Origin of the sequence: Acetobacter sp. P1H12_c (assembly GCF_018811975.1) — a bacterium.
GTDB lineage: Bacteria > Pseudomonadota > Alphaproteobacteria > Acetobacterales > Acetobacteraceae > Acetobacter > Acetobacter persici.
Genome location: NZ_JACRVR010000001.1, coordinates 57,256 through 112,600, shown reverse-complemented (window position 1 = coordinate 112,600; position 55,345 = coordinate 57,256). Strand labels below are relative to the sequence as shown.

Below are 55,345 nucleotides of genomic sequence, written 5' to 3'. Positions count from 1 at the left end.
CCAGTGGTGAGCGTGGCGATGCTCTGGACCTTGTGGCGGCCAACCTGTTTGGTGGTGACCGTAAGCAGGCTATGGCATGGGCCTCTCACTGGCTGGGGCTGAGTGAAACTACAAACGCTGCCCCTATCCAACGCCGTGCCGTTCAAGAAAAACTGAATAACTCTCAGGAACTGGACAAAGAAGCACAGCAGCGGAGGGCCAAGGCTCGCCGGTTATGGATGGACACCCCAGCCGGAATAGCTGGCACACCTGTTGAAGCCTATCTGGCAGGGCGTGGCATAGACCTCCGGGCATTGGGCCGCGCTCCGGGTGCCTTGCGGTTTCATCCTGCCGTCTGGTGTGCGGAGGTGCGTAAMCCCCTCCCCGCCATGCTGGCCGCAATCTGCGGACCTACAGGAAAGCTGGTGGCCGTGCATCGCACATGGCTGGCGCAATCGCCCTCCGGCACATGGGCCAAGGCTGATCTTCAAAACGCAAAGAAAGTTCTTGGTGGTTTTTCGGGTGGTTGCATCCGCCTCTGGCGTGGGGCTTCCGGCAAGGCGCTGGATTTAGCGCCGGAGGGTGATGTGGCGATTGTTGCGGAGGGCATAGAGACTGCCCTGTCCTGTGCCATCGCCTGCCCGGAACACAGGGTTCTTTCTGCTGTCAGCCTCAGCAACATGGCCGCCATGAAACTGCCTGACACACTCACGGAAATTATCGTCGCAGCAGATAACGATACCGGCAATACCTCCGCACGGAAGGCGCTGGATGCTGCACTCTCACAATTCGCACAGCAGGGCCGCACTGTTCGGCTCGCTATGCCTGAAATACAGGGGCAGGACTGGAATAATGTCCTGACGCATCATGACAAAGACACAGGACCAGAACGGTCGTGACGGTGTGCGGGCAGGCCTGACGTCCGCCAAAATTGTTTCCATGCCCGGCACGAAAAGCAAAGTAGCAGGCAAACGCATAGAGTCTCCGTGCGGCCGATTTTTCTGTGATGCTCACGGGCTGTTCCGGAAGGCTACAGATAATAACAAGACGGACATGAAGCTTTCTGGTCCTGTCTGGATCATAGCCGAAACACGCGGGGCAGACGGTAAAGGCTGGGGCATTCTGCTGGGGTGGACAGACCGGGACGGCCAGCAGCATGAACAGGCTTTTCCTCGCGCCATGTTCGCGGGTGACTGTGCGGAATTGCGGAGCCAGTTAGCAGACGGAGGCCTTACCCTTCAGGCAGGTTCAGTCGCCAAAGCTGCTTTTGCAGACTGGCTGGCTTCCATCGCTACAGAGGAACGGGCGTTTTCCGTCAACCGGATAGGATGGCACACTCTGAACGGTGGCAAGGTCTACGTGCTGCCAGATGCAACCTACGGCAACCTGAAAGAGCGGGTTGTTCTGCAAACCTCTGAGCAGGATACAAACCTTTTTGGCGTATCTGGCTCTGCGGAAGACTGGAAAAGCAATATCGGCCAGTTCTGCAAAGGAAACTCACGCCTTGTCCTGGCAGTATCCATCGCTTTTGCCGCCCCGTTGCTAGGTGTGCTGGGGCTGGATGGCGGTGGCGTGTCATTTGTTGGTGCATCCCGTGCAGGGAAATCCACAGCCCTTGTGGTTGCGTGCAGTGTGTGCGGAGGGACACCAGAAGGCGGAGCCAAGGGGTATGCCCGGTCATGGCGTTCTACTGGTAACGGTATGGAAAGTGTGGCCTCGGCAAGCTGTGATGCCCTGCTAGCAATGGACGAAGTCGGCCAGCTAGACCCGAAAGAAATTGGTGACGTGGCCTATATGCTCGCCAACGGGCAGGGCAAGATGCGGGCCAGTCGGACGGGTGGTGCACGGTCTACCCCCCTCTTTCGGATACTGTTTCTCTCAAATGGTGAAAAGACACTGGCTGACCTAAACAGGGAATGCGGCAAGAGCACCAAAGCAGGGCAGGAAGTGCGGTTTGTGGATATGCCAGCCGATGCCGGAGCCGGTATGGGTTTGTTTGAAGAAACACACCATTGCGACACGCCCGGAGAGTTTGCGGACTATCTGGCAAATGCCTGCGGGCAATTCTATGGCGCATCCTTCCGGGCCTTTATGGAGCATCTGGCAGACCGCATGGCAGCGGAGGGCATGAGAGAATTCCGTGAAGCCCTGCTGGCACGGATGGACACCATAGCGACCATCTATCTGCAAAACTGGCCAAAGGCTTCCGGGCAGGTGCGCTCAGTCGCGCGGCGCTTTGCCATGATTGCTCTGGCCGGAGAACTGGCCACAGAATTTGACCTGACCGGCTGGGACCGTGACATGCCAGAGGTGCTGGTGGGCCTGTGCTTTGCCGACTGGCTGCGGTTACGCGGCACAGTCGGCCGGAGGGAGGACGAACAGGCCATCCAGCAGCTACGCGACTTCATCTCCCGCAATGCGTCTGCCCGATTTGAGGATTGGATAGATAAGTCAGCAGAGGAGCAACCTCAGAGCGGAGAGAATGGCGAGCCACCAAAAGAACGCTACCGCACAATGAACCGGGCAGGCTGGCGGCGTTGGGTCAAAGCTCCGGATGGCCGCTACGTCTGGCTCTACCTGCTAACATCTGATGGCATGAATGAAGCCCTGAATGGCCTGAGCGCACGGGATGCAAAGAAAATGCTTGTTGAGCGTGGCCTGTTAATTCCGGCCAAGGACGGCAAGTTCTCTGAACTCTTGCGCCCTCCGGGTCAGGGGCAAGTCAGACTCTACCAAGTGCATCACGATATTCTGGCGGTTGCCACGGGTGACAAGTAAGCTGGACAGGCCGGAGGGTAAGCGACTGCCCTCCGCTCATAATGCATGAGACATTCCGGTGCCAAAGCAGAAAAAGGAGAAGCAGGAATGACCAAGAAAACAGAGGAGTTCGCTGCTTCCCAGACCTTCGATAGCGTGTGGGATGCAATCTGCGATACACGGGAAGAAGCTGAGCAGATGAAGCTTCGTTTCGAAGTTATGGCGGCCCTTGAACGCTTTATGAAAGATAACAAAATGACACAGGTGCAGGCAGCGGATGCCTTTGGCGTCACCCAGCCTCGTGTTTCCGATCTGATGCGCCGGAAGTTTGACAGGTTCTCTCTGGATAGTCTTCTGAGTATGGCAGCAAGAGCAGGATTACAGGCACAGATCACTTTCCGCAAAGCTGCCTGACTAACACCTTCATTACTCCAGCCAGAGGCCAGCACAGTGCTGGCCTTTTCTGTATCTGGGGTGTTTCGTGTCGCTATGCGTCTGGTACATGGCTTAGGTTATTCCAATAGGGCAAGGTCTATTGGAACAAATGGTGTGGAACACTTTTACTCCTGTTTTCTGTTCCAATAGGGTTGTTTTTAGAGTTTTGGGACGATACAAGTCTAGGGTCTAGACCTTTTGGAACAGTTTTAGGAACGCCCTCACATGAAAATCGGATACGCACGGACTAGCACCACCGATCAGGTGGCAGGGCTTGAAGCGCAAGCCCGTGACCTGTCAGCCAATGGGTGTGAACGTATCTTCCGTGAACAGGTGAGCGGTAGCAGCACAGACCGGCCTCAGTTAAGTGCGGCGTTCGATCACATGCGGGCCGGTGATGTGCTGGTAGTGACCAAGCCGGACAGGCTGGCCCGTTCCACTGCGGACCTGCTGCGGCTGGTGGAAGAGGTCAAGGCAAAGGGTTGCGGCCTGATCGTGCTGTCCATGAACGGCATGACACTGGATACCACCAGCCCCACCAGCAAAATGATGCTGACCATGCTGGCCGCTGTCGCTGAGTTTGAACGAGACATTATGAAAGAGCGCCAACGTGAGGGCATAGCGAAGGCAAAAGCGGAGGGCCGCTATAATGGGCGCAAGCCTACAGCACGAAGTCAGGCTGAGCAGGTGCAGGCATTGGTGGCTAAGGGTGTGAGTGCCACGGAGATAGCCAAGCAGCTAGGTATGGGCCGGACCTCTGTTTATCGCTGTCTGGCGGCTTCTGCTGCGTCCTGACGGGGCGTTGTGCCGTGGGCTGGGTGCGCGCGGGCAGCGCGCGGGTTTCTTTCCCGCGTTTTTTAGCCTTTTAAGCAATTATGGTCCACTTGTTATGCGTTCAGATCATGACAAAACAGGCTGGAAACAGTCTTTTTCCCTGTCTCAAAAAGAGAGACTGGCAAGGTATTTTCTTAGGGCTTTGATCATAAATGGCAGAAAACAGCCATTCCTATATTCAGACTGTTACACCTCTTTAGACCGGGTGTAACGGCTGACACTGAAAAGGTGTAACAGATTTTCTATTATAAAACAGATAGTTACGGGGTTTGTTACACCTGTCACACCTTGTACACCTTTTTTTAGGTAAGGGGTGGAAGTGTGGGGCATGAGAGAACGCGCTCTGTCCATGCAGCTCGCGCATGGCTTTACCTGTCTCGGCAAGGGGGGCTGATTAAAGTCTCATGCCGTTTAGGCACCGCAACCGCACCAGTCTCACGCACAGATTTTCTTGGTGTTTTTTGAAAAAAATCAAGTTTTTCAAAGAGAAGCAATGAAAAGTCAGGAAAAACGTCAGAAAACAGCCATTTTCACTCTGATTGAGGGCCAAATGCCCGGAAGGGGTGGGGGGTGTTAAATCTCTACGGTCTATGAGTGCCAGGACCGCGCCATAGGCAAATTTTCATCCCCGCGAAATTGCAGACAAAAGTCACCAGCGAGGGATCAAAAGAAGCGATCAAAATTTTGTGGAGATGACTAAGCCGGAAGGATCTCTGAGCAGACTCGGAAAAGACCCCCTGCCCTGCCAGCACATAAAGGCCAATCAAATGACTCCGGATTGACTCCGGAAGACTGGCGGGATGATGAACCCCGAAGCCTGAAAACCACCTAAGTCTTTGAAAAGATTGGTGGGCGCACAAGGGCTCGAACCTTGGACCCGCTGATTAAGAGTCAGCTGCTCTACCAACTGAGCTATGCGCCCTTACAGTTCTTTGAACTGAAGTGGATGCTTTCTATCACCCACTTTCTTTTAAGACAAGTCTGAATTTTCAGCTTTTTAAACGTGCCAGCACATCATCAAGCTGATCGAGGCTCTTATAGTGAATTTGCAGCGAGCCCCCTTTCCGCCCATCGAAGTGAACCTGGACTTTCAGACCAAGCCTTGCGCCCAGATCCCGCTCCAGTGCGGCAATTTCCGGTTCTGCTGTTTTCTTCACCGGAGCGGGCTGAGGCTTCCCTTTGCTTTCCAGTGCCTTCTGCACAAGCTTTTCCGTCTGTCTTACGGAAAGCGCCTTTTCAATAACCTCTTTCGCAGCCGCAATCGGGTCAGGATGCGCGAGAAGAGCGCGGGCATGCCCGGCAGACAGGGCCCCTGCTCCAACGGCCTTCCGCACGCTCTCTGGCAGGCGGAGCAGGCGCATTGTATTGGCAACATGCGGACGGGACTTGCCAATGGCTTTTGCCAGTTCGTCCTGCGTCAGGCTGTAATCTTCCATCAGGCGGCTAAAACCGTCAGCTTCTTCGATGGGGTTGAGGTCAGCCCGCTGAAGGTTTTCAACCAGAGCCGCCGCCATGGCATCTACTTCATCCAGATCACGCACATGCACGGGTACTGTGTGGCACTGTGCCAGTTGTGCGGCACGCCAGCGGCGTTCCCCGGCGATAATCTGATACTGCCCTTTTTTGTCCGGGTCAGGCCTTACAAGAATAGGCTGAAGAATCCCCCGCGCCCGGATCGACTCCGCCAGTTCCTCCAGCGCACCCGGTTCCATATCCTGCCTCGGCTGAAATGGTCCGGGGACAAGCACGTCTACCGATAAAGAACTGACAGGCTGTATCGTCTTAGGCACAGCAGCAGGCTGCGCGTCCCCGGAAGAGGACGCGGCAACCGAGGGAGCAACATCGCCCAGCAAGGCGGCAAGGCCGCGACCGAGTTTAGGGCGGGCAGAAGATTTACGCTGAGACATGCCTAGGATGCTCTCCCCTTAATTTCCGCCGCCAAAGCCCGGTAAGAGGCGGCACCACTGGCCCGCGGGTCATACGTCATAACCGGCTGCCCATAGCTCTGTGCTTCAGAAATACGGATATTACGCGGGATAATGGTTTCAAGCACATCATCCCCGAAAAAGCTCCGGGCATCCGCTGCAACAAGTTCGGACAGGTTATTTCGTCTGTCATACATTGTCAGCACGATACCGGCCATTTTCAGGGTGGGATTGAGCTTTTTTCTCACCCGGTCGATCGTCTTGACCAGATGCCCTAACCCTTCCAGCGCAAAGAACTCACACTGCAAGGGAGCCACTACACCATCAGCGGCAACAAGGGCATTCAGGGTCAGCAGACTGAGGCTGGGCGGACAATCAATGATGATGTAATCCGCACTCTCCGCCAGCGGGACAAGGGCCTCGCGCAGACGGGTTTCACGCTCATCCGCGTCCACCAGTTCAATCTCAGCCCCGACCAGTTCGGTATTAGCGGCAATGACGGACAGACCGTTTATTTCGGTTGGCTGCAAAAGGTCGGCTGCGGGCTTTTCATGCATCAGCAGGGCATAAGCCCCGCCCTGCCGGGCATCATACCCGACACCCAGCCCGGTGGAGGCATTCCCCTGCGGGTCCATATCAAGCAGCACGACCCGTGCACCGTCTTCCGCCAGAGCTGCGGCAACATTAATGGCCGTGGTTGTTTTCCCAACCCCACCTTTCTGGTTTGCAATTGCCAGAATACGGCACGTTTTTGTTTTTTTGTCAGACTTAGACACGTTCAAGATTGCTCACTTCAAGAATCACACCATCATGGCTTGTTATGCTGCGGTGGATGCGCACATCCATGTGCCAGCTGCGTCGGGCCTCGGTCAACTCTTCATCCGCCTGCTGCCCTTTCAGAAAAAAGGCTTTCCCGTCTTTTTCCAGCAGGGGCGCAGTCCAGTCCAGAAGCCTGCTCAGGGAGGCCAGAGCGCGGGCCGTTACCACAGGGGCCGGAAGGACCTCAGCCTGTTCAATCCGCTCAGCAAGCACCGTAAGCGGAGCCTGCGTGGCCCGTGCAGCTTCCCGCAGGAAGGCCGCCTTACGCTGATCAGACTCGATCAATGTTCCGGGCATACCTGTTGCGATTGAGACAATCACGCCGGGGAAGCCCCCACCGGACCCCATATCAATAAACCGTGCCTGCCCGGCCACCAGTGGGGCTAACTGGAGGCTGTCCAGCACGTGCCGGTCCCATACACTGGCAATATCCCGCGAGGAGACGAGATTGATCCTCGGGTTCCATTTTTCCAGAAGTGCTACAAAGGCTTCCAGCCGCTCCTGCGTTTCACGTGAAACATGCATTGTTTCTGGCAGGTTCATCATCGGGCAGACGCCTTTTGCCTGACATGCGCCAGAACCGCTACCAGAGCAGAGGGGGTTACGCCCGGAATTCTTTGGGCTGCCCCAAAATTTTCTGGACGGGCACGCTCAAGACGTTCCTTCATTTCTGAACTCAACCCCCCAATTGCGTTAAAATCCATATCTCCGGGAAAACGGATTTCAGCCTCTGCTTCAAGCTGACGAATCTCACGCTGTTGCCGCACAAGATAGCCTTTATAGCGGGCCTGTGTCGTCACGTAATGCCGGGCACGTTCCGGCGCTACCAGATACCAGGGAGCAAGCTTTTCCAGCACAGCATCCTCAAGACCATACCCCAGAATTTCCAGTAAGGTTCTGCGCCGCCCGTCCAGTGCCACTTTCAGCCCGGTCTGCGCCAAGACCTGCGGCAGCCAGCCTTCCAGCTCTGCTCTTTCAGTCAGTTCTTTGATATCTGCGCAATCTTTTTCAAAAATAGCGCGTCGTTCTTCCCCAACGCAGCCCCAGTCCATGCCAATCCGTGTAAGTCGCATATCCGCATTATCGGACCGCAAAGTCAGACGATATTCCGCGCGGGAGGTAAACATCCGATACGGCTCGCTCACACCCTGCGTGGTGAGATCATCCACCATCACGCCAATATAGGCTTTCCCGCGATCAAGGCTGACAGCCTCCTGCCCGACAGCCCTGCGCGCGGCATTAACTCCAGCCAGAAGCCCCTGCGCGCCAGCTTCTTCATACCCTGTTGTTCCGTTAATCTGCCCAGCCAGAAACAGATTTTTGCATTTTTTGAGTTCCAGAGACGCCGTGAGTTCCCGTGGGTCCACGTAGTCATATTCAACAGCATAACCCGGCTGGGCAATCACTGCGTTCTCAAGGCCGGGGATGGAACGGATCATTGCCTCCTGCACGTCGGCAGGCAGACTGGTGGAAATACCGTTTGGATAGATCAGATGCCCGCCCTGGTGCTCAGGCAGAGCTTCAGGTTCCAGAAAGATCTGGTGGCTGGTTTTTTCCGCAAAACGCACAACTTTATCTTCAATCGACGGGCAATAGCGCGGCCCACGGCCTGAAATTGCCCCCCCATAGACTGCCGAGAGATGCAGAGACTCCCTGATAATATCGTGCGTTTTTTCTGTTGTGAACGTGATGCCACACACCATCTGGGGGTTTGTAATTGTAGTGGTCAGACGGCTGAAGGGTTCGGGGGATGCATCCCCCTTATCTTCCGCCAGCATTTCCCAATTTATGCTGCTTTTTAATAGCCGCGGCGGAGTGCCTGTTTTGAGCCGCCCCATTGTCAGATTTAAAGACTTCAGTCGCCTGGCTAACGCAACCGCAGGTTGTTCCCCCACGCGCCCAGCAGGCTGGCTTTTATGCCCAATATGAATAACACCATCCAGAAAGGTTCCGGTTGTCAAAACTACCGCACTGGCCTGCCAGTGTGTGCCATCTTCACATACAACACCCTGCACAGCCCCTGTCTCCGAGCACAGCAGATCACTCACAGCGCCTTCGGCGCAGATAAGATCAGGCATTTCAGCCAGCAGATCCTGCACGGCCTGTTTGTAAAGAAAGCGGTCAGCCTGCGCGCGGGGCCCCTGCACAGCAGGCCCCTTGGAGCGATTGAGCAGTTTGAAGTGAATCCCGGCACGGTCCGCAGCGCGCCCCATAATGCCATCCAGCGCGTCAATTTCACGCACAAGATGCCCTTTACCAATGCCGCCAATGGCCGGGTTACAGGACATTGCCCCAACGGTATCTTTGCGATGCGTCAGCAGAAGCGTGCGCGCACCACACCGGGCAGCGGCGGCAGCAGCCTCGCACCCTGCATGGCCACCCCCGACCACAATCACATCAAACGAACGGTCCATAATCCTGCCGCCTTACCCTTACTTTCCGATACAAAACTGGCCGAACACAGCATCCAGAAGGTCTTCCACCCCCACATGCCCCGTCAGCCGCCCCAGAGCCCGCATAGCAAGCCGTAATTCTTCCCCACGCATTTCCGGCCAGTCCTGCTGCAAGGCCCCTTCAAGACACGCACAGGCCTCTTTAACACCTGCTTTATGCCGTGCACGGGTCAAAAGCGGTGCACCAGAGGCTGATGATGCCGTCAGAGCTTCCACCTTCTGCTCCAGCATAGCTTTAAGCTGGTCCAGCCCCTGCCCTGTTTCAAGGCTGACCGGCATCACCCGATGCCCCTGAACAGCCTGTGGCACAGGGCCAAGATCCGTCTTGTTGCCAATCAGCACACTCGCAGGAAACACATGCTGCGGTGCGTCGCCTGCGGCAAACATCTGCAACACACAGTCGGCCTGTTTCACGTGAAACAATGCGCGCTTTACGCCCTCAGCCTCAATGGCATCCTCTGTCTCCCGCAGGCCTGCCGTATCAACAAACGTCACACGCACACCGGCCAGAATACCGCTGATTTCTATAGCGTCCCGCGTCGTTCCCGCTATGGGGGAGACAATAGCGGCATCCCGGTCTGCCAGCCAGTTTAAAAGACTGGATTTGCCCGCATTGGGGGGGCCGGTAATCGCAAACACGACCCCACGGCGGATACGCTCCCCGCGATCCCCTTCCTGAATATGCGTCTGCATAGCGGCGATCAGAGCATGAATTTCATCCAGAAGGCTTTGTTCAACCTCCGGTGGCAGGTCTTCATCCGGGAAATCAATCAAGGCTTCCTGATGCGCCAGAACACGTTTCAGCCGGTCAGCCCAGTTCTGATACAGGCGGCTGAGCGCCCCGTCTGTCTGCGCGAGGGCCAGTTTACGCTGGCTTTCGGTTTCCGCCTCAACCAGATCGGCAACCCCTTCAGCTTCCACCAGATCCATGCGGCCATTCATAAATGCCCGACGGGTAAATTCTCCGGCTTCTGCCGGGCGGGCGCCCCCTTCAACCAGAGCTTCCGCCACCGCTTTGATCACGGCTGGGCCGGCGTGCAGATGGAGTTCAAACCCATCCTCCCCCGTGTAGCTTCTGGGGCCGGGAAACCAGAGCACCAGTGCCTCATCCAGAAGGTTATTCCGGGTTTCAGCATCCTGCCACACGCGGCGAAGTGCTGCGCTGCGTGCTCCCGGAAGGGGGCCAATCAGCTTTTTCAGCAGCGCTTCACTTCCCGCACCGCTGACGCGCATGACAGCAATCGCCGCGCGCCCAAGCCCCGTGGATAATGCAAAAATTGTGTCTTCACCCTGATACGCCACGGGGATGTTGTCCTTCCTGCATAATCTCTGAAAAGCCTGAATGTTCTGAAATGCTGGCTTTATCCGCGCTTTCTAAAACAAATCGGCACGCAGGTGTCAGCTAAAAACGCATCCGTGTTTCCGACCAGACACGCGCGCTGTCTTTCTTAACATGACAAGCCTCAGGCTGCCGCGCATACTATGGGCCTTATAAAGCCTCCATTATGACGGACAAAGACCCATGCCCCAGCTTTCTCTCCATTCCCCCATCGGGCCGCTGACCCTGACAGAAGAAGACGGCAAAATCATCTCGCTCGACTGGGGCTGGGGGCGGGACCAGACAGAAACTCCCATGCTCTGCGCCGCGCGGGACTGGCTGGATACCTGGTTTGATGATCCGAAAGCCGCTGGTGACTTTCCGTTCCCGCTGGAACCCATCTTTGGCACGGACTACCAGAAGCGGGTGTGGAACGCGCTCTGCGCGACACCGGTCGGGACCGTTAAAACCTATAAGGAACTGGCACAGGATGTGGGTGGAAGCGCCCGCTCTGTCGGGCAGGCCGTTGGCCGAAACCCCATTCCCATTCTGATTCCCTGCCACCGCATTGTCTCTCAGACCGGACTTGGCGGATATTCTGGTGACGGTGGCATAGACGATAAACGCTGGCTGTTGAATCTTGAAGGGGCACCCATTCCATCAGGCGGCTGAGACAGCCTGCCTGCTGGCTGGAGCGCCCCTTCTGCTATGCCACTCTTATACGGACACTCTTTATACAGACACACCTGTCAGGGCACGTCTGTCAGGGCACCGGGGTGCCCTGAAGAGTTGGTGCAGGCGTGGCTGCGGGAGCCGCGGCATGCGCCGAAGTCAGCTTGACGCTGAAGCTGTTATCCGCCCGGTTCAGATCCGGGATCATGTGATCCGGGTCCAGCACTGCTGAGCGAATGGCCTGTTTGCCCGGAATCTGGAGCGTGACCGTATTGCGCTGATACCAGGTTTCCGTAGGAATGGTCAGCCGGGCAGAACTTCCGTCCATCCATGTAATGGCCAGCACGACAGGCAGGGGAAGCCACCCTTTGTTTTCCACCTGCACGCGGGCCCCCTGCACGGGATTCCCGTTGACGTAAGAAACAGATTTCAGGCTGTAATCCGGCCCCCAGTTCTGGAAATACCAGCCCCGCCAGAACCATGAGAGGTCTTCCCCGGCCTCACTTTCCATCACCCGGAAGAAGTCAGACGGTGTGGGATGCCGGAAGGCCCAGAGCGCAATATAATGCTGGAATGCCCGGTCAAACCGCTCTGCCCCCAGTATCTGCTCCCGCAGCAGTTGCAGGCCATATGCGCCCTTAAAATACGTCACGCTATGGCGATATTTTTCAGAAATCAGGTCAGACGGCGTCATCAGGACCGGGGCTGACTTATCTTTCAGCACCGGCACAATATCATCGGCCGGGTGCCCGGTCTGCGGCGCAAACTCCACATCCTTTTTGGGGGCAAATTCCCCATGGTTGAAATGGTCCGACGCATAAACATCAATAAACGTATTGAAGCCTTCATCCATAAAGGCATTCCGGCGCTCATTAGAGCCAACAATCATGGGGAACCAGCCGTGGCCCAGTTCATGAGTCGTCACCCAGAACAGCTCTGCTCCGGCATCGTCCTTACCGTCAAAAACTATGCCTGGATATTCCATAGCGGCCCCATGCCCACCGACATTCACCGCGTTCGGCCAGGGATACGCAAACCATTTGCCCGAAAAATACTCAATGGCATGTTTCACATACTCGGTTGAACGATCCCATTTTGCAGCTCCGACAGCCTCTGCGGGGTAAACCGACATTGCCAGACGCGGGGCAGGATTTTTGGCATCCCCTTTCTCAAGTGGGGGCAGGTCCAGCCGTGCAGCGTCCCAGAGCAATGTGGGAGACGCCACAAAGGCAACATCCCGCGTATTGGCCATATGGAATTGCCAGGTCTGCATCTCCGTCTGGGGCTGGCGCACAAGAGCCTTTACATCATCCGCCGTACGGATCTGCACACGGGTCTCGCTGGTAGCCGCCTGTGCCAGCCGGGCTTTTTCCTGCGCGCTCAGCACGGCATCCGGGTTTGTCAGCACACCGCTCCCCGCCACCAGAAATCCTTTTGGCACGGTGACGCTGTAGTCAAAATCTCCGTAATCCAGATAGAATTCCTGTCCAAGATACGGGGCGGTATCCCAGCCGCGCTGAGCGTCATACACCGCCATGCGGGGGTAGAACTGGGCGAGTTCATACATCTCACCATCCCGGCTCTGGCTGTAAGCCGTACGGCCGCCCCATTCCGCAGGGATCGTATAATGCCATGAAATCTTCAGGCTCAGATGCGCGCCCTTCCCCGCCAGAGGCTGCGGTAGGGACAACTGCATCCGGGTGTCTGAAACAAGCGGTGTGAGAGGCGTTTCATGCCCATCCAGACTCACGGCCACAGCCTCAATCACCATGCCATCGGTGTGGTTCTGGAGGCGCTGTGGCGCGGCATAGGCACCGCGTGAGCCCTGCTGATAAATATTCTGGTCCAGTTGCAGCCAGAGCGTTGAAAGACTTTCCGGGCTGTTATTGGTGTAAGTCAGCGTTTCACTGCCAGACAGGGTATGTGTGGCGGGGTCAATATGCACATGGATGGTGTAATCAGACCGGTTTTGCCAGGCCATAGGGCCGGGAGCCCCGTTGCCGGAATGATAAAGATTGACCGGCTGAGGGTAAGAAAGCGGCGCAAAAATCTGGAACGGGTCCGGCTCCGCAGCCTGTACGGCCGAGAAGGCACTCCCGGCCAGCAGGGCCGTCAGAAGCCCTGTGCGGGCTGGACGGATAAATTTAAAGAGCCACGTTTTTTCAAAACTGCCAGACACCGTCGCACCACCTTTTCACACAGATTCTTGTCTGTCCGAGAGGGTAAACCAGAATGGTGCCGGAATAAAAGAAAGGCCGCCTGAGAGGCTATGTTCTCAAGACGGCCTTTTCAGAACTGATAAAAAGAGATCAGCGTTTATCGCAGCTTTCCGTTAAGGAATTGAAGAACCGCCCGGCACTGCAATGCACCACATCAGACCCCTGCGGCGCCGCCTGAGGGGCCGTTCCGTAATAAGCCGGTTGCGTATCAGAGGGATACCCTCCCTGCGCCACAGGCGCTTCCGTAGGCTCAGCATAATAAGACGGAGGGGCATACATGGTCTGAGGAGCCTGATAGCTCTCCTCCGCGGCAGAGGCTGCCGCAGCGCCTATAGCCAGACCAACCACGGACCCGAACGCAAAAGGCGCGCCCCAGCCCCAGCCGCCACCCCAGTAGGGGCTGCCCCACATACCATATCCCCAGCCATAGCCCGGATAGCCCCAGCCGTAACCGGGATAACCCCAGCCTCCCCAGCCGGGGCCGCCCCACCAGCCACCACGGCCCCAGCCGCCGCCACGGTAAAAGCCACCCGGCCTGCCGCCCCAGCCGGGCCCGCCGTGAAAGCCGCCCCTGAAGCCGCCACCGGGGCCACCATGAAAGCCCGGACCACCAAAGCCACCGCCGGGCCGTCCACCGCCAAACCCCGGACCACCGTGGAAACCAGCGCCGCCAAATCCGGGGCCGCCGCCATGAAATCCACCGCCCGGCCCGCCACCGGGGCCTCCGTGAAAGCCACCACCGGGACCACCACCAAAACCGCCGTGCATGCCACCGCCGCCGCCAAACCCGCCACCTCCCCCGCCGGGATGGGCCAGCGCAGCAGGAGAGAGAGCACAGGTCAGCAGCAGGCATGCCGCCAGCCGTCCATAATGCAGTGAAGTGCGTTTCATGATCTGCCCCCTCTTATGGCCAGCCATCCGGCCTGATTCTGGCATCCGGTTCCTGCACGGAACATAACGTATCTCTGAATAAGACGTGGGAAACCGTTGACCGGATTTCCACAGGAAAGCTGCCTGACGCGTTTTAGATGTCAGCTTTGACACACGATATAGCGTTTCAGCCATTTAAAGGGAGAATAGATGCGCCATACGGCAATCTGATGGCTGAGGCAGGCCGCCAGACGCAGGCTGCCGTGCATCAGATGCACATCCTGTGCCAGAGAGATCTGGCCATAAATCCATTGGTCTCACCCTGAAAGAGGGGGAACAGATTTAACAGTTTTTGCGGGAAAAGTCTGGTCGGAGTGAGAGGATTCGAACCTCCGGCCCCTGCGTCCCGAACACAGTGCTCTACCAGGCTGAGCTACACTCCGATGACCGTGACCGGGCTATACCCCTCTCCGGCCCTCTTAGCAAGAGGTGAAACGCAGAGAAGTGGAATTCTCTGCTGCTCTCAGAGCTGATCCACAGCGACGCGGTCGGATTGCTCCGCACACAGAGAACGCGACAGCGCTGTTTCAACGTCCGGTACGGCCTCAATCATGGCCCGTGCCTCTGCTGAGGCAAACCCCAGCTCCACGGCAGCATCCAAGGCGGCAAGCAGCATATCGGCCCAGTTTGCCGTGTTAATCAGGATAATTGGCTTGCTATGGCGTCCAAGCTGCTTCCACGTCAGAATTTCCATCATCTCATCAAACGTGCCAAAGCCGCCGGGAAGAATCCAGAACGCATCCGCGCGTGAGAACATGATCTGCTTCCGGGTATGCATCGAGTCCGTTACGATCAGTTCGGCCACGCCTTCATGCATTTTTTCCCGGCTTTCCAGAAAATCGGGAATTACACCGGTAACAGCACCGCCTGCACGGAGGGTTGCATCTGCCACAACGCCCATCAGCCCATGTGCGCCGCCGCCATACACCAGACGGATGCCGGCCTGTGCCAGCGTCTGGCCAACGGTCTGCGCAGCCTGTTTATAAAGCGGGTTTTTCCCAAAGCGAGACCCGCAGAAAACGGCAACAGCATTCAGGGTCGAGGGCATAGGGTCCTTCTCCTTTTTTTCACGTTCTGAGTAGCAAAAAACCATACCGTGTTTTCACGGCTTATGCAGGGCTGAAAATCTTTACGAGACTGTTTCAGGACGCAAGGCGGGTTTTCTTGTTAAGCGCCACACACAGCCCAACCCCAACAAGGCTGACAAAAGCCGCAGCCTGAAACACGGCACCATACCCCCAGAGCGGGATCATCAGGCCCAGCAGAGGGCCAGAAATCCCTATGGCTATGTCCAGACAGACAGAAAATGCCCCGATTGCCGCCCCTTTGCTCTCCGGGCCTGTCTGCGCCACAGCGCCAACACCCAGTGCAGGAAACACCAGAGAAAACCCTGCCCCTGTCAAAGCCGCGCCAACATAAGCCCACGCAACAGTCTGCCCAAAGGCCAGTACAAACAGCCCCAGAGCTTCCACCAGCAAGGAGACCATCGCCACGGTAATTCCGCCCTGTTTTGCAATCTGGCGGGTAAACGCAAAGCGGGTCAGCACAAACGTAATCCCGAACAACGCCAGCGCAAACGCCGCGCCACTCCAGTTCTGATCAGAAAAATATAGTGCCAGCATTGCGGAAATTGCCCCGAACCCGACGGACCCGGCAGCAAGTGCAAGCCCGTAGGGCAGGACACGCCCTAACACGGTAAAAAATGAAGGCTGCTTGCCCGCAACCAGCGGGGCCACGGCTGGCTGACGCAAAGCCAGCGGAATCCCTATCCCCATCAGCGCCGCAGACAACAGCCCAACACCCGCAAATCCGCCGAGAACCGGCACGGACACACTATGGTAGATCAGTGTCGCAACAGGCGCGCCCAGCGCGATGCCACCATAAGAACACACCCCGTTCCAGGAAATGACCTGCGCGGTGCGGCTGACCCCTGCCCTGCGGATGTTCCAGATAATGACGGCCGTTGCCACCCAGCTTTCCGCAACCCCCAGCGCAACACGCCCGGCCAGCACACACAACAGGGCAAGACGTGGCCAGGCCACCAGCAGAGCGGCCGCAACCAGCAGCAGGCCAGACAGCACGCCGGTGCTCAGACCCATCAGCACCACACGCTTCGGGCCATCTGTATCCACCCGCTTCCCTGCCCCGACGCGGGAGGCGAACGTGGCCAGATACTGAACAGAGACAGCAAACCCCGCCATGGCGGAACTAAAGCCAAGTTTTTCCCGCACAAACAGGGGCACGACGGCAATTTGCAGGCCAATATCCGTGTAACAAAACAGCGTAAAAATCACGACGACCAGAATAACAAACGTAACCGAGGACGTGCGGACAGCCCCTTCCGACATGAAACATTCCTCAAAAAATGATGCTATACAGCGTGTTCAAGATCCTATTTCCAGATGAAAGACCCGCTCCATGACGAAGCCTCTTCCGGACGCAGGCGGATATGTCACGCTCTCTTCCCGTATCGCCTATGAAAACCCATGGACCCGCGTAAGGGAAGACATCATTCGGCGGCCCAATGGCAAAGATGGGCTGTATGGGGTGGTCGAGCGCGGTCAATTTGTTGTTATCCTGCCGCTGGGTGAAACAGAAGACGGGCGACCCACCGTAACGCTGGTCAACCAGTATCGTTACCCGATTGGCCAGCGGCTGTGGGAATTCCCCATGGGCATGTGGGAAGACCGGCCTGACGCCGCACCGGAAACACTGGCCGCCGGAGAATTACAGGAAGAAACAGGGCTGATTGCCAAAACGCTGCATCATGCCGGTGTGATGTATCAGGGCGCGGGCTTCACCACCCAGAAGGGACATGTCTATCTGGCGACCGGGCTGACACAAGGCCCGTGCGCGCGTGAAGAAACTGAACAGGACATGACCTGCCACACGCTTTTACTGGAAGAGGTGGAGGAGATGATCCGTAAAAATGAGATCACCTGCATGGTCACACTCTCAGCTTTTGGACTGCTTCGTGTACAGGGATTGATTTAAAAAACGTATGAATTTTTTCTGCGAGGCTTTCTGACTTTTCTGACGGAATCAGAGAGCCTCACAGATTATTCAGAACGGGCGAACAATTACCATAATGACGATAATCATCATGAGAACCGTCGGGATCTCATTCGCTATCCGGTAATATCGTTCCGGGTGGGTATTTCTGTCTTGCGCAAACTCGCGCCGCCAGCGGGCACAAAAACCATGAAACACAAACATGCCGACCAGTGCAGTAAGTTTGCAATGCCACCAGCCTGCATGCCAGTCCACACTTCCCGGCGTTAACACCAGAAGCACACCAAACAGCAGGCTGGCGCACATGGCCGGGTTTATAATGGCGCGCAGCAATCTGCGCTCCATGATTTTAAACCGCTCACTCTCCTCTGAGCCGATGCGCACCTGACAGTGATAGACAAACAGACGCGGCAGATAGAAAAGACCAGCCATCCACGCCATGACAGACATGACGTGAAAGGCCAGAATCCAGCGTACCCAGGGCAGAAGAGCATCAAACGTCATCAGACTGATCCCTGACTCTGCAAGGCTTTTTGTAAAAGCGGTACAAATTCTGAAAGATGATGGATACGGATCAGGTTTTTCCAGTCCGGAACCGGCTCTGACCCCGACCGGAGCAGAACACACATCATCCCGGCATCCACCGCCGCCCGCGCACCGGTATTGCTGTCTTCCAGCACAACGCAGTTTTCAGGCGAAACGCCTTCCTGTGCTGCGGCATGCAGATACACATCTGGCCGGGGTTTGGGCACGCCCATATCCCGCGCGGAATGAATCCGGTTTGCAAAATAATGCGTCATATCAGTTGCGATGAATTTCGCATCCATTTCCTCAACCGAGGAATTGGACCCGACACGCACAGGCAAACCCAATTTTCTGACGCCTTCAAGCATGGCATGCACGCCATCAATCGGGTCAACGCCTTGTTTCATCGCTTCAACAAAACGCTTCTGGACACGATCTGCCCAGTCAGCCCCGAGAGATTTTCCGGTTTTCTTTTCAATATCTTTCTGAATTTCCGGCAATGCCATGCCGGAAAATTCTTCAACCGCCTTTTCAGGCGGAATAGTCAGGCCAGCAGCGCGGGCTTCTTCCGCGCTGATCCGGCAACAGGTCTGCTCACTGTCCACCAGAACACCATCACAGTCAAAAATGACAAGTTTCAGGTGCCCTTCAGGAGAAAGTGCTAAAGCCTGCGTCATAAACCGGTCTCCCGCACTGTTTTGACCAGATCCGCCACATGCTCAACAGGCGTTTGCGGCAGAACACCGTGCCCAAGATTAAAGACATGCGCGCGGCCGTGACCGGCATTACGCACAGCCAGAGCTTCACGCCGCATGGCCTCACCGCCGGCCAGAACGGCAACCGGGTCAAGGTTGCCCTGCAAGGCGACATGTTCCGGCACCATGCTGCGCACAGTGGCAAAATCTGCCCCGGTATCGAGTGCGAGAACATCCACGCCGGTTTCCCGCGCATATTCTGCCACCATCACGCCGCCAAGACGCGGAAAACCAATAACGCGCACGGAGGGGTAACGCGCTTTAATGGCCTGCACAATCTGGCGCGTCGGCGCGATCACATGTTTGCGGAATTCTGTGGGAGAAAGCAAACCTGCCCAGGAATCAAACAGCATGACAGCTTCAGCGCCCGCTTCAATCTGGGCACAGAGATAGGTTGCCGTCTGCTCCGTCAGCAGCGCCATCAGCCTGTCAAACAACGCGGGTTCAGAAAAAGCCATGCTGCGGGTTATGGCAAATTCACGCGAGCCGCCGCCTTCCACCATGTAGCAGGCAACCGTGAAGGGGGAGCCGGTAAAGCCGAGCAGGGTCGTTGCACCCCCTTTTGCAACGCCAATATCGTCAGGGCCATCCAGAATGCTTCTGAGCCGTGATAGCGTTTCCAGAACCGGAGCCGTCACCTCTGCAATGCGCGCAGGATCGAGTTTTGCCAGATCGGCTTCACTGCGGATTGCGCCCAGAACCGGCCCTGTGCCTTCAACAAACTCAAGGGACTGCCCCATGGCCCAGGGCAGAATGAGAATGTCAGAGAACAGAATAGCGCCATCCATCCCAAAGCGGCGGATAGGCTGCAAGGTCAGTTCAGTCGCAATCTCCGGTGTCATGCAGCGTGTCAGAAAATCTGCTCTGGCGCGCATGGCCCGGAATTCCGGGAGGAAACGTCCTGCCTGTCGCATCAGCCACATTGGCGGTGGCCAGACAGCCTCACCGTTCAATGTTCTGAGCAGGCGTTTGGAGGGGGGGGTATCTGTGTTGCTGGTCATGGCCTGAAGTCCTGCACGTCTTTGTCCAACCTGTCCACGGTCCTAAAATATAAAATAAAAGAATAGAAATGGATTTAGAGGTTAAAGGGTACTGTGGATGACGGGGTACCCACCATTCCGAAAATGTACCCCATCTTTCCCACACTGTGTACAGATTGCAGAGCGTTGGAAATGCTGAGGTTTTCAGAGTTATCCAGAATGTACCCAAATGAGGGTGTGTACAACTCACCGGTTCATGACTCTTGTGAGTTGTGCACGGTACTCGGTACGCGCTTGTCATGATCGCCGTACAATCCACATGTACCCCGGTACTCAGGAGAGTACTCACATCCCCCTTATTGCTCAGTACCTGAAAGAGACTCGCTTTCGTGACAGATTTAGTACTCAAACCGACTCCAATACAGGACTCGCGCCATAAACTGGTTCTGGCGAGCGGATCTGCTATCCGCCGCACACTTCTGGAAAATGCCGGACTGACCTTCTCCGTGCTGACGTCTTCTGTTGATGAAGCGCCTCTTAAACAGGCCGGATGGGCAAAGGGGGCAACGCCGCAGACAGTTGCCCTCCGTCTGGCGGAAGCCAAGGCGCTTTCCCTCTCCTGCCCGGATGCTTTTATTATCGGGGCGGACCAGATGCTTTCCTGTCATGGAAGCTGGTATGACAAACCTGCGGACCTCCCCGCAGCGCGGACACAGCTTCTCTCCCTAAAAGGCCAGACCCATACCCTGCATACGGCTGTAGTGGTGTGCCGGAACGGGCAGGTCCTGTGGCAGCATGTCTCTGAACCTCAACTGACAATGCGTTCCTTTTCTGACGCCTTTCTGGATGCCTATCTGGCAGCGGAAGGTGAAGAGTGCCTGTATTCTGTCGGAGCCTACCGTATTGAGGGGCCGGGCCTGCATCTGTTTGCCCGGATGGAGGGAGATCAGACGGCTATTCTCGGTCTGCCGCTCCTGCCTTTGCTGGAAGGGCTGAGAGAGATGGGGGTGCTGTTTTCCTAAAATAGGGACTTGTCAGCCCTGAAATCGTCTTGTATCAGGCGTGCACAGGCAAGCCACGTCATGTGGCCTGAATGGAACAGTGTGGGGCCATAGCTCAGTTGGGAGAGCGCCTGAATGGCATTCAGGAGGTCGTCGGTTCGATCCCGATTGGCTCCACCAGTTCCCCTTCCTAATCCTTTGAAATGATTAGATTTTTAAGAGTGTAGGGTTTCGTTACCCCTCTTAATACCCCTCTCACGTAAGGCCCATATTGGCCTGCCACGTCAGCCTTCTCTGATGACCATCCTGAGCTGACTTAATGGCCCGTGCCACCTCACGTGGGTCGCTGGCCTTGGTGTTCACGGTCATATGAGTGTCACCAAACGTGTGGTTCACGGTGTGACTATTACTGCTCGTAGAGGCTCTTTGGTTTGCAGCATCCACGGCACGGGAAATGCTGTTGATGTAATCAATCGTTTCCTGAGGGGCATGAGACTGCCACTCGTTTCCATACCTTTTTTGCAGTCCTGATATGCGTACAGCCCCCGCATTATAGGACGCGATACCAGCAGCAAGGCTGCCAAACTGGTCCCGGTCATGTGCGACTCTCATCGCGGCGTAGGATGCAGCCTGCCTCCAGTTATGAGGGTCAATGTGCGCTTCTCTGGCCACATCCGGCATGATCTGAAAATCACCCTGCGCGCCAGCTGAGGAATCCTTTGCGTTCTTTCCTCGGCCGCTTTCCTGCGCCCACAGCGCATCCATCGTACCCTCTGGCAGCCCGTATTTTCGATCAATCTGATTGAGGACGTTTTGCCGGTCTGCAATGCCCTCTGGCGTTTGCGAGGCTACATCCTGCTCAGCGTATGATCGGCCCACACCATAACTGTGACATTCAGTTATCCAGAATGGCCGCACCGGGGATATTATTATCAATCCAACGCCCTGCTTTATCTCCGGGGTCAACGTAGTTCAGTCCCTCCTGAGCAGCATAGCCAATGCCCGCTACCGCCATCACCCTTCCAAGACCTGTCACGCCTGCACCAGTGGCGGCAGCCAACAACTCAACGTTGCGTAAAACGGCAAGGAATTTGGAGCCTACCCACAGCGTAAACAGCAGCTCTCCCGCTTTTGCCCCTTCACGACAGCCTTGGCGTCGAGCCCCAGAGAGACGACGAGGGCATCGATTATGGTGGGCATGGATTACGCCTCGCTTAATTTAGAGTTTTTGAAGAATCAAATGCATCAGCCCAATTTCCGTGGGGCTGCGATCCCAAGCCTAGCTGTAAGGTCCGCTGATGCAGATGAGTCAGATCGATTTTTGCTCAGGAAACCTTCAAAGACAGATCGGAGGGATGCTTCAGGAACAGTTGACGGGTCATGCCCAAGTGCCGAAAGGCCTAACCTGTAAGCGTCTTCCGCACTATCTGTGGCCATAATGTTTACGCCAGTGGTCTGGGCGACCCTTTGCCGAGCATATTCATCGGCACGTATGCCGCACCGGACCCGCAGAGCAGCATCTGCTGAGAGCACATTGCCTTGGTCATCTGTCCCAAAAATGATTTTTCTAACGCGTTCCATCTCATCGACCGGTAAGCGAGCATCAAGGAAGTTTATGAGATCGATGGTTCGCATTGCGACTTCAGTATCGTCTGGACCTGCGTCATCATAACGTGCCCTCAGAGCTTCCAGCATTTCTGAAAAATCTCCCCAGGCCTCCGCTGGAAGACGTTCCTCAAGAAACCCATTAAGACGTGTGCATTGTGCTTCACGCATATTATGATCCTCCCATCAATTTGCGGATTGGATTCTTTTTGGGAGTAGAGCCCGCCGAATTTGGGAGAGGTGTGGATGCGTCCTGATCCAATAAGGCCAAAGCTTCTTGCCATTCAGGAGGCATGATCTTCCCTGATTTTGCACAAAGAAATTCCCACAAGCCCTGTTCTGATGTTGGAGGGGCATGCCCTCTGACGACTGGATGTAGAGACAGAGTATTGTAAATACCGCTGTTGAGATGACCCTGTTTTACCAAATAGCAAAGCTGAGACATGCGTTCGATAATCTGCTCTTCCAGAGATTTTGTTTCTTCCAAAAGGCGAGAGACTGAATTGCTATTACCGACAACTGCATTAAAAGCAGATCGAAAATTCATTTTTGCAAGCATCAGAGACTGGTCGATATTTTTCTGCCGACCTTCAAGTTTTTCTTTTGCGTCTTTTGCCGCGTCGATTTCATCTTCTACTGCAGCAAGGTCCGCGCGTAGCTTACGCATCGATGGCATTTCACCGTGCGTTTCTCCCATAGCTTCACTGACAAGGTTTGTGACACTTTGTTCCTTTGCATTAGAAAAGGCATCTTCTGCAGCATTCAGGCTTCTACGAAGTTCTGATATACGCGCAGAAATTTTCTCCTGTGCGTTTTTGATTCCAGAGAGTTCAGCCCTCAAAGCATCCCGCTTTTTAATGGCGGTATCAAGCTCTTGCCGTAGCGGATCAGTTGATAGTGACGACATTCACTTTATCCTTAAAGTTTGCGAGGGGTAGGAATGCCAGACAGCACACTGCCGGTTTCTGGCATCGTATCGGTAGCCATTGCTGGCATTGCTGTGGATGAGCCACTCTTTGTGTTCAGCAGCATCTGAATCATTGCCTGCATGCCTGCGGTATTGGATGAACCTGTAGAAATGCCGTTTTCCTTCAGTGCATGACGGTAAATTTCATCAGCACTATCAAGGCCGATAACGTCTCCAATCAGAGGAGAAACCATCAGGCGAGCCTTCTCAGCTTCATGTCTCCGCTTCCGTTCCTGTGACATGGCACGGTCAACGACCTGTTCTATCTTGCCCATATTGGTAGATTTCCTTTCCCGCCCTGCTGAGCGATTTTCTGAACTATTTGTGGTGTGAATTTTGGCATCCTGCGTGCCCTCTGCATCAGAAGAGCGCCTGCAACAGCATTGGCCACGTCGTCATGGCCTCCTGGTGCATGATCAATATTATCTTTGCCGCTTCTGCCGGTTCGTCTTTCCAGGCCACAGAGCTGGCGTGACAGTACGGGAATGTCCAACAACTCAACTTTTCCGGAATTGAGAACAGGCAGAAGGTCACGATAAAGGTCAGACCGCACCTTTTCAGAAAGATTGTATTGCACACCATTCTTGCGGAACTGCTCACGTGGCCACTCACCGCCGTATCGGTCGCCAGTGACGGAGGTAATGCCATAGGCTTTTAGCGTCTCGCAGAATTCCCCCACGGTGTTTTCCGGGCTGAATGGAGCCTTCTTTTCGCGCACCAGATCAAGAATGGCGCACTCATCCTCATGATGAGCAATAGCCAGTGTCATGCTGTCTGATGAGCCGCCAGACGGGTCAACAAAGGCAACATAGCGGTGTCGGCTATCGCGTGGCAGTTCATGGCGGCCTTGCACTGTGCAGGCTTCAACCACCTCCGGGGCGACAAAAGATGCAATGTCGCTACGGAACTCAGCGCCATACTCCGCAGCGGCGGCAGCGGGATCTTCTTCGTAAGCCTCGCGTTCTTCCTGCTCATCGAATTCAGGATTCATCTCACGGGTGGCTGCTTTCCACACGAGGGTGGTGGCTCCCTCCTGCCCGTAATAGCGCTTGAAGGTTTTCCAAAGCACGCCGCGCCGCGCATAGGGGCTGGAGGCCAGCAGCAGCATGGAACCGGGAATGGTCGCCAGACCCGGACGCAAGGCCCGCAGGATCTCTTCATCAGGGTTGGCACTGCTATCATCGCGCCAGAAGGCAATCTCGTCGCAGAGCACAGCGGCATAGGTGTAGCCACGGGTGGCACGGAAGCTGGCAGTGCCTATTTCAATCACTACACGGCGGCCTGCCATCTCTATGATTTCATCCGTCTCCCGCGTCACCTCCGCTTCCATTTCTGGTACGAGGGCAATCAGGCCGCGCACATAACGGAAGATGGTGCGGGCCTGCTTGCGGTCGGCAGCGATAATCCCCACCGTCGCCACTTCCCCAGCGGACAGGTAAGGGCGATAATCTTTCAGGGTGGCCAGACAGGTGCCCAGCAGAGCCAGCACACGGCTTTTACCGGCGCGGCGGCCACAGATAAGGGCGGCCCGTCTGAACGCCTCCAGAGGAAGGTCTGTGCGGCCAGTGTGCAAATGGCAGAGGGTTTTCTGCTCATCAGTCATTTCCTCACCCAGCAGCGCGGCAAGGAAGGCTTCCCATGCGGTCCAGGTCGGTGCATCGAACTCAGCCCCGAAGAAAGCGGGGTCGTGCATGGCCTGCAGAACGGTCATGCTCATGCGCGGGTTCTCCGTTCAGCCAACAGAGCATCAAGCCCGCGAGCGACAGCCGGTGCCTTATCCAGACCGAGAGAGCGCATGGTTCGTGTGAGCGTATTGGCCCATGCCAGATACTGGCGTGCATCCCGCTCGGCAGGAGTACCACCAGCCAGCATGTGGCTGTCCATTATGGTCATGTGGAGGGTGAGCCAAGCGGCCCGATCAATCAGAGCAAGCTGTGTGATGGAGGGTGCGCCGCCTACATGATCGACGAGTGCAGAGCGCACGTCTTTGAGCAGCCGCGCTTCTTTGCTCCTACCGTCGAGTTTCTTGAGACTATCTGGTCTCGAATAGGGGCCTATCTTTTTCATACCCCCTTTATATCAGGGGTATTTTTTTCATGACAAACACTAAAATTGGAAACACCCTTGATATAAAAGGGTTATTCTATAAATCCAGAAACAGCCAGACACAGTGGGGAACAGACAGAGACGCCACATAATGACCGCATCACGAATTGTTACAGATTGGCGTTATGCTTTTCTGTTTCCAGAGCACGATAGACCCCAGATCTGGCGATACCCAGCTTGCGTGCAATATCGGCTGCAGAGAGGCCTTTTTGTCTCAATTGGCGGATGGTCTCGGTCTTTGAAAGGACGGTACGAGGACGGCCCATGGGGCGGCCTTCTGCTTTGGCTTTGGCAATGCCCTCCCGCTGGCGTTCCAGCATCAGGTCACGTTCAAACTCAGCAACAGCGGCAAGCATGGTCAGCATGAGCTTTGATGTAGGGCTGGTGGTGTCGAGCGTTGTGCCGTTCATGGAGAGCACGATAAGACCGCACTGCTTGCCCCGAAGTGTCTGCACATAGCCCAAAAGGTCAGCAGTAGAGCGGGCCAGGCGGTCGGGCTTTGTCGCAACCAGCACATCGCCGGGTCGGATATATCCCAGAGCTTCCAGCAACTCTGGCCTCTGGCTGTCTGTGCCACTGACTTTCTCAGAAAATATCTTCTCACATCCAGCGGCTTTAAGGTCGCGTATCTGGGCTTCCAATCCGGCGTCCTGATCTACCGTCGAGACGCGGGCGTATCCGATCTTCATGGCGTTCCTCATGTCCTAAAACCTCTTAGAAGTTACGCCGTGTATGTCTCAAAAGTCAAATGGTAATTTTTAGGACAAGGACTTTCCGTCATTTTGTCCCACGTTTTCTATGTCCTGAAAGGCTTGCTTTTTAGGACAGACGCGAAAGAAAACCCTCGCAGCGCTGGCGGAAGAAGGCTGGCCATCAGGGGGGATTTTTTCGGGAGCGCCTTCTGAGCACTCAAACCGATCTTTCTCCAGCCCCGGTACACGGGGAACACATTGTCTTTAAATCAGGCTCTGTTTTGCACGGCAACTGCACGAGAACCCGCACGGGGAAAATGAGCGCACGACTGCTCATTTCCCTATAGGGGTTCGTTACTAGTCGTGCGCACGGCTTTTGCACGAGAAAGCGCACTAGTCATTAGAACTTCCCTCAAGCCAATCCACATGAACTGGTGCCCCGTCAGGTGAGCGTAGTCCCTTTGCTGGCACACGGTTGCTTTTCCGGTATTCGGTGATTTCCCAACCTTGATGTTTCAATTCGTCAAGCAACTTCTTTTGGGCTAATTTTCCCGTTACCCCATGTCTATCGAAAACCATTTTTACGGAACGATCTTCTGAAGTGATGCGAGGGTTCCATGGGCCTGTTGAACTACCCTTTTCAAGATCAGCCGTTATTGCCAGTTTCTGCTCCACTGACACGCTATCCTGCGGAGGTGTCCACGGCCTCATCATTGCCACTCGGTCCCCATTGGAGAGTTCGTAGGACTGGCGCTCAAACCATTCCTCTTTGCCGATAGGTGCGGCGTTGATCTTGGCACCATCGACACGCGAGAAATAACGGTGATGGTCTGCTGGCAATCCGAAGTTCTGAGCTTCCTGCTCGCTCATAACACTCACGGTGAGCACGATACGCGCTGCCCCGATAACTGCAGAAGCCCCGCGTGCAACGTCTGGATCTCCTGGGCTCCCTGCGGCCCCCTTACGGGTATGGTGCAGCAGGACGACGGCCATATTGTATTTGATGGCAAGGCTGCGAAAATACGCCATCACAGTACGAACGGAGGTGTTGTCGTTCTCCTCGACCTCATGCAGTTCCACAAACGGGTCAAGCATCAGCACGTCGGGTTTTCGTGCCTCAAGTTCACGCTCCAACTGCTGCATGGCTGGCGTTCCTTGGATGCCGTTTTCGCTGTTCAGAGCAAGAAGAGTGCCGACACCATCAGTCCCGAGCCGTGTCAGTTTAGAGCCAAGCTGACATGGGGAGTGGCCGGACCAGCGCAGGAACGCGGTGAAGCGCCTACGCTGCTCGTCCCGGTCGTCTTCCACGTTGTATGTCATGACGGAGAGCGCCTTAATGGGCCTAAGCTTTCCATATTCCATGCCAAGCGCAAGGGATGCTGCCCAGCCGACCATCAGGCTCGATTTCCCCGCTGCTGGCGCACCGACAATAACGGTCACAGCGCCCCGTAGCAGGAAACCTTCAGCAACCCATGGGCGGGCTGGTATGGAATCCTCATCCCATGCTTCGTCATCAATCAGAATGAGGCTCTGGCTTTTTGCTTCGATACTGATTTTCTTATCAGACGCCGCGCGGGTGGCATTTCTGACAATCTCTTCAATGTTAACCGTTTCCGTCATACACCCGCCCTCGCCCGCAAAGCAGATGCAATCGTTTTCTGTATTTCTGCTTCTGACAGTCCGGCCTGTAGTGCCGCCGCGGACATGGCATAGGCTATCTCGGTAGCAGTCAGGTAGCCTTCAGAAATAAAACGAGCCAGCGAGAATGTTTCAGCATTCAGCCGGTCATTCCGCCCTCCTGCTGGTGCAGAGGCTACGGCCTGAACAGCGGCCCGCACGGCCCCCTGCACATACCGGTCGGCATTTCTCATGCCGTCTTCGATTTGCTTCAGGTCGGCTTTGGGAGGCAGAGAGGGCTGCGCCATCTCTACAAGCCATGCGGGCCATTGCGTTGCTGCGCTTTTATCCACGACCTCATACCCGGCAGCAGGCCACCAGATAATGTACCCCCCATCCCCCCGCACGTCGACGCCAGAGGCAATCCGGCTTGCACTGTTGCGCATATTTTCCCGGTGCCTGAATAGGAGGTGGAGTCCCCCAGATCGGGTGCGGTGCGTGCGTGTGCCTGTCAGGCGGGTGCAGTGCTCCTGATACCAGTCATCGGCCTCAGGCTTATACAGGTCGATATCTAAAGCATCGAAGCCAGACACAGCGCCGGTCACGACACCAATCAACACGCCCGGATAAGTGCGCCACAACATAGGGATGCTTTCAGGACATTTTGTGGCCAGTTCACCCCATTTGCAGGCGGGTGTTTTATCCTCATTACATGGGAAAACTTTCAGACCATGCCGGGCCAGTTTCTGGGCATAAAGGGCCACCGGGCTGGCAGGCATCGCGCTCTGGCGCAAATCGAGCACCGCGCTCATGCTGACACCCCCGCAAAATAAGCGAGGCGCTCTACACCTGCTTTATAGGCCTTGTGCTTGCGTTCCTCCGCATCAGCCAGAGGTGTGCCGTCCTCGTTCCTGATATTGGAATAGATATCACATAGGTATTTCCCGAGCTTCAGTACTGCCTGCTTATAGGTGACACCCTCTTTACGCACGGCGTCAGCAAAAGACCGGCCATCCTCCTCAGGGGTTTCAACCTCGGCATCTTCCTCAGCCTGCAATTCGGTCAGCCAAAACACGGCAGCTTCACGGGCCTTGGCGACGTAAGCTTTCGCAAGGTGGGGCTGAACGGTGTCGCAAGAACGCAAAGTGCCTTCCACTTTCTTCAGCTTTGCATCCATGTCTGCAATGCGTTCTTCAAGAGTAATGTCTGGGCATAGGGCGCTATTTGCCAGCTCAACCCCGAGGACGACGAGGTTGAGACGGAATTCGCCTGTCTTCTCATCATAGTGCCATGGATCGCCGGGAAGAGAATCACCAAGCTCAAAGAGCCTGACGTCAACAATTGAGCCTTCAGGCGAGATGCCGAACGGTGCTGGCGGGTCTGATTTATCTTTTACGCCCCTGTCGTGCAGGGCAGACCAACGGAAGCAAGTACGGCGCGCCGCTTCTAAGGTCCCAATGGGACCAATAGGCATCCATGTATTGTCGAGGAAAACAACACACGGGGCATATATCAGGCCATTATTCTCGTCCCGCATGGGATGGACCCAGAGGTGCTCAACATAGTCCCAGTCAATAATGCCATCCGACAAAATATCGACGGATGTGCATTTTCCTGATGTCACGGTCGGTTTTGGCAGCAAGGCAAGCCGGGGGCATGCACGCTTTTGCGTGTTCATAAAGGATTTCCCTTATTACTTGCCTGAGATTCTAATTGTACCTGACGAGCGCCTATGCTATTAAATGGCTGCTTGCGTTTGCCATCTAAGAAGGCCGTCAGTCTGTTCTCAGGCTGGCGGTTTTTTTATTTCAGGACTGACCCGGCTTCATGGGAGGCAGGCTGTTGATATAGGACAGCATGCTTTCAGTTTTGATCATGGTTGACCGGCCCATTTTCACCATTTCGATCAATCCCTGCTCCTTCAACCGGTAAGCATGAGATCGAGACATGCCGAACACTCTCGGCGCGTCTGAAACAGACACCATGAGAGGGAGTGCACTGGATCCAGTATTTTCAGACTGAGTAGTCATGTTTACTCCTACGCATATAGACGTACGGAAGCGCGGCTGATCTTGCGATCATCCGTTGCCTGCTGGGGTTTTTACGATTTGAGAGAGAACAAAAAAAAGCGCAGCCCGCATGGTGCGGAGTGCGCTTGATACAGAAAATCGACTGTGGCTAGAAGCTATCAAAAACTGCGCGCAGGCGTCAATAGAGAACCAGCTATATGCATCTGGATACAAAAAAGGCGCAGCCTCGTTCTCACGAGTTACGCCAGACGCAGTCAACCAATTGTGGGTAGAATTTACCAAAACCCGCATGCGGGTGTCAATCAGAAAACGGCTGGAGGCATCCAGACGCACTTTTGCGATTGTGATAAATTCATACCTTAAGGCGGTACCGGGCGCAAGTATTTTAATAACTTCTTGTTTTTTCATGACATTTCACGATTTTCTTGGGGTGATAAAGCTAAAGACGGTGTATTGTGGATAAATTTTAATATTAACGAGTTATGCCAAAGCCTCATCAATCAGCACACAGCGCCGGTCGATTTCTGAGGCAAGCCAGTTCAGAGCGTTGCCTGTGCCGCCCGCTGGCGGCTTCTGGTCGCATGGCGCAAGCTCCAGATCACGTCCTATCGCGGCCAAGCACTCACCAATGGCGCTCAGTTCCCAGCTTGCGTTCTGAACCCTGTCCAGCCGGTCGCGTGTCGCCAGTCGGGAAATCCCCCGAGTGCCCCGCTGCGGGGCGGGAGTCCGTTTAACCATGCCGCCCTCCCGTCATGGCCAGCACGTCACGCGCCAGACTGGCTTCCATGCTGTTCGGGTCTTCTGCGTTCAGCAGGACCAGCCGGGCTTTGCAGCGCAGATCCTGAATGCCCCGAGCCTTGGTTCTGATAACCTTGCGCCATGCCCGCATATATCTCCGGCTGTGTGGTAGCCCGGCGTCGAAGGTCGGTTCCTTCCAGCAGCAGCGGTCGGAGCTGAGGGCGGCAATGGTCGCGGTTTGAATGGGAGTGGTCATGCCGACAGCTCCTTTTGCATCCAGCCGGGCACATCATCAGTGCCCGAAAGCGTGGCCAGAAGATCCAGCTTGTCTTGCAGGCGGTGGGCCAGCCACAGCAGTGCTTCTGGCTCGGTGATCTCGCGGCCGTCGCCAACGCCACTTTCGGCCACGGCCACAACCAGCCCTGATAGCTTTCTGGCATCATGCAGAATGACGTCCGGGATCCTGAGGTTCTTGATGCTTTCCTGTTCAAAAGCCGTCAGGGGCATGATGTCTTTCATGACCGCACCTCCCGCAGTTCATAACGAACCCGGCCAATGGATTTAACCAGCCAGGACAGGCCATCGCCCCATGCTGCACAGTCGTTGTGCGTGGGGGCCGGGTCATGCCCTTCATCCATATGCTCGTAAATTTCGCCCATCAGCATCATCAGGGCGTTCTGGATGCCGTCCAAGGTTACAGCTTGGTTTGCGCAGAGGGCTGCGGGGATCTTGCTCATTGTGCATCTCCCTTGAAGGCTGTGGCGTTGCTCTCTGCCTCGGCGGCAATCATCCCAAGGTATGAGGACAGGAAAAGAACCCCTCCGGCTACGATGTCCGCATTTCCGCTTCGGCCTGTGCCTCCTTCATCAGCAGCAAAGTGGGCAAGCGCATCGGCCACGGCGGTTGCGCGGCGGATGTATTTTGCATTCCATTCCAGAGAGAAGGCGGCTTCGAGGGTTGTCGGGGTGCTCATCGCACGGCCTCCAGCGCCAGAGCTCCGTGACCGGCTGTAACCGGGTCAGGCGTGCCAAGCCAGATAATGGCAAGCGCGGCAAAGACAGGAACAAAGAGAGCGAGTAAATTCCCCCACATAGGGGAACAAATGAATGTACAGGCGCGAGCCCGTACGCTATGGGCGTGCTTAGCCATTGCCGAACTTATCCTTCGGTGTGTGGTTAGGCTGGACTTGGAGGATCCGACCCCTCCGGTTCAGCCGTTCTGCTATTGCAGAATGGTATTGAGAATGTCATTATACGAAATGAATTGCAAGCGGAAATGACACTGTGAATACCATTAATGCATCACAGATCAGGGCAGCACGAGGCTTACTTGATTGGACACGCGATCAACTCGTTGAAGTTAGTGGTGTTCCGAAAAGCACGTTGGTCCGTGTTGAAAGCAATGCGGTTACACCCCGCCAATCCACCCTCACCGCCATCCGCTCCGCCCTGGAAACTGCCGGCGTCGAGTTCATTGAAGAGAATGGTGGTGGGGCTGGGGTGAGGTTGAGGAAGGATAGTTCTGACGTCACTGAAAAAAATTAACTTCAAAGGTTTAATTTTTTCACCAAACACTTGATTCAACCGAGCGGGTTAATATATAAATAGTCATACCCCAACAGGAGGTGCCTTAGAATGGTAACAGAATTCGGAAAGGAGCTTCGAAAAATCCGTATCGACCGCGATGAGCGGTTAATGGATATGGCGGATAAAATCGGGAAATCTTCTGCCTTCATTTCTGCTGTTGAAGTCGGAAAAAAATCGCCGCCTCAAGGATTTGAAGAAGTTATTGCTCATGTTTATGGCTTGGCTGAAGAGTTTAGAGAAAAATTAAAGCGAGCAGCAGACAGAGCGCGTAAGAGCTTCACGATTGAGCCCCATAGTATTTTAGGCCGGGATACGGCTGGCTTGATGGCTAGACGCATGAATGATTTATCCGAAGAGCAATTAAGTGAGATTTTTGCCATCCTCACTAAAAATAAGGGTGAATAAAAGTGATGACTGGAGATAGCTTTATTGTCCCGCCTTTAAGTTGGTCCAAAATTGAAAGTAATGCTCTTCACTGGCGTAGCGTTTTGGGTCTTGAAACTGAACCATATTTTCCAGTGATGAAAGTTATGGAAAAAGTACTGGCTAATAAGCTATCTTTATTTGATCTAATTATTGTAGAGAAAGAAGAAATGGGAAGTGCTGAAGGATACACAGATCCCTCAGGTAAGGCGATTTACTTACGAGAAGATGTATACCGGCGCGCATGGGAAGGGGAACGTCGCGACCGCTTTACAGCCGCTCATGAACTGGGTCATTGGGATATGCATACTAATCTGCAATTAGCTCGCGTCCAGCCAGAGCAAAATATCCCAGTATTCAAACAGAGTGAACCGCAAGCCAATCAGTTTGCGAGTGAACTATTAATGCCGGTGAGTTTTTTTTCTGCAGATGATACACCAGAAATAGTGATGCAAAGACATGGTGTAGGCTATCAGGCAGCCGCGAATAGGTTGTCTTATCTGCAGCGCAAGGGAAGACTTTTCCCGCAAAAAAATAAAGATCTGAGGATTTCTCCTCAGACCTCCATTTTTCCTGCTGGGCAAGGGGCTAGCTGGTAGGAAAGCCGCAGAGCAACCAACGAGGTCTCGACAGCCGTACTACTGGTACAGGTTGGAAGCTCTGTCAAGGCAAATGTCGCCCTAGGAGAGGCATGATGGCGAAGAAACCTTTGCCGCCAGCTCCACCGGGATATCGCTATATTTTCCGTTCTTGGCGGAAATGTGCGAAGTCTGGCAAAGTGCTTTACGCTCGTAATTTCGGGCTAAGGGCCTGGCCAATTTTAGTTCCGGTATGACTAAGAAGAAGAGAGTGAATATAATTCACTCTCTTCTTTTTCTTATCTTCTTTTATTCCGTTTTTCAAAATCCATTGCAGCAGTTGCCTCCTCACCTCCCGGCATCCCCATCACCCGCGCCCGGAGGGCTTCAAACCGTGCAACCTGAGCAGGGCTTGGTTTGCGGGGGATACGTCTCTTGCGGGGTAGCGCGGTTTTCCGGGCCACCCCTTTAATTCCCCTATTATGGGGGTTTATTCCCGGCATCCCGGTAGTTTCTGAAACTGTGCAGTTCTGCATAGTTCGGTAGCACTTGCCGGTCATAATGGACGCACCTCAATCACGGTCACACTCTCCGGCCCATAACGGCGTGAAAGGCGGGCATCCACAATCTGGGCATCATCCTTCCATGCAATACCATTCAGAGCATCAGCGGCAGTCTTCATCTGGTTGTCTATGTCTGGCCTGCTGGTCGGCAGGATGCGGCCTGCCAAAGCATCAGCGGTTTTCTTCCGGCTCCATGAGGGCGGCGGGGCAATGTTGATTGTCAGGGAAACGTGCAGCGGCCCGGTCAGGCACGGCTTGCCGATCTGCTCTATGGCGTGGCGCTGGATATGCTTCTCAGCCTGTACAGTCTTTGCATCCGTGAAGGTCCGGCCATTGCCAAATCGCGGGCGGCCTTTGGCTCTCAGCAGGCCGGGAATGGTGATGCGGTAAATCGGGGATGTTGGGGAGGTAATTTCCATGCCGGAAACGTAGTACTAATTCGAAAACAAGTACACAAAATAACAAACACAAAAAATAATAAGCCAACACATAAAAACACACGGTACCGTATAGCGCGGTATTAAGCGACGTCAGTGATGAACTCAGTTTCCGTGACGAAATTTGGAGCCGAAATAAGGACCGAGATCGTTAAATATTGGCATCAAATATTTTTTGTTCCCAAGCTGCTTAGACCTGTCCCCCCATAACTACCGACAAAAAGAAACGGATGCGTCGAATTTTAGAAACGCATACGTCAAAAAAAAGAAACGATTTCCGGAATTTGGAAACGCCCTCTTTTGAGGATGATTGTTGTCGTTTGAAGGGGCGTGCGGTGGCAGATTATGGAGTGGCTGAAGGCGAAGGTCTGTTAAACCGCAGCCTTAGCCTTTTACGTAGGGGTGAATTGAGGCATTACATTCGGGCAATTTAAGAATCGAATGGTCTCAACCTCGTAATGCCAGCCCCTCGTCACAAGTCCCAATGCGTTGCTTTAAGGCTGGGTGTGCTGGACGTTGAGTTGGTCAATCGTACGCTTCAGTGTGAATTGCTACCGGGTGAATTATATCTGAGTAGGCAGGCCCATTGGCACATCGCCAAAGACCATCCCGATGATTATGACGCGTGTATGTCCGCCTTACATCGCGTCGGGCAGTCGCCCGGGCTGATTGGACAGGCCCCAAATCATTCCGATAATTTTGAACTCGTCATTCGCTTCCGGTCGAAGAGTCCAGAGCAGGAGTATGTTTTGATTGCTGTGGGGTTGGAGGTCGATGAGGATGGCTTGTATCGCATCAAGACAGCATATCGTCTGCCAGAGAGGACGATAACGGCCCGTCGGTCTGCAGGACGCCTACATCTCCCTAAAGGGGCATAAAAAAAGACCGGGCAAGCCGGTCTCTTTTTGTCCGGGCGGGATGCAATCCCCGATCTCTTGGGTCACAAAAAGCCCCGCGCGACAGGCTTACATGTGACTTAGTTACCCGTCTGTAAAACAGACTGGTGCGTGAGGTAGCCGTTCTCACCTCACCGGACACTTACAGATATTGTATATGCCACGCTGTGCGTCAAGGCGGAGAAGATGACAGTTTGTTACACCATTCAGTCATCATCTCCCGCCGCTTATCGAACAGATCCCCACGCCGATAGGCAGCTTCCACCTTATCACTGATGGTGTGTGCCAGCGCCATCTCGGCTACTTCCCGCGGATAATCAGTCTCTTCTGCAGCCCAATCGCGGAAGGTGGAACGCAGGCCATGGACGGTCACGTCTTTCGTGCCGGCCGCATTGTGAAGGGCTTTGGACAGCGCCACGTCTGACAGCGGCCTGCCACGCTTCCCGCCGGGGAAGATCAAGTCTCCCGCTAATCGGTCACGGAACGGCAGAACTTCCTGCAGCACGGCCATTGCTCCTGCGGATAACGGCACGCGGTGTTCTTTCCCGGCCTTCATCTTGTGCGCAGGGATGGTCCAAGTCTGGACCATCATATCAATTTCAGACCAGACGGCATTCCGGACTTCGCCAGACCGGGCTGCGGTCAGGCAGGCAAATCTTACGGCCTTGGGGGAGATGCCCTCGGCCTCGACCAATGTGCTCATGACCTTGCCAATGTCCTTCCGGTCCACGGCTGGGTAGTGCCGTACCTTCATGACAGCCGATGGCTTGGGAAGGATGTTGGCCAGATGCCCACGCCAGCGGGCCGGGTTCTCGCCGTCTCGCCAGCCATGGGTGCGGGCATAATCCAGAATCCGTTCGATCCGGCCGCGCATCCTGTCGGCGGTCTCTGTCGTCGTTTCCCAGATAGGGCGCAGGACTGCCAGCACGTCATCCGTTTCCACCTCAGCAACGGGCTTCTTACCGATGGCAGGGAACACCAGCCGTTCCAGAGAGCTGGTCCACACGGTCGCAGACCGGTCGCCTCGCCAGCCCGGCGCCATCTCCTTTACATAGCGCATGGCAATCTCAGAGAAGGTCAGGCCGGACTCTTTCCGGCGCAAGGCTTTCACTTTTTTGCGCTCTTCAATGGGGTCGAGGCCGTCTGAAAGCTGATGTCGTGCTTCAGCCGCTCTTCGCCGTACCTCCACCAAACTCAGGTCATGGACAGAGCCCAGCCCCATCTCTCTTCGGGAACCGGAAATGGGGCTGGTGAACCGAAAAAACCATGACTTTGCAGAGGCTTGCGCGACGAGCCATAGGCCACCACCATCGCAGAGTGAACCATTCTTCAAGGCGCTGACCTGCCTTGCTGTAAGCTGATGTGGTGAAACCCGACTCATAACCGGAGAACCCCTCTTCGGACCCCTCTTAAAAACAGCGCTGCACAGAGTCGCACAGACACAGTGGGAGACACTTGGACCTCTAATATATTGATATGATACAACATATTAAAGACAGAGAGAACCAGTCAGACACAGAAAATTGGTGGAGATTGGCTCCACCAGTTTCCGCTTTTTTGCTTTTTCCGCTATAATATATTTTCAAACGCTCACGTTGTAAGCGTTTTTAAAGCAGGCAGTTTGGGATAATCCCGCGTAGGGTCTATCCGATCTTCACGCTGCAATCCTCCCTCTTCGCAAAAATTGATAATGCCTCTTCCCAGAAGCCCGGCGCTTAATGCCCAGCTCTCTCGGAGTGTGGGTTTTCTGAAGCAGATAAGGTTTTTTCCTGACTCTGTTCGGTGCTGCTTAGTCTCTGGCTGCCTAAAATGTTTCTGAGCATTCCGGGCTTTCTACTGTAAGCACAACACGTCTCTGATGATGTGTCAGCCCCTCCGGAGGCTGACACAGACCGGAGAGTGGCCGCAGGAGGGACATATGGCAGACCAGAACTGGACAGAAGAAAGCCCGGAGGATGCTGAGGCAGATGCCCGGGCAGACCGGATTTTTCAGCAAACCGGCATTGCCGAGCCCGCTGAGCCAAAAGGCAGTTTTCTGCTAACGGTTCTCCTGCCTGTTCTGATAGCAGGGGCTCTTCTGATTGGTGGCCTCTGGATGTTTTCTGGCTGGCTTGGACTCTAACAGGCTGGGACATTCAGACTATGCCGCGCTTTTCTCCTGCCCCGTTTGTGCCGGGAACCGGCTTTACACCCTGGCTGATTGTGTTGCTGGGGCTGGTAACCGCCATCGGGCCGGTGGCAACGGATATGTATCTTCCCGCCTTTCCGGAGGTGGAGCACGATCTTGGGGGCGGCAAAGGCTCAGCCCAGTTTACGCTGGGGGCCTGGTTTTTAGGGCTGGCCATCGGGCAGTTTTCTCAGGGGCCGCTGTCTGACAGATTTGGCCGCCGTGTGCCGCTTATGCTTGGCCTGCTGGTGTTTGCCATTGCCTCCGCTGGCTGCGCGATGGTGCAGGATTATCATCTGTTTTGCCTGTGTCGCTTTGTGGCGGCCGTTGGCGGGTCGGCCAGCGCCGTGATTCCGCGCGCCATTGTGCGTGATGTGGCGACAGGCAAAAAAGGTGCGAAGCTGATGTCTCAGCTCACACTGGTTTTTGGTGTTATGCCCGTTCTGGCCCCCAGTCTGGGCAGTCTTGTTCTGCAGTTTGGCAACTGGCGGTGGATCTTCTGGATCGGCACGCTCTATGCGCTGGCAGCCATTGTCGGCCTGCTCTGCTCTCTGCCGGATACGTTGCAGCCAGAACGCCGGGTTGCGTTTTCCCCCATCAAAATTCTGACGCGCTATATTACCATCAGTCAGGAGCCGGTGTTCCTGTCCAACGCGCTGATCGCCACATTTTCAACCTTTGTGATGTTTGCTTATCTGGGCAGTGCTCCTGTGCTGTTTGAGCAGGTGCTGCATTTCACGCCCGGTCAGTTCGGGGCGTTTTTCGGGGTGAATGCGGCGGCTTTCATTCTGGGAACGCAGATCAACGGTCGCCTTGTGCATCGGGTTGCCATGCCGGTGCTGCTGGAAGGGGCTTTACTCTGGGCAATTGTTGCCGGAGGACTGTTCACGGTGCTGGCTTTGTGCGGGGTTGCCGGGGAGCATCACGCTCTTCTGACCTGCACGCTGATTGCCAGCATTACCGGCGCGCTGGGCTTTATCGGGCCGAATGCGACTGTGATGTCCTTCTATCATCATGGCCAGCATGCAGGCAGCGCGTCTGCCCTGCTGGGAACCATGCAGTTTGGAATTGGTTCATTGAGTAGTGTTCTGGTGGGTTTGCTGCCCGGTGGCAGCGCAATACCAACCGCCATTGGCATGATGGTGGGGATTCTTGGAATGGCCGGTGCGGACCTCATGCGGCGACATGCCCCCGAAATTGGCGCCGACGAGGACTAAGCACCGTTCGACAGAAAAGGACGGGTCTATGGGGTGGCGTTCAGAGGAAAAGCAGGCAGGCCAGGGGTTTTCCCGCCTGCTGCTGGCTGGTGTTGCGGCCAGCGTAATTGGTCTTGGAGGCACGGCAGGGTCTGCAAGGGCGCAGCAGGCACAGGCCTCTTCTCCTGTTGTGCTGGAGCATGTGCGTCTGTTTGATGGCACGGGTGCTGCAGAACAGGATGATATGGCGGTGCTGATGCAGGGCTCCCGTATTGTTTCCGTGGGGCATACGGGCAAGCTGGCCGTGCCGAAGGGCGCAAAGCGGATTGATCTTTCCGGTAAAACGCTGATCCCCGGTCTGATCAGTAACCACAGCCATGTGGGCGTTGTTTCAGGCACCTCCGTCGGGTCTCAAAACTTTACAGCACCCGTTATCCAGGGAGCGCTGGACCAGTATGAACGCTATGGCGTGACGACTGTCACCGCCCTTGGTCTGACAAAATCTCCTCTTTTTGATGATCTCCGGCAGGCCCAGCATGCGGATGGTTCGACCGGGGCGGATTTATTTGGGGTTGATCAGGGGATTGGGGTGCCCGGAGGAATGCCGCCGGAGGGCATGGTCAAGGTCGGGAAAGATCAGATTTTCCGCCCTGCTACCGTGGCTGAGGCACAGCAGGCTGTGCAGACCATGGCACGGGAGCACACGGACCTTGTGAAGCTCTGGGTGGATGATTTCCGCAACGGAGTAGCCAGCCAGAAGCCCCTGCCTGTTATGAAGCCGGAAATCTGGCAGGCTGTTATCAATGAAGCCCATAGCCAGCATCTGCGTGTGGCCGTGCATATTCATGATCTGGATTACGGCAAGCGGCTTGTAGCCGCCGGGGCAGACATTATTGCGCACGGTGTGCGGGATGAGCCGGTGGACGGCACGTTTATTACCGCTCTGAAAGACCGGGGCGTGTGGTATATTCCCACAATCAGTCTGGATGAAGCGACATACCTGTTTGCTGAGCAGCCTGAAATCCTGAATGATCCGGTTCTGAAGGCTGGCCTGAGTGCGGACCTGCAAAAACAGTTTTCGGACCCGGCATGGCGACAGAGAACGGCGTCCTCTCCTCTGGCGAAGGCCTCACACGCGGCTGTGGCGATGAACCAGAAAAACCTGCTCACACTGTATAAAGCCGGGGTGAAGATTGGCTTTGGCACGGATTCCGGCGCGGCTCCGGTAAGGATTCCCGGCTTTGCGGAACACCGGGAGCTGAGGCTGCTGGTGCAGGCCGGGCTGACGCCTCTTCAGGCGCTGACACTGGCGACAAGTCAGGCCGCCGCCTTGCTGAACCTGTCTGACCGTGGGGTGATTGCTCCCGGCAAGCGGGCAGACTTTGTGGTACTGGAGGCAGATCCTGCGGACAATATTGCGGCTGTTGACCAGATTGCCGCGGTCTGGCGCGGTGGTGTGCGGGCAGCCGGGCCTCTGGTGCCGCGCTGAAGCAGGCTTAGTGCGACTGCGGGGCCGATGACGGCTGTTGTTGTTCCCGCTTGCCGTAAATAGCCTGTGTTTCCGGGATAACGCTGTGGCCGTCCCCTGCCTGGAGCGGGCCGGTTGCAGCATCGGAGGGAGCCAGAGGCTCGTACCGGTCGGTCGGCTGGGCTTTATCGGGGTTCTGGCCGTTATTGCGCGCCATATCTTCTCGCCGTTCCTGCTCCCGCGCCGCGCGGGCTTCTGCCGGAGCGGCCTCAGGCAGGAAACGGCCCGGCCGTTCTGGAGGAAGGTCGATATTATCGCCTTCAATCTCAACATGGCATCCGGCCAGAAGGGGGGCCGCCAGAACGAGCGCCCCCAGCTCCAGCATGAGGCGTGGAGCGGATCTGGTTCTGAGCAGAGGGGCGCAGCGTTTCACGGCAGAGCGTTATCCAGCCTTGAGGATATTAAAAAACTCAGCCTTCGAGGGGGCGGGCTTCTTCCGGCAGCATGACAGGAATGCCATCCCGGATGGGGAAGGCCAGTTTAGCCTGTGCGCTGATCAGCTCATTGGTGGTGGCATCATAGGTCAGCGGGCCTTTTGTCACCGGACAGACCAGAATGGAGAGGAGCCGCTGGTCAAGCGGAGGAGAAATTTCAGCACCAGACATGAGTCATACCCATAAAAATGATTCAGGAAGGCGGACCTTCCTCTTCAGGACCAGACAGGTCTAGCAGCATTTGCAGCACACGCACACGCTCTGTCAGGCTACCTGCATCCAGCAATGCCTGTTTTTCCGCCGGAGGAAAAGGACAGATCATGGGAAGGGTGACCAGCAGGGCGTCATCCTCCATCTGTTCAATAACAGACCAGCGGGCTGTCAGCCCTTTCTGGCGAAAATACTGGCGCAGAGAGTTGAACAGTTTGTCACGGTCAAAAGGCTCAGACGGAATTTCGCTCAGATCACCCACAAAGGATGAGACATCAATCCGTGCCTGACGGTACCCTCTGTGCAGGCCTGTCTCCCGCAGCACCCGGAACCGGGCCACGCCGCTTAGGGTTACGGCAAAGGTGCCGTCCGCCCGTTCGGTGAATGAGGTTATGCGGCCCAGACAGCCAACGGAATAAAGAGGCGGGGCTTTATTGTCCTCTTCTTCATCCTCTTCCTTCCATAAAGGCTGAATCATGCCGATCAGCCGCCGGGAGGCCAGAGCATCTTCCACCAGTGCCACATAACGCGGTTCAAACACGTTCAGCGGCAGCTTGCCCCGTGGCAGCAGCAGAACGCCGCTGAGGGGAAACAGGCCGATTTCCGCAGGGATATCGGCCATAGTCAGGTCTGAAACTCTGGGAACGTGACGCAGAATTTCTTCGTCAGGAAAGAAAGAGGCCAAGAGGAACCGTGTCAGGAAAACAGGAGGGAAGACAGCCGGCGGCGGGCGGCCAGTGTCGCGGGGTCATCATGGCCCCAGGCTTCAAAAAAGCGGAAAAGCTGCTGTTTGGCGGCACCCTCATTCCAGTTCGGGTCTGCTTTGATGATGGAGAGCAGTTCATCCGCGGCTTCTTCCCGCTTGCCAGCCACATTCAGGCCTGTCGCGAGTTCGCAGCGGGCGGCGTGATCCTGCGGGTTGGCGGCAAGGCGGGCGCGGACCTCTTCCATTTCCTGCGCGGCCTTGCGGCCTTCCTTTTTGAGTTCCAGAGCTGCGCGTGCGCCTGCAACCTCGGGTGTATCGCGGATTTTTTCCGGCACGTCGGCAAGGGCGGCGTCGGCAGCTTCTTCATCATCCAGAGCCAGCATGGCGCGGATCAGGCCGCCCCATGCTTTCGGGTTTTCCGGTTCTTCACCCAGAACGCCGGAGAACAGCTCCGCAGCGTGCGCAGGCTGGTTGGTCTCCATCGCCACAGTGGCTTCCTGCAACAGCTCCGTTGCGGGCAGCGTACCGCCACCGGCGGCCTTCAGCACGCCTTCCACAAATTTCTTGATCTCGCTTTCCGGCAGAGCGCCCTGAAACAGGTCCAGAATCTGACCTTTCCAGAAGACCGCGACCATCGGGATGGATTGCAGCGGCAGGCCGATCTGCGTGAGCTGGGCGGCCAGCGCGCGGTTGGCTTCAATGTCAATTTTAACAAGGCGTACCTTGCCACGGGCCGCGGTCACAACCTTTTCCAGCACCGGAGCAAGCTGCTTGCACGGGCCACACCAGTCCGCCCAGAAATCGACCAGAACAGGGATGGACCGGCTGGCTTCAATCACATCCTGCATGAAGGTGGCCTGTGTGCCATCCGTAATCAGCGGAGCTGAGGCCTGAGGCGTGGCGGTCTGCCCCTGTGCCAGCGGGTCCTGCATCAGGCTGCCGGAAGCCTGAGGGGCTTGCTGGCCAATAATATGGTCCATCTGGTGTTCATCCTTGCTCAAAACGACGGGGTGGCGCGGGGTCCATCCGGCGGCGCAAACCGCATTAGCTTTCTAAATGGTGAATCCTTTGCCCCGGTGCAATGGGAATTGGCGAGAGACATCCCATATCAGCATGGAAGACGTGCCGGGCGGCCATTCCCTGATTGCATGAAGGGCGGCAAAGGCGGCATACTGGACAAAACAGGAACGGCAGCGGTATTTTATGGACAATCCATCTTTTCCCAGTGCTCAGAAACTCAGTGTGCGCGGGGCACGGGCGCACAACCTCAAAAATGTTGATATCGATATTCCACGGGATTGTCTGACGGTTGTGACCGGGCTTTCCGGCTCCGGGAAATCGTCACTGGCGTTTGATACGATCTACGCCGAAGGTCAGCGCCGTTATGTGGAAAGCCTCTCCGCTTACGCCCGCCAGTTTCTGGAACTGATGGGCAAGCCGGATGTGGATTCCATAGAAGGGCTTTCCCCCGCGATTTCCATTGAACAGAAAACCACGTCCAAAAACCCCCGCTCCACCGTGGGGACCGTGACGGAAATTTACGACTATATGCGTCTGCTCTGGGCGCGGGCCGGGGTGCCGTACTCTCCAGCCACGGGTTTGCCGATTGAAGCGCAGACCGTCAGCCAGATGGTGGACCGTGTCATGGCGCTGCCTGAAGGCACGCGCCTGCTGCTGCTCTCCCCCGTTATCCGGGACCGTAAAGGGGAATACCGGAAAGAGCTGGCGGAGTTGCAGCGCAAGGGCTTTACCCGCGTAAAGGTGGATGGGGAACTGTATGAAATTGCGGATGTCCCGGCCCTGAACCGCAAGCTACGCCATACTGTGGAAGTGGTGGTGGACCGCGTCGTTGTGAAAGAAGGGATTGAAACCCGTCTGGCGGACAGTTTTGAAACAGCCCTGAGCCTGTCCGATGGGATTGCCTACACGGAAGAAGTTCTGAAAGATAAAGACGCAGAGCCGGAACGTCTGGTTTTTTCTTCCCGTTTTTCCTGTCCTGTCAGCGGTTTTACGCTGGAAGAAATTGAACCGCGCCTGTTCTCCTTTAATGCGCCGCAGGGGGCGTGCCCGTCCTGTGATGGTCTGGGGTCTGAAACATTTTTCAATCCGGCTCTTGTGGTGCCGGATGTTTCAAAGTCTTTGCAGAAAGGGGCCATTGCACCCTGGAAAGATGCAAAATCCCCTTTGCTGGAACAGACACTGAAAAGTCTGGCCGCGCATTTTGGCATCAGCATGGACACCCCATGGAAAGACCTGCCGGAAGAAGCGCAGAACGGTATTCTGAACGGCGTTGAAGAGAACATAGACTTTACTTATCAGGATGGTCGGAAAAGTTACACGGTCAGCAAACCGTTTGAAGGGGTTCTGGCCAGTCTGGCCCGGCGTCTGGCCAACACGGACAGCATGTGGGTGCGTGAGGAACTCTCCCGTTACCAGTCAGAAAAGCCATGCCATGTCTGCCACGGGGCACGCCTGCGGCCAGAAGCTCTGTCTGTGCGTGTTGCGGATAAAACCATTGCTCAGGCCTGTGACCTGCCAATTGGCACGGCGCTGGAGTGGTTTGAGACTGTCATGCCAACGCTCACACCCCAAAAAGCTGAGATTGCACGGCGTATTTTACGGGAAATTCAGGAACGTCTGACGTTTCTGGATGATGTCGGGCTGGACTATCTGACCCTCTCCCGCAGTTCCGCCACGTTGTCGGGTGGTGAAAGCCAGCGTATCCGGCTGGCCAGTCAGATTGGCTCCGGGCTGACCGGGGTTCTCTATGTGCTGGATGAACCTTCGATTGGTCTGCATCAGCGCGATAATGAGCGACTGCTTGGAACGCTGGAGCGTTTGAAAAAGCTCGGAAATACTCTGATTGTTGTTGAGCATGATGAAGATGCAATCCGCAGTGCGGACTGGCTTGTGGATATGGGGCCGGGAGCGGGTGTGAACGGTGGCACCGTGATTGCCGCAGGCACACCAGAAGAAGTTGCCAAGGTGCCGGAAAGCCTGACAGGCGCTTATCTGTCCGGGCGTAAGAGGATTCCGGTGCCGGAGCACAGACGGCCGTATGACAAGAAAAAAGTTCTGACGGTAGAAGGCGCCACCGGGCATAACCTGAAAAACGTCACGGCCCATTTTCCTCTGGGCACGTTTACCTGCGTAACAGGGGTTTCCGGCAGTGGGAAATCCACGCTGGTTATTGATACGCTTTATAAAGCCCTGTCCCGCCAGTTGATGGGGTCTTCCCAGACGCCGGAAGCGTATAAAAACATTAAAGGGATTGAGCTGCTCGATAAGATTATTGATATCGATCAGTCTCCCATTGGCCGTACACCCCGCTCTAACCCGGCAACCTATACAGACCTGTTTACTCCTATCCGTGACTGGTTTGCAGAACTGCCGGAAAGCAAGGCGCGGGGTTACAAGCCGGGCCGGTTCTCGTTCAACGTAAAGGGTGGGCGGTGCGAGGCGTGTCAGGGGGATGGTGTTCTCAAAATCGAGATGCACTTTCTGCCGGATGTGTTTGTCACCTGCGATACCTGCAAGGGCACGCGCTATAACCGCGAGACGCTGGATATCAAATTCCGCGGAAAATCCATTGCCGATGTGCTGGCAATGAGCGTGGATGAAGCCCTGCCCTATTTTTCTGCACAGACCCGTATCCGGGACAGACTGGCCATTCTGCAAAAAGTCGGTCTGGGCTATGTCGCTCTGGGCCAGCAGGCAACCACCCTTTCGGGTGGGGAGGCTCAGCGTGTCAAACTCTCGAAGGAACTGGCACGCCGGGCAACAGGCCGGACAGTGTATATTCTGGATGAGCCGACAACCGGGCTGCATACGGAAGATGTGCGTAAACTTCTGGAAGTTCTGCATGCGCTGGTGGATCAGGGTAATACCGTGATTGTCATTGAACATAATCTGGAAGTGATCAAAACCGCCGACTGGATTGTGGATGTTGGGCCGGAGGGTGGCGATGGCGGTGGCCGCATTGTTGCGGAAGGCACGCCGGAAGATATTGTGGCCTGCAAGGAAAGCTATACCGGCCAGTTTCTTGCTCCGCTGCTGGCTCCCGCTCCGGCTAAAACCAGAAAAAAGAAGAAATAAGCTGTGCCTGTAAAAAACAAAAAAAATAAGATTTTCCAGTGTGTTGTGCCGGGGCTTATGCTGGGGGCAGCCCTGCTGTCCTCACCGGTATCTGCGCAGACTGTGGAACAGGGCGCGCAGTCAGGCAGTACGGCAAATTCTGTTCTGTTTGAAAAACACACATGGACGGAAATTCAATCCGGTGTTGCGGCGGGCGTGACGACAATCATCATCCCCGTGGGGGGCACGGAGCAGAGTGGCCCCTACATTGCGGTTGGCAAGCATAATGAACGCGCTGCTTATCTTGCGGAAAAAATTGCGGAGAAAACAGGTAAAACACTGGTTGCTCCCGTTGTGGCCTATGTGCCGGAAGGCGGCACTTCACCGCGTTCTTCCCATATGCGTTTCCCCGGAACAATTACGGTTCCACCCGATGTTTTTGAAAAACTCCTTATCTCCGCGGGAGAGAGTTTTCAGGTGCAGGGCTTCCGGCTGATTGTTTTTGTGGGGGATCACGGTGGTTACCAGAAATATCTGGAAAAAGCGGCCGCCGCGCTTAATCAGAAATGGCACGGGAACGGGGCACAGGCTCTGTATGTCAGCGGGTTTTATACCGTGATCGCACACCAGTACGCTGACTGGCTGAAGCAACAGGGGTATGGCAAGGATGTGGGCCAGCATGCAGATATCAGTGACACCTCGCTGATGCTGGCGGTTGACCCTTCCATGGTGCGGCAGGATGCGTTGCATCACGCTGGCACCCCGTCCGCGCAGCAGGGAATTTATGGGGGAGACCCACGAAGGGCCTCCGCGGCTCTCGGGCAGGCTGGTCTTGGGATGCAGATCTCTGCCGCCGTGCAGGCTATTCAGGCGGCACGAGGGTTCTGAATACAAGGCCAGAAAGGTCTTTAAAAAGTCTTTAAGAATAAATCTCAATAAAGAGCGTTTCTGCACCAGAGGGGCGAAAATAGACGCCTAATCGCCCATATGCTAAAGCCTCGTTGCGTGACGATGACAGCACAAGAAAGGGATGGGCTGTAATATTATGGTAGTAAAAAGACATCTGGCAGCCGCTACGGCTGTGTTTGTCGCTTTGGGTGCAGGGGCCGGTCTGGCCGTTGCGCAGGAAGCCAGTCAGTCCCCTGTGCAGACAACCGCGCCGTCTGCTGCTCCGCAGCCCGCTCCCGCGCAGGCCCCTGTTGTGCAGGGTGCTCCCGCCCAGACGGCCGGAGCCACTGCCGCAGCACCTTCTGCTGTGCAGACCATCCCGGGCATGCCGCCGGTTATCAACCCGGCCAACCTGTATAGTGAGACCACACCGGAGCATATCAATCCGGAAGTGGCACAGGACCCGGCCCGCGTATATGTGCCGAACCTGCGCTCCAATGATGTGTCCGTGATCGACCCGGCAACATCCAAAGTGGTGGACCGCTTCCCCGTTGGGAAAAGCCCGCAGCATGTTGTGCCGTCCTGGGATCTGCGGACCTTGTGGGTGACGAACAATGCGGAAGGCACCACAAATGGCAGCCTGACCCCTATTGATGCGCGCACCGCCAAACCCGGCCCGGCCGTTGCGGTAGATGATCCCTACAACATGTATTTCACACCCGATGGCAAATCCGCCATTGTGGTGGCCGAGGCGCGTAAACGGCTGGACTTCCGTGACCCGCACACCATGGCGCTCCAGCAGTCTGTGGAAACGCCGGACTGTAAAGGCGTGAACCACGCCGATTTTTCCATTGATGGGCGCTACGCGATCTTCACTTGTGAATTTGGCGGCCATCTGGTGAAGGTCGATACCGTTAATAAAACGGTCCTTGGTTATCTGAAGCTTTCCAGTGGCGGCATGCCGCAGGATATTCTGATCTCTCCCAATGGTAAGACGTTCTACGTGGCCGATATGATGGCCGATGGCGTTTTCATGGTGGACGGCGACAGCTTTAAGGAAATTGGCTTTATCCCGACCGGGGTTGGTACACACGGCCTGTATCCCAGCCGGGATGGCACGAAGATGTATGTTGCGAACCGTGGGTCTCATAAAATTCACGGTAAACCGCACAGCAAGGCTGGCGGTGTGACGGTCATTGACTTTGCAACCAACAAGATTGTCGCTAACTGGCCGATCCCTGAGGGGGGCAGCCCGGACATGGGCAATGTAAGCGCCGATGGTAAAACCCTCTGGCTCTCTGGCCGTTTTGACGATGTTGTTTATCAGATCAACACGGAAGACGGCTCTATGAAGAAAATCCCAGTCGGTGCGGAACCGCACGGTCTGACCGTCTGGCCGCAGCCGGGCCGGTATTCCATCGGGCACACAGGTATTCTGCGCTAAGCCTGAGAGAGACCTTCCTGAATAAAAAAACCCCTTCCTTAATAGCTAAGGAAGGGGTTTTTTATTGTCGTAAGGTCGAAGGTCGTGAGTATCAGGCGTTCAGATAAATCGTCTTGGTCTGCACATAGGCTTCAAGACCGTATTTGCCATCTTCCCCGCCAAGGCCGCTGTCCTTGTAACCATGGTGGAAGCCCTGCGGCGCTTCGCCGCCTTCACGATTTACGTAAATTTCCCCAAAATTGAGATCAGAGCTGATACGCATGATGGTTTTCAGATCCTGCGTAAAGACATAGGCGGACAGGCCATAGCGGCAATCATTGGCCTGACGCAGCGCGTCTTCAAAATCCGTGACCTTTGTCAGCAGCATAACCGGGCCGAACACTTCATTCTGTATAATGTCCATCCCTTCCTTGACATTGGTCAGCAAAGTCGGGGCGTAGAAGAAGCCCTTATCATAAATCCCGCCTTTCAGGCGCTGGCCACCGGTTTCCAGATTCGCACCCTGAGAGACAGCTTTTTCAACCATGGCATGAACTTTTTCCAGTTCCTGCTCACTGACTTTTGGCCCCATATCAGTCTCTGCATCAAGCGGGTTGCCAACTTTCAGGGCCGCAATTTTCTTACTGACTAAATCAGCAAACTTTTCATAAACTGCGGCATGGACGTAGGTGCGTTCATTACTGGTGCAGACCTGCCCGCCATTGGTAAAGCGCGCCAGAACGGCGGCTGTGGCGGCCTTCTCCAGATCGGCATCCTCCATAACAATAAAGGGTGCTTTTCCCCCCAGTTCCAGCCGAACTTCTTTCAGAGTCTCAGCCGCGGCAGCCATGATTTTTTTACCCGTGGCCGTGCTGCCTGTCATGGTGATCAGCCGCACATCCGGGTGCTCCACCAGCGGGGTGCCAACGCCTTTCCCATCCCCCGGCACGACGTTCAGCACGCCAGCAGGGAAAATACCAGCCTCTCCGGCAAGGCGTGTGGCTTCCAGCGCCGCCAGCGGTGCCAGTTCGTGCGGCTTGATCACAATGGTGTTGCCAGCGGCCAGTGCGGGCCCGACCTTGCGGGCAAACAGAGCCAGCGGGAAATTCCATGCGGAAATTCCACCGATGACGCCATGCGGAATTTTCTCAATCAGGATTTTTTCTCCCGGTCGACTTCCCGGAATAATATCTCCTTCCAGTCTGCGGGTATTTTCAGCCGCAAAGCGGAGCAGTCCGGCCGCAAAGGCAACTTCTGTTTTTGCTTCTTTTAGCGGTTTGCCCATTTCACTGGTAATGAGGCTGGCGAGGTGATCTGCATTTTTTTCAATCAGCTCTTTAAAAGCATACAGCGCATCCGCGCGTTCCTCGGCGGTTTTGCGGCTCCATGCCGGAAAAGCTTCAGCGGCGGCGCCCACAGCCGTTTTGACATCCTGCTCAGCCCCGTTTGCAACGACGCCAACGATGTCTCCTGTCGCAGGGTTACGGATTTCCAGTGTTTCGCCGCCACTGGGTTTGGCCCATGCACCCTTGATAAACAGATTATAGTGCGGAGGATTTTTTGAAGACGGCATTGAAAAATCACCTTGTAAAACAGAGGAGAGCATCAGACGGTCTGCGTGCCCGTTTTGGGGGTATTGCTGTTAAAAACGTCTGTGCTGCTGATGGTTCCCATCGTTTCACAGCTTTGCGTATGATGGAAAGTGATTATAAAAGAGTAAAATACTCACTAAAAGTGATGATGTCATGTATGTTCCCAAGCTGTCTCACCTCAGATTTTTCTGCGCTATTGTTGAAGCAGGTTCCATTGCGGAGGCCGCGCGGCAAATGCATTGCGTTGCCTCAAACCTCACGATGCGGTTGAAAGAGCTTGAGGCTGATCTGGGGCAGGATCTGTTTGTGCGGGACCGTAAAAAGCTTCTGATTACGCCAGCAGGCCGCCTTTTTTATAAAGAAGCAAAAGATATTGTCTGCAGGGCCGAGCGCCTGCCAAAACTCTGGTCTGAGGGGCAGCCGCGCGGTATTCTGACTGTAGGCGCGCTGGACGTGGCCTTTCTAAGCCTGCTCCCGCGCTGTGTTCCGCATTTTATGCGTGTGTATCCGGGAATACAGCTTAATATTTTACAAAAACCAAGCTTCAGTCTTGAAGATATGCTGATAACAGAAGTGATTGATCTGGCGCTGACGGACGGACCGGTGGAAAATACCATGCTGGAGGGCACGTTTGCCTTTTCTGAAAAGCTGCATCTGGTTGTGCCCGGTCATGTAAAGAAAATTACACCGGATCTGATCGCGCAATCAGACTTCTATCTGTTTAATAAAGACTGTTTTTACAGGCGATGCGCGGAGCAGTGGCTTGAGGATAAAGGTTACCAGCCGCGCTCTGTCCTGACGCTGGAATCTTATGATCTGATCCTTGCATGCCTTAGGGCGGGAGAAGGTCTCTCCTGTATGCCGGAAAGTGTTATCCGGCAGTTTCGTGAAAGAGGTGAAACACTCAGGACCTTCAGGCTGGACGGCTCCGGCCCGACAGATGTTTATTTTGTGTGGCGCAAACATGCAAAAAACCAGAGTGTTGAAACATTTATTAAACTGGCACAGGAAACGCGGCAGTAATTCTCTCAGGCATGGCGACACGTCACCGAGAGGCGTCAGCATGAGAATGGTCTTTCGCGGGCTTTTCGCGGCGCTGCCAAAGCGCGGATGGCAGAGTGAGTGAAAGTGAGCATGCGGGAGATTTCAGGCCTCGACAGGCCTTTGTGAGAGTGCTTCAAAAGCGTAATGAAATCATGCGTGCGGCCTGTTGCCGGATGGCGTTCAGGGCGTGCCGCATCCGTTGGAGATCTGGTGATGTCATTACGAAACCGCTTTCTGTCCAGCGTCGGGCTGACAGCCCCATGCCTTGCCGTGGTCGGCCTTGCTCTTGCAGGGGCCCCACAGGGGCTGGCTGCGGATCTGTCCGCCCAGCCGCAGCCCATGCCACTCCCGCTTCCTCCTGCTGTGCCTGCTCCGCAGGATGTGCCGTTTGGCAGCACACTTTCTCTGTCAGTCGATGGCACAGACCTTGCCCGCCATATCCTGAGCATGAAGGAGACAATCCCTCTCCCCACCCGCTATGTGGAAAAAGGCGGGGATTTTGTGCTGCTCTACCCGATGTGGCTGCCGGGGAACCACTCCCCCAGCGGGACGATCAATCAGGTGGGAGACCTGACGGTAAAAGCCGATGGAAAAGTGATTCCGTGGCTGCGGGATACGGTGACTGTCAGCGCGTTCCATATTGATGTGCCGCAGGGTACAAAACAGCTTGAAGTGTCCTACCAGTTGCTGACACCTGTGTCCCCCAAAGTGGGGCGCGTGGTCATGACGGATACAATGGAGAATATCCAGTGGTCCGCAGTTTCCCTTTATCCGGCAGGCTATTTTACGCGGCAGATTATGGTGCATCCGAGCGTGGTCTTTCCGCAGGGGTGGTCTTACGGCACTGCTCTGCGGTCTGATGGCGCAGGGAGCGGCAGCAAGGTCTCCTTCCAGCCTGTGTCCTTCAACACACTGGTTGATTCCCCTATTTTTGCAGGGAAGTATTTCCGGAAGTTTGACCTGACACAGGATGATAAGGTGTCTGTCACGCTGAATGTCATGGCGGACCATCCGGAAGATCTGGCTGCGACAGAGGCACAGATTCAGGCGCATAAAAACCTTGTAAAGCAGGCAAACCTGCTTTTTGGGTCACACCATTATGCGCATTATGATTTTCTACTGGCTCTGACAACCAAGCTGGGAGGCATTGGGCTGGAACATCATCAGTCCAGTGAAAACAGCGGTCCGCGCGGGTATTTTACCCACTGGGATAAGACCTTCGGGATGCGGGATCTGCTGGCCCACGAATTTACCCATTCATGGGATGGAAAATATCGCCGTCCGGACGGGCTGTGGGCGCCGGATTTCAATACTCCGCAGCGGGGCACGGGCCTGTGGGTGTATGAAGGGCAGACGCAATACTGGGGCTATGTGCTGGCCGCGCGCGCAGGGTTGATGACGGTGCCGCAGGTCAAGGAGGCGCTGGCGGAAGTTGCGGCAACCTATGATAATCGTCAGGGCCGGCAGTGGCGTCCGCTGATTGATACAACAAATGACCCGATTATTGCCCAGCGTTCCCCACAATCCTGGAAAAGCTGGCAGCGGAGCGAGGACTACTATTCCGAAGGGCAGCTTGTCTGGCTGGATGCGGATACGCTGATCCGCAAACTTTCAGGCAATACAAAAAGCCTGAATGATTTTGCCAAAGCATTTTTTGGCACTCATAATGGAAGTATTATTACCAGTACCTATAATTTTGAAGATGTCGTCAAAACGCTGAACGCTGTGCAGTCCTATGACTGGGCAAAATTCCTGCATGACCGGCTGTACAATACCAGCACCCATGCGCCACTGGATGGGTTTACGCGCGGTGGGGCAACTGTTGTCTATACAGAAAAGCCCTCTGACTACATCAAATCTTATTCTGATCTGCGTCATGTTTCCGATTTCATGTTCTCTCTGGGGCTGACGGTAAGCAAGAAGGGCACGGTGAGTGACGTCTTGTGGGGTAGCCCGGCCTGGCAGGCCGGAATTACACGGGATCAGGACCTGCTGGCCGTCAATGGGGAGTCTTATGATCCTGAAGCCCTTCAGGATGTGATTACCAGTGCCAAAAATAAGGATGCTGCCCCGATAGAGCTGCTGTTGAAGGATGGTGACCGGTACCATACCGTGTCTGTCACATATCATGGTGGTCTGCGCTACCCGCATCTGGACGGGAACACGCAGCTTCTGGACGCGCTGCTCGCTCCCCTTGGGGCAAGCAATGCGGCCGGGTCTGCCGCCGGAAAATAATCTGATGTGTTTTGGCCGGAAGGGGAATGGAAAGCAGCCCCTTCCGGCCAGCATCAAGGAGGAGCTGTGGAAGAGGCTGATCAGACAGATTTTTATGAAAACGGCGCGGTAGAAAAACTATCCCCTGAAAAACATCTCTCGCCGGAACAGCAGGATCTGAAAAACGCTATCAAGGCATTTTGTCTGGGCCACCTGTATGATGCGCACGCGGTTTTTATTATTGAAGGTAACGCAGGAACAGGGAAAAGTATTGTCATAAATTCAATTTTTAATGAAATACAGTCTCTGTCACGCGGCGATGATAAAAATAGTCTATTCTGGAAGACGGACAATATGCTCGTTGTTAATCATCCGGAAATGATGAAGCTCTATAAAAATATTTCTGAATCTTATCCTGCTCTGAAAAAGAAAGACTTTGAGCGCCCGACAACATTCATCAACAGAATGCACAAGTCAGGTAAGAAAGCAGATATTATTTTTGTGGATGAAGCCCATCTTCTTCTGACAAAAAGTGACAAATACAACAGATTTCAACAAAATAATCATCTTGAAGAACTGATTAAACTCGCCAGAATTACGGTTCTGGTCTTTGATGAAAAGCAGGTTCTGAAATTTAAAAGTTGCTGGAGCAAGGCGCTTCTGGAAAGTCTGGTGCAGGGGCTGCCATGCCAGATTTATCATCTGAAAACGCAGTTCCGCGTGCAGGCGGAACAGGATGTGCTCGACTGGATTGACGGGTTTTGCCGGAAGAAAATTCTTCCCATGCCCCATAAACAGACATTCGATTTCAGGTTTTTTGACGATGCACAGGATCTGTACGAGGCGATCAGGCAGGAAAATGCCCGCCATGGTCTCTCCCGCATGGTGGCGACATATGACTATCCGTACACACTGAATGGGGAAGATCACTTTATCCATGAGGGCCGCTTTACCCTCCGCTGGGACCGTTCCCTGCCAGATGAAAAACTGCCATGGGCGGAGCGACCGGATACGATTGATGAAGTTGGCTCCGTGTACACTGTGCAGGGGTTTGACCTGAATTATGTGGGGCTGATTTTAGGCCCGTCCGTGTTGTATGATCAGGCAACAGACGGCATCCGGATTGAGACCAGCCGGTATGAGGATGGTGCGGCGTTTGCCGGACGGGACGGGATTCAGGACCCCGGTGGCACAAAAGAGCGTATCATGCTGAATGCGATCAATGTGCTGATGACGCGGGCTGTGCATGGTCTGTTTATTTATGCGAGCGACCCGGCCCTGAGGGCGCGGCTCATACAGATGCAAAAAAGCCGGGATGCTGCGCCGGATTGAGGTGTGAAGGGCGGAACACAGGTGGCGCATGGCTGCTCCGCAGGCATGCCTGCCTATAAAAACCCCTGTTTTTCCCGGCTGAGCGGGTTTTTTCTTGCAATACAGGACTTGTCCTGTCCGCATTGTGATGCCAACTGATGAGCCAGAGAGACCCGTAGCAGACGATCAGGATCAGGTTGCCATGTTTATTGAAACTGAAGACACCCCCAACCCCGCCACCCTGAAGTTCCTTCCCGGCCGTGCCGTGATGGGTGACGCAGGGACGATTGACTTTATTGATGCCGATGCCGTTTCTGGCCGGTCTCCGCTGGCGGATGCGCTGTTTGCACTGCCCGGCGTCTCGCGCGTGTTTCTGGGCAATGACTTTGTGTCCGTCACCAAGTCTGATTACGAAGACTGGTCAGACCTGCGCCCGCTGGTGCTGACAGCTCTGATGGACCATTTTGTGTCAGGGGCTCCGGTTGTGGCCGAAGGTGCGGGGATTACGGAAGACCCGATTGCGCCGGAAGATCAGGAGATTGTCACCCAGATCAAGGAACTGCTGGACACCCGCGTTCGCCCGGCCGTGGCCGGAGATGGGGGGGACATTGTGTTCCGTGGCTACAAGGACGGCATTGTGCGCCTGACGATGCAGGGGGCCTGTTCGGGCTGCCCGTCCTCCCGCGCTACGCTGAAGCATGGTGTGGAAAACATGCTGCGGCATTATGTGCCGGAAGTTGTGTCCGTGGAGCAGGTTGAAGGCTAAGGCCGCGCTCAGCATCTTTCCGTCTCCCGGTCTGTGACCTAAAAGGGGAGCAGATACAGGAAAGCCCCGCACAGGCGGGGCAGCGGAGGCAGGACAGAAATGCTGGATGATAGCGGGCTGGATCTTCTTTTCCAAAAGGCGCGCACGCCACGACGCTGGATGGCCCGCCCGGTGGAGCCTGCCCTGCTGCGCCGCCTGTATAGTCTGGTCAGCCTTGGGCCGACCTCCGGCAACTGTAGCCCGGCCCGGTTTGTGTTTATTACTGCATCGGAAGGCCGGGAGCGTCTGCGCCCGGCTTTGTCCGCCGGGAATGTAAACCGCGTGATGGGCGCGCCCGTCATTGCCATTGTGGCGTATGATCCCCTGTTTTTTGATGAACTGCCGCGCCTAGCGCCCAATGAGGAACTGCGTTCGTGGTTTGCGGCGGATGTAGGGCTGGCGGAAGAAACCGCTTTCCGGAACGGCACGCTGGAAGGGGCCTACATGATTACGGCCGCGCGCGCCCTTGGGCTGGATGCCCTGCCGATCTCCGGGTTTGACCAGAACATGGTGGAAGATGCTTTTCTGGCCGAGGACGGCTGGCGCGCGAACTTCCTGCTCTGTCTGGGCTATGGGGATATTGAGCAGTTGCCGCCCCGCGCTCCGCGTCTGGGGTTTGATGAAGCGTGTCGTCTGCTGTGAGTGTCGTGGCTGAGCGTATTCTGGTGCTGGACGGCAGCCCGGCAGGGGATGCCGCCGCAGGAATGGCGGCCTGTGTGACTCCTTTGTCTGAGGGCGGTTATACGGTGCTCTCCCAGACAGGTGCCGCCGGAAAACAGGCCGCGGAAGGCATTGGCCTTCTGGCCGCCTGTGCCTTGCAGCAGGCAGGCTGGGGAGCCGGACACGCGGTGCAGCCTGATCTTGTGGCAGTAGTGACAGGCCCCGGTTCCTTCACTGGTTT

60 protein-coding genes and 3 tRNA genes (2 of these 63 running past the window's edge) are annotated in these 55,345 nt (G+C 55.5%); 23 read left to right on the top strand and 40 right to left on the bottom strand.

Going from position 1 to position 55,345, the window contains the following annotated elements:
* The 4 genes from KP699_RS00580 to KP699_RS00565 form a co-directional block, all read left to right on the top strand.
* A protein-coding gene (locus tag KP699_RS00580; RefSeq protein WP_215761305.1) for a toprim domain-containing protein crosses the window boundary here: on the top strand, positions 1-878 show its 3' portion. 190 nt of this gene lie to the left of the window's left edge; only the last 878 of its 1,068 coding nucleotides appear in the window; the start codon falls outside the window, past its left edge; the stop codon is at positions 876-878.
* Positions 847-2,757, top strand: coding sequence for a DUF927 domain-containing protein (locus tag KP699_RS00575; RefSeq protein WP_215761304.1), 1,911 nt, complete (start codon positions 847-849; stop codon positions 2,755-2,757). The genes KP699_RS00580 and KP699_RS00575 overlap by 32 nt, the downstream gene beginning before the upstream one ends.
* Positions 2,758-2,844: 87 nt before the next feature.
* Positions 2,845-3,150 carry a helix-turn-helix domain-containing protein gene (locus tag KP699_RS00570; RefSeq protein ID WP_215761303.1) on the top strand — a complete coding sequence of 102 codons (306 nt, stop codon included), beginning with the start codon at positions 2,845-2,847 and terminating at the stop codon, positions 3,148-3,150.
* Between the two features lie 246 nt (positions 3,151-3,396).
* A complete protein-coding gene (locus tag KP699_RS00565) occupies positions 3,397-3,966 on the top strand; it encodes a recombinase family protein (protein WP_215761302.1) in 570 nt (189 codons plus the stop codon).
* Positions 3,967-4,851: 885 nt separating this feature from the next.
* Here the strand turns inward: KP699_RS00565 and KP699_RS00560 are convergent.
* From KP699_RS00560 to mnmE, 6 genes are all read right to left on the bottom strand, one after another.
* A tRNA-Lys gene (locus KP699_RS00560) sits at positions 4,852-4,927 on the bottom strand.
* 67 nt (positions 4,928-4,994) lie between these two features.
* Positions 4,995-5,921, bottom strand: coding sequence for a ParB/RepB/Spo0J family partition protein (locus tag KP699_RS00555; RefSeq protein ID WP_212374926.1), 927 nt, complete (start codon positions 5,919-5,921; stop codon positions 4,995-4,997).
* Positions 5,915-6,706 (bottom strand): ParA family protein, encoded by a 792-nt coding sequence (locus KP699_RS00550; RefSeq protein ID WP_086654517.1) that lies wholly within the window; start codon positions 6,704-6,706, stop codon positions 5,915-5,917. Before KP699_RS00550 ends, KP699_RS00555 begins: the two co-directional genes overlap by 7 nt.
* Entirely contained in the window at positions 6,699-7,295 is a 597-nt protein-coding gene (gene rsmG, locus KP699_RS00545) for a 16S rRNA (guanine(527)-N(7))-methyltransferase RsmG (protein WP_215761301.1), read from the bottom strand. The genes KP699_RS00550 and rsmG overlap by 8 nt, the downstream gene beginning before the upstream one ends.
* Positions 7,292-9,163, bottom strand: a complete 1,872-nt coding sequence (gene mnmG, locus KP699_RS00540; RefSeq protein WP_215761300.1) for a tRNA uridine-5-carboxymethylaminomethyl(34) synthesis enzyme MnmG — start codon at positions 9,161-9,163, stop codon at positions 7,292-7,294. Before mnmG ends, rsmG begins: the two co-directional genes overlap by 4 nt.
* 18 nt (positions 9,164-9,181) lie before the next feature.
* Positions 9,182-10,504, bottom strand: coding sequence for a tRNA uridine-5-carboxymethylaminomethyl(34) synthesis GTPase MnmE (gene mnmE, locus KP699_RS00535; protein ID WP_215761299.1), 1,323 nt, complete (start codon positions 10,502-10,504; stop codon positions 9,182-9,184).
* Between the two features lie 220 nt (positions 10,505-10,724).
* On the opposite strand from mnmE, the gene KP699_RS00530 reads away from it, so the two are divergent.
* The gene (locus tag KP699_RS00530) at positions 10,725-11,192 is read left to right on the top strand and encodes a methylated-DNA--[protein]-cysteine S-methyltransferase (RefSeq protein WP_215761298.1); all 468 of its coding nucleotides are present in this window, start codon (positions 10,725-10,727) and stop codon (positions 11,190-11,192) included.
* Positions 11,193-11,283: 91 nt separating this feature from the next.
* On the opposite strand, the gene KP699_RS00525 is transcribed toward KP699_RS00530, so the two are convergent.
* The 5 genes from KP699_RS00525 to KP699_RS00505 all read right to left on the bottom strand — a co-directional run bounded on the left by KP699_RS00525 (position 11,284) and on the right by KP699_RS00505 (position 16,689).
* The gene (locus tag KP699_RS00525; RefSeq protein WP_252346731.1) at positions 11,284-13,299 is read right to left on the bottom strand and encodes a M1 family metallopeptidase; all 2,016 of its coding nucleotides are present in this window, start codon (positions 13,297-13,299) and stop codon (positions 11,284-11,286) included.
* A 202-nt stretch (positions 13,300-13,501) separates the two neighbouring features.
* Positions 13,502-14,302, bottom strand: a complete 801-nt coding sequence (locus tag KP699_RS00520; RefSeq protein ID WP_252346710.1) for a hypothetical protein — start codon at positions 14,300-14,302, stop codon at positions 13,502-13,504.
* A 345-nt stretch (positions 14,303-14,647) separates the two neighbouring features.
* Positions 14,648-14,724: transfer RNA gene (locus KP699_RS00515), tRNA-Pro, on the bottom strand.
* An 80-nt stretch (positions 14,725-14,804) separates the two neighbouring features.
* Entirely contained in the window at positions 14,805-15,389 is a 585-nt protein-coding gene (locus KP699_RS00510) for a TIGR00730 family Rossman fold protein (protein WP_215761297.1), read from the bottom strand.
* 94 nt (positions 15,390-15,483) lie between these two features.
* On the bottom strand, positions 15,484-16,689 hold the full coding sequence (locus tag KP699_RS00505; protein WP_215761296.1) for an MFS transporter: 1,206 nt from the start codon (positions 16,687-16,689) through the stop codon (positions 15,484-15,486).
* Between the two features lie 70 nt (positions 16,690-16,759).
* Here KP699_RS00505 and KP699_RS00500 point away from each other — a divergent pair, with 70 nt between their 5' ends.
* The gene (locus KP699_RS00500; protein WP_215761295.1) at positions 16,760-17,335 is read left to right on the top strand and encodes an NUDIX hydrolase; all 576 of its coding nucleotides are present in this window, start codon (positions 16,760-16,762) and stop codon (positions 17,333-17,335) included.
* 69 nt (positions 17,336-17,404) lie between these two features.
* Here the strand turns inward: KP699_RS00500 and hemJ are convergent, their stop codons facing one another.
* Genes hemJ through hemE form a run of 3 tightly spaced genes read right to left on the bottom strand, consistent with a single transcriptional unit; the run spans position 17,405 to position 19,634 of the window.
* Positions 17,405-17,857, bottom strand: a complete 453-nt coding sequence (gene hemJ / locus KP699_RS00495) for a protoporphyrinogen oxidase HemJ (RefSeq protein WP_215761294.1) — start codon at positions 17,855-17,857, stop codon at positions 17,405-17,407.
* A complete protein-coding gene (locus KP699_RS00490; protein WP_215761293.1) occupies positions 17,857-18,555 on the bottom strand; it encodes an HAD family phosphatase in 699 nt (232 codons plus the stop codon). Before KP699_RS00490 ends, hemJ begins: the two co-directional genes overlap by 1 nt.
* Complete coding sequence (gene hemE, locus KP699_RS00485) at positions 18,552-19,634, bottom strand: uroporphyrinogen decarboxylase (protein WP_215761292.1); 1,083 nt, start codon at positions 19,632-19,634, stop codon at positions 18,552-18,554. Before hemE ends, KP699_RS00490 begins: the two co-directional genes overlap by 4 nt.
* Before the next feature lie 368 nt (positions 19,635-20,002).
* Here hemE and KP699_RS00480 point away from each other — a divergent pair, with 368 nt between their 5' ends.
* Entirely contained in the window at positions 20,003-20,635 is a 633-nt protein-coding gene (locus KP699_RS00480; RefSeq protein ID WP_215761291.1) for a nucleoside triphosphate pyrophosphatase, read from the top strand.
* Positions 20,636-20,718: 83 nt separating this feature from the next.
* Positions 20,719-20,794: transfer RNA gene (locus tag KP699_RS00475), tRNA-Ala, on the top strand.
* A gap of 75 nt (positions 20,795-20,869) precedes the next feature.
* On the opposite strand, the gene KP699_RS00470 is transcribed toward KP699_RS00475, so the two are convergent.
* From KP699_RS00470 to KP699_RS00380, 19 genes are all read right to left on the bottom strand, one after another.
* Complete coding sequence (locus KP699_RS00470; RefSeq protein WP_215761290.1) at positions 20,870-21,493, bottom strand: transglycosylase SLT domain-containing protein; 624 nt, start codon at positions 21,491-21,493, stop codon at positions 20,870-20,872.
* Between the two features lie 16 nt (positions 21,494-21,509).
* Positions 21,510-21,650: a hypothetical protein gene (locus KP699_RS00465; protein WP_215761285.1), complete on the bottom strand. Its 141-nt coding sequence runs from the start codon at positions 21,648-21,650 to the stop codon at positions 21,510-21,512.
* A gap of 209 nt (positions 21,651-21,859) precedes the next feature.
* On the bottom strand, positions 21,860-22,390 hold the full coding sequence (locus tag KP699_RS00460) for a hypothetical protein (protein ID WP_215761283.1): 531 nt from the start codon (positions 22,388-22,390) through the stop codon (positions 21,860-21,862).
* 1 nt (position 22,391) lies between these two features.
* Entirely contained in the window at positions 22,392-23,126 is a 735-nt protein-coding gene (locus tag KP699_RS00455; protein WP_215761281.1) for a hypothetical protein, read from the bottom strand.
* An 11-nt stretch (positions 23,127-23,137) separates the two neighbouring features.
* Complete coding sequence (locus tag KP699_RS00450) at positions 23,138-23,461, bottom strand: hypothetical protein (RefSeq protein WP_215761279.1); 324 nt, start codon at positions 23,459-23,461, stop codon at positions 23,138-23,140.
* Positions 23,449-24,903 carry a terminase large subunit domain-containing protein gene (locus tag KP699_RS00445; RefSeq protein WP_252346709.1) on the bottom strand — a complete coding sequence of 485 codons (1,455 nt, stop codon included), beginning with the start codon at positions 24,901-24,903 and terminating at the stop codon, positions 23,449-23,451. The genes KP699_RS00450 and KP699_RS00445 overlap by 13 nt, the downstream gene beginning before the upstream one ends.
* Positions 24,900-25,253 carry a hypothetical protein gene (locus KP699_RS00440; RefSeq protein WP_215761277.1) on the bottom strand — a complete coding sequence of 118 codons (354 nt, stop codon included), beginning with the start codon at positions 25,251-25,253 and terminating at the stop codon, positions 24,900-24,902. The genes KP699_RS00445 and KP699_RS00440 overlap by 4 nt, the downstream gene beginning before the upstream one ends.
* Before the next feature lie 149 nt (positions 25,254-25,402).
* A complete protein-coding gene (locus KP699_RS00435; RefSeq protein ID WP_215761275.1) occupies positions 25,403-25,981 on the bottom strand; it encodes a recombinase family protein in 579 nt (192 codons plus the stop codon).
* 396 nt (positions 25,982-26,377) lie between these two features.
* Positions 26,378-27,604 (bottom strand): AAA family ATPase, encoded by a 1,227-nt coding sequence (locus tag KP699_RS00430; RefSeq protein ID WP_215761274.1) that lies wholly within the window; start codon positions 27,602-27,604, stop codon positions 26,378-26,380.
* Positions 27,601-28,413, bottom strand: a complete 813-nt coding sequence (locus tag KP699_RS00425; protein ID WP_252346708.1) for a bifunctional DNA primase/polymerase — start codon at positions 28,411-28,413, stop codon at positions 27,601-27,603. Before KP699_RS00425 ends, KP699_RS00430 begins: the two co-directional genes overlap by 4 nt.
* Positions 28,410-29,279, bottom strand: coding sequence for a hypothetical protein (locus KP699_RS00420; RefSeq protein ID WP_215761266.1), 870 nt, complete (start codon positions 29,277-29,279; stop codon positions 28,410-28,412). The genes KP699_RS00425 and KP699_RS00420 overlap by 4 nt, the downstream gene beginning before the upstream one ends.
* Before the next feature lie 130 nt (positions 29,280-29,409).
* Positions 29,410-29,550: a hypothetical protein gene (locus KP699_RS00415; protein ID WP_215761264.1), complete on the bottom strand. Its 141-nt coding sequence runs from the start codon at positions 29,548-29,550 to the stop codon at positions 29,410-29,412.
* Between the two features lie 129 nt (positions 29,551-29,679).
* Positions 29,680-30,039 carry a hypothetical protein gene (locus tag KP699_RS00410; RefSeq protein ID WP_215761262.1) on the bottom strand — a complete coding sequence of 120 codons (360 nt, stop codon included), beginning with the start codon at positions 30,037-30,039 and terminating at the stop codon, positions 29,680-29,682.
* Between the two features lie 72 nt (positions 30,040-30,111).
* The gene (locus KP699_RS00405) at positions 30,112-30,369 is read right to left on the bottom strand and encodes a hypothetical protein (protein WP_215761260.1); all 258 of its coding nucleotides are present in this window, start codon (positions 30,367-30,369) and stop codon (positions 30,112-30,114) included.
* The gene (locus tag KP699_RS00400) at positions 30,362-30,625 is read right to left on the bottom strand and encodes a hypothetical protein (RefSeq protein WP_215761258.1); all 264 of its coding nucleotides are present in this window, start codon (positions 30,623-30,625) and stop codon (positions 30,362-30,364) included. Before KP699_RS00400 ends, KP699_RS00405 begins: the two co-directional genes overlap by 8 nt.
* The gene (locus KP699_RS00395; RefSeq protein ID WP_215761256.1) at positions 30,622-30,888 is read right to left on the bottom strand and encodes a hypothetical protein; all 267 of its coding nucleotides are present in this window, start codon (positions 30,886-30,888) and stop codon (positions 30,622-30,624) included. Before KP699_RS00395 ends, KP699_RS00400 begins: the two co-directional genes overlap by 4 nt.
* Positions 30,885-31,106 (bottom strand): hypothetical protein, encoded by a 222-nt coding sequence (locus KP699_RS00390; protein WP_215761254.1) that lies wholly within the window; start codon positions 31,104-31,106, stop codon positions 30,885-30,887. Before KP699_RS00390 ends, KP699_RS00395 begins: the two co-directional genes overlap by 4 nt.
* Positions 31,103-31,342, bottom strand: a complete 240-nt coding sequence (locus KP699_RS00385) for a hypothetical protein (protein ID WP_215761252.1) — start codon at positions 31,340-31,342, stop codon at positions 31,103-31,105. Before KP699_RS00385 ends, KP699_RS00390 begins: the two co-directional genes overlap by 4 nt.
* Positions 31,339-31,518, bottom strand: coding sequence for a hypothetical protein (locus KP699_RS00380; RefSeq protein ID WP_215761250.1), 180 nt, complete (start codon positions 31,516-31,518; stop codon positions 31,339-31,341). The genes KP699_RS00385 and KP699_RS00380 overlap by 4 nt, the downstream gene beginning before the upstream one ends.
* 134 nt (positions 31,519-31,652) lie before the next feature.
* Between KP699_RS00380 and KP699_RS00375 the strand changes: the two genes are divergently transcribed.
* The 3 genes from KP699_RS00375 to KP699_RS00365 all read left to right on the top strand — a co-directional run bounded on the left by KP699_RS00375 (position 31,653) and on the right by KP699_RS00365 (position 32,977).
* Positions 31,653-31,913 carry a helix-turn-helix domain-containing protein gene (locus tag KP699_RS00375; protein WP_215761248.1) on the top strand — a complete coding sequence of 87 codons (261 nt, stop codon included), beginning with the start codon at positions 31,653-31,655 and terminating at the stop codon, positions 31,911-31,913.
* Positions 31,914-32,003: 90 nt separating this feature from the next.
* Positions 32,004-32,360, top strand: coding sequence for a helix-turn-helix domain-containing protein (locus tag KP699_RS00370; RefSeq protein ID WP_215761246.1), 357 nt, complete (start codon positions 32,004-32,006; stop codon positions 32,358-32,360).
* Positions 32,361-32,365: 5 nt separating this feature from the next.
* Complete coding sequence (locus KP699_RS00365; RefSeq protein WP_215761244.1) at positions 32,366-32,977, top strand: ImmA/IrrE family metallo-endopeptidase; 612 nt, start codon at positions 32,366-32,368, stop codon at positions 32,975-32,977.
* A gap of 535 nt (positions 32,978-33,512) precedes the next feature.
* Here KP699_RS00365 and KP699_RS00360 read toward each other — a convergent pair.
* Both KP699_RS00360 and KP699_RS00355 read right to left on the bottom strand, forming a co-directional pair.
* Positions 33,513-33,938 (bottom strand): RusA family crossover junction endodeoxyribonuclease, encoded by a 426-nt coding sequence (locus KP699_RS00360; RefSeq protein WP_215761242.1) that lies wholly within the window; start codon positions 33,936-33,938, stop codon positions 33,513-33,515.
* Between the two features lie 1,086 nt (positions 33,939-35,024).
* Positions 35,025-36,233, bottom strand: coding sequence for a phage integrase central domain-containing protein (locus KP699_RS00355; protein ID WP_215761241.1), 1,209 nt, complete (start codon positions 36,231-36,233; stop codon positions 35,025-35,027).
* Between the two features lie 537 nt (positions 36,234-36,770).
* Here KP699_RS00355 and KP699_RS00350 point away from each other — a divergent pair.
* The 3 genes from KP699_RS00350 to KP699_RS00340 are packed head-to-tail and all read left to right on the top strand — an operon-like array spanning position 36,771 to position 39,704.
* Positions 36,771-36,974, top strand: a complete 204-nt coding sequence (locus KP699_RS00350; RefSeq protein WP_035374330.1) for a hypothetical protein — start codon at positions 36,771-36,773, stop codon at positions 36,972-36,974.
* A gap of 20 nt (positions 36,975-36,994) precedes the next feature.
* Positions 36,995-38,236 carry a multidrug effflux MFS transporter gene (locus tag KP699_RS00345; protein ID WP_215761239.1) on the top strand — a complete coding sequence of 414 codons (1,242 nt, stop codon included), beginning with the start codon at positions 36,995-36,997 and terminating at the stop codon, positions 38,234-38,236.
* Positions 38,237-38,264: 28 nt separating this feature from the next.
* Positions 38,265-39,704 carry an amidohydrolase family protein gene (locus tag KP699_RS00340; RefSeq protein ID WP_215761238.1) on the top strand — a complete coding sequence of 480 codons (1,440 nt, stop codon included), beginning with the start codon at positions 38,265-38,267 and terminating at the stop codon, positions 39,702-39,704.
* Positions 39,705-39,711: 7 nt separating this feature from the next.
* On the opposite strand, the gene KP699_RS00335 is transcribed toward KP699_RS00340, so the two are convergent.
* From KP699_RS00335 to KP699_RS00320, 4 genes are all read right to left on the bottom strand, one after another.
* The gene (locus KP699_RS00335) at positions 39,712-40,116 is read right to left on the bottom strand and encodes a hypothetical protein (RefSeq protein WP_308164717.1); all 405 of its coding nucleotides are present in this window, start codon (positions 40,114-40,116) and stop codon (positions 39,712-39,714) included.
* A gap of 37 nt (positions 40,117-40,153) precedes the next feature.
* Positions 40,154-40,348 (bottom strand): Trm112 family protein, encoded by a 195-nt coding sequence (locus tag KP699_RS00330; RefSeq protein ID WP_035374327.1) that lies wholly within the window; start codon positions 40,346-40,348, stop codon positions 40,154-40,156.
* A gap of 22 nt (positions 40,349-40,370) precedes the next feature.
* Positions 40,371-41,009, bottom strand: a complete 639-nt coding sequence (locus KP699_RS00325) for an LON peptidase substrate-binding domain-containing protein (protein ID WP_237388907.1) — start codon at positions 41,007-41,009, stop codon at positions 40,371-40,373.
* A gap of 74 nt (positions 41,010-41,083) precedes the next feature.
* A complete protein-coding gene (locus KP699_RS00320) occupies positions 41,084-42,073 on the bottom strand; it encodes a tetratricopeptide repeat protein (RefSeq protein ID WP_215761236.1) in 990 nt (329 codons plus the stop codon).
* Between the two features lie 223 nt (positions 42,074-42,296).
* Here KP699_RS00320 and uvrA point away from each other — a divergent pair, with 223 nt between their 5' ends.
* The 3 genes from uvrA (at position 42,297) to KP699_RS00305 (ending at position 47,499) form a co-directional block, all read left to right on the top strand.
* Positions 42,297-45,188 carry an excinuclease ABC subunit UvrA gene (gene uvrA, locus KP699_RS00315; protein ID WP_212362878.1) on the top strand — a complete coding sequence of 964 codons (2,892 nt, stop codon included), beginning with the start codon at positions 42,297-42,299 and terminating at the stop codon, positions 45,186-45,188.
* 57 nt (positions 45,189-45,245) lie between these two features.
* Positions 45,246-46,055 (top strand): creatininase family protein, encoded by an 810-nt coding sequence (locus KP699_RS00310; RefSeq protein ID WP_215761496.1) that lies wholly within the window; start codon positions 45,246-45,248, stop codon positions 46,053-46,055.
* Positions 46,056-46,212: 157 nt separating this feature from the next.
* Positions 46,213-47,499 carry a YncE family protein gene (locus KP699_RS00305; protein WP_212355177.1) on the top strand — a complete coding sequence of 429 codons (1,287 nt, stop codon included), beginning with the start codon at positions 46,213-46,215 and terminating at the stop codon, positions 47,497-47,499.
* 91 nt (positions 47,500-47,590) lie between these two features.
* Here the strand turns inward: KP699_RS00305 and aldA are convergent, their stop codons facing one another.
* Positions 47,591-49,051 carry an aldehyde dehydrogenase gene (aldA, locus tag KP699_RS00300; protein WP_215761235.1) on the bottom strand — a complete coding sequence of 487 codons (1,461 nt, stop codon included), beginning with the start codon at positions 49,049-49,051 and terminating at the stop codon, positions 47,591-47,593.
* A gap of 172 nt (positions 49,052-49,223) precedes the next feature.
* On the opposite strand from aldA, the gene KP699_RS00295 reads away from it, so the two are divergent.
* From KP699_RS00295 to tsaB, 6 genes are all read left to right on the top strand, one after another.
* Positions 49,224-50,093: a LysR family transcriptional regulator gene (locus KP699_RS00295; RefSeq protein ID WP_215761232.1), complete on the top strand. Its 870-nt coding sequence runs from the start codon at positions 49,224-49,226 to the stop codon at positions 50,091-50,093.
* A gap of 360 nt (positions 50,094-50,453) precedes the next feature.
* Positions 50,454-52,349: a M61 family metallopeptidase gene (locus tag KP699_RS00290; protein WP_252346728.1), complete on the top strand. Its 1,896-nt coding sequence runs from the start codon at positions 50,454-50,456 to the stop codon at positions 52,347-52,349.
* Between the two features lie 66 nt (positions 52,350-52,415).
* Entirely contained in the window at positions 52,416-53,660 is a 1,245-nt protein-coding gene (locus KP699_RS00285) for a DUF2075 domain-containing protein (protein ID WP_215761230.1), read from the top strand.
* A 181-nt stretch (positions 53,661-53,841) separates the two neighbouring features.
* Complete coding sequence (locus KP699_RS00280) at positions 53,842-54,405, top strand: NifU family protein (RefSeq protein ID WP_077930770.1); 564 nt, start codon at positions 53,842-53,844, stop codon at positions 54,403-54,405.
* A 99-nt stretch (positions 54,406-54,504) separates the two neighbouring features.
* Positions 54,505-55,086, top strand: coding sequence for a malonic semialdehyde reductase (locus KP699_RS00275; protein ID WP_025828031.1), 582 nt, complete (start codon positions 54,505-54,507; stop codon positions 55,084-55,086).
* A 62-nt stretch (positions 55,087-55,148) separates the two neighbouring features.
* Positions 55,149-55,345 carry the 5' portion of a tRNA (adenosine(37)-N6)-threonylcarbamoyltransferase complex dimerization subunit type 1 TsaB gene (gene tsaB, locus KP699_RS00270; RefSeq protein ID WP_215761494.1) on the top strand. 439 nt of this gene lie beyond the right edge of the window, so only the first 197 of its 636 coding nucleotides appear in the window; the start codon lies at positions 55,149-55,151; its stop codon lies off the right edge, out of view.

Bases quoted from the DNA above. Each gene is read 5' to 3' on its own strand.
- KP699_RS00575 (WP_215761304.1), top strand. From the start codon at position 847: ATGACAAAGACACAGGACCAGAACGGTCGTGACGGTGTGCGGGCAGGC.
- KP699_RS00570 (WP_215761303.1), top strand. From the start codon at position 2,845: ATGACCAAGAAAACAGAGGAGTTCGCTGCTTCCCAGACCTTCGATAGC.
- KP699_RS00565 (WP_215761302.1), top strand. From the start codon at position 3,397: ATGAAAATCGGATACGCACGGACTAGCACCACCGATCAGGTGGCAGGG.
- rsmG (WP_215761301.1), bottom strand. From the start codon at position 7,295: ATGATGAACCTGCCAGAAACAATGCATGTTTCACGTGAAACGCAGGAG.
- mnmG (WP_215761300.1), bottom strand. From the start codon at position 9,163: ATGGACCGTTCGTTTGATGTGATTGTGGTCGGGGGTGGCCATGCAGGG.
- KP699_RS00530 (WP_215761298.1), top strand. From the start codon at position 10,725: ATGCCCCAGCTTTCTCTCCATTCCCCCATCGGGCCGCTGACCCTGACA.
- KP699_RS00520 (WP_252346710.1), bottom strand. From the start codon at position 14,302: ATGAAACGCACTTCACTGCATTATGGACGGCTGGCGGCATGCCTGCTG.
- KP699_RS00510 (WP_215761297.1), bottom strand. From the start codon at position 15,389: ATGCCCTCGACCCTGAATGCTGTTGCCGTTTTCTGCGGGTCTCGCTTT.
- KP699_RS00505 (WP_215761296.1), bottom strand. From the start codon at position 16,689: ATGTCGGAAGGGGCTGTCCGCACGTCCTCGGTTACGTTTGTTATTCTG.
- KP699_RS00500 (WP_215761295.1), top strand. From the start codon at position 16,760: ATGACGAAGCCTCTTCCGGACGCAGGCGGATATGTCACGCTCTCTTCC.
- hemJ (WP_215761294.1), bottom strand. From the start codon at position 17,857: ATGACGTTTGATGCTCTTCTGCCCTGGGTACGCTGGATTCTGGCCTTT.
- KP699_RS00490 (WP_215761293.1), bottom strand. From the start codon at position 18,555: ATGACGCAGGCTTTAGCACTTTCTCCTGAAGGGCACCTGAAACTTGTC.
- hemE (WP_215761292.1), bottom strand. From the start codon at position 19,634: ATGACCAGCAACACAGATACCCCCCCCTCCAAACGCCTGCTCAGAACA.
- KP699_RS00460 (WP_215761283.1), bottom strand. From the start codon at position 22,390: ATGCGTGAAGCACAATGCACACGTCTTAATGGGTTTCTTGAGGAACGT.
- KP699_RS00455 (WP_215761281.1), bottom strand. From the start codon at position 23,126: ATGTCGTCACTATCAACTGATCCGCTACGGCAAGAGCTTGATACCGCC.
- KP699_RS00450 (WP_215761279.1), bottom strand. From the start codon at position 23,461: ATGGGCAAGATAGAACAGGTCGTTGACCGTGCCATGTCACAGGAACGG.
- KP699_RS00445 (WP_252346709.1), bottom strand. From the start codon at position 24,903: ATGAGCATGACCGTTCTGCAGGCCATGCACGACCCCGCTTTCTTCGGG.
- KP699_RS00440 (WP_215761277.1), bottom strand. From the start codon at position 25,253: ATGAAAAAGATAGGCCCCTATTCGAGACCAGATAGTCTCAAGAAACTC.
- KP699_RS00435 (WP_215761275.1), bottom strand. From the start codon at position 25,981: ATGAAGATCGGATACGCCCGCGTCTCGACGGTAGATCAGGACGCCGGA.
- KP699_RS00430 (WP_215761274.1), bottom strand. From the start codon at position 27,604: ATGACGGAAACGGTTAACATTGAAGAGATTGTCAGAAATGCCACCCGC.
- KP699_RS00425 (WP_252346708.1), bottom strand. From the start codon at position 28,413: ATGAGCGCGGTGCTCGATTTGCGCCAGAGCGCGATGCCTGCCAGCCCG.
- KP699_RS00420 (WP_215761266.1), bottom strand. From the start codon at position 29,279: ATGAACACGCAAAAGCGTGCATGCCCCCGGCTTGCCTTGCTGCCAAAA.
- KP699_RS00415 (WP_215761264.1), bottom strand. From the start codon at position 29,550: ATGTCTCGATCTCATGCTTACCGGTTGAAGGAGCAGGGATTGATCGAA.
- KP699_RS00410 (WP_215761262.1), bottom strand. From the start codon at position 30,039: ATGAAAAAACAAGAAGTTATTAAAATACTTGCGCCCGGTACCGCCTTA.
- KP699_RS00405 (WP_215761260.1), bottom strand. From the start codon at position 30,369: ATGGTTAAACGGACTCCCGCCCCGCAGCGGGGCACTCGGGGGATTTCC.
- KP699_RS00400 (WP_215761258.1), bottom strand. From the start codon at position 30,625: ATGACCACTCCCATTCAAACCGCGACCATTGCCGCCCTCAGCTCCGAC.
- KP699_RS00395 (WP_215761256.1), bottom strand. From the start codon at position 30,888: ATGAAAGACATCATGCCCCTGACGGCTTTTGAACAGGAAAGCATCAAG.
- KP699_RS00390 (WP_215761254.1), bottom strand. From the start codon at position 31,106: ATGAGCAAGATCCCCGCAGCCCTCTGCGCAAACCAAGCTGTAACCTTG.
- KP699_RS00385 (WP_215761252.1), bottom strand. From the start codon at position 31,342: ATGAGCACCCCGACAACCCTCGAAGCCGCCTTCTCTCTGGAATGGAAT.
- KP699_RS00380 (WP_215761250.1), bottom strand. From the start codon at position 31,518: ATGGCTAAGCACGCCCATAGCGTACGGGCTCGCGCCTGTACATTCATT.
- KP699_RS00370 (WP_215761246.1), top strand. From the start codon at position 32,004: ATGGTAACAGAATTCGGAAAGGAGCTTCGAAAAATCCGTATCGACCGC.
- KP699_RS00365 (WP_215761244.1), top strand. From the start codon at position 32,366: ATGACTGGAGATAGCTTTATTGTCCCGCCTTTAAGTTGGTCCAAAATT.
- KP699_RS00360 (WP_215761242.1), bottom strand. From the start codon at position 33,938: ATGGAAATTACCTCCCCAACATCCCCGATTTACCGCATCACCATTCCC.
- KP699_RS00355 (WP_215761241.1), bottom strand. From the start codon at position 36,233: ATGAGTCGGGTTTCACCACATCAGCTTACAGCAAGGCAGGTCAGCGCC.
- KP699_RS00350 (WP_035374330.1), top strand. From the start codon at position 36,771: ATGGCAGACCAGAACTGGACAGAAGAAAGCCCGGAGGATGCTGAGGCA.
- KP699_RS00345 (WP_215761239.1), top strand. From the start codon at position 36,995: ATGCCGCGCTTTTCTCCTGCCCCGTTTGTGCCGGGAACCGGCTTTACA.
- KP699_RS00340 (WP_215761238.1), top strand. From the start codon at position 38,265: ATGGGGTGGCGTTCAGAGGAAAAGCAGGCAGGCCAGGGGTTTTCCCGC.
- KP699_RS00330 (WP_035374327.1), bottom strand. From the start codon at position 40,348: ATGTCTGGTGCTGAAATTTCTCCTCCGCTTGACCAGCGGCTCCTCTCC.
- KP699_RS00325 (WP_237388907.1), bottom strand. From the start codon at position 41,009: ATGGCCGATATCCCTGCGGAAATCGGCCTGTTTCCCCTCAGCGGCGTT.
- KP699_RS00320 (WP_215761236.1), bottom strand. From the start codon at position 42,073: ATGGACCATATTATTGGCCAGCAAGCCCCTCAGGCTTCCGGCAGCCTG.
- uvrA (WP_212362878.1), top strand. From the start codon at position 42,297: ATGGACAATCCATCTTTTCCCAGTGCTCAGAAACTCAGTGTGCGCGGG.
- KP699_RS00310 (WP_215761496.1), top strand. From the start codon at position 45,246: ATGCTGGGGGCAGCCCTGCTGTCCTCACCGGTATCTGCGCAGACTGTG.
- KP699_RS00305 (WP_212355177.1), top strand. From the start codon at position 46,213: ATGGTAGTAAAAAGACATCTGGCAGCCGCTACGGCTGTGTTTGTCGCT.
- aldA (WP_215761235.1), bottom strand. From the start codon at position 49,051: ATGCCGTCTTCAAAAAATCCTCCGCACTATAATCTGTTTATCAAGGGT.
- KP699_RS00295 (WP_215761232.1), top strand. From the start codon at position 49,224: ATGTATGTTCCCAAGCTGTCTCACCTCAGATTTTTCTGCGCTATTGTT.
- KP699_RS00290 (WP_252346728.1), top strand. From the start codon at position 50,454: ATGCCACTCCCGCTTCCTCCTGCTGTGCCTGCTCCGCAGGATGTGCCG.
- KP699_RS00280 (WP_077930770.1), top strand. From the start codon at position 53,842: ATGTTTATTGAAACTGAAGACACCCCCAACCCCGCCACCCTGAAGTTC.
- KP699_RS00275 (WP_025828031.1), top strand. From the start codon at position 54,505: ATGCTGGATGATAGCGGGCTGGATCTTCTTTTCCAAAAGGCGCGCACG.